Source organism: Chromobacterium sp. (assembly GCF_041912965.1).
Classification (GTDB): Bacteria; Pseudomonadota; Gammaproteobacteria; order Burkholderiales; family Chromobacteriaceae; genus Chromobacterium; species Chromobacterium aquaticum.
The window spans coordinates 24391-80270 of the sequence record NZ_JAYSGF010000009.1; the positions used below are offsets into that span (position 1 = coordinate 24391).

Genomic DNA, 55880 nt, shown 5'->3' on the forward strand with positions numbered 1-55880 from the left:
ACTCGCTGTATGGCGGCAACGGCAACGACCTGCTGGAAGGCGGGGCGGGCGACGACGGGCTGTATGGCGAAGAAGGCAACGATACCCTGCGGGGTGGCGCAGGCAAGGACACGCTGTACGGCGGCAATGGCGCGGATCTGCTGGAAGGCGGTGACGGCGACGACGTGATCTACGGCGGTAGCGATGGCGGTAACTGGCGCGTTGAGGGTGATACCTTGCGTGGTGGCGCCGGCAACGACCAGCTGTTTGCCGGATGGAGAGGGTACGACAACGTGTTCGAAGGCGGCAGCGGCAACGACACGCTGACCGGCAGCTATGCGCGTGACACCTATCTGTTCAATCTGGGCGATGGTCAGGATGTCATCATCGACAAGGCGGATGCGGATATTGCGCGTGAGGAGTACCGCGATGAACTGCGCTTTGGCGCCGACATCAAGGAAAGCGATATCCAGGTGCTGCGCAGCGGCAACGACATGGTGTTCCGCCACGTCAATGGCCAGGACAGCGTGACGGTGAAGGACTGGTTCGCCGATCGAGTGTATTGGATCGAGCAGATCACCTTCGCTAGCGGCGTGAAGTGGACGGCGGATCAGTTGATGCAGCAGGGCGTGCCTTTGGTGGGTTCCGAACTGGGCGACACGCTGCGCGGCGGCAACGTCAATGACTGGATCCAGGGCAACGGCGGCAACGACTCGCTGTATGGCGGCAACGGCAACGACCTGCTGGAAGGCGGGGCGGGCGACGATGGGCTGTACGGAGAAGCGGGCAACGACACTTTGCGCGGTGGTCTCGGCAATGACGTGCTCGATGGTGGCGTCGGTGACGACACCTATCTGTTCGAGCGCGGCGATGGCCAGGACGGCATTACCGACGCTGGCGGCCAGGATGTGTTGAAGTTCGGCCAAGGCGTCAATGCCGACCAACTGTGGTTCAAGCGCCAGGGCGCCAGCCTGGAGGTCAGCGTGATCGGCACTGAGGACAAGGTGTCGATTAACAACTGGTTCGGCAATGCGGCGAACCAGATCGAGACCCTCCAGTCCGGCGACGGCAAGGCGCTGGCGGCTAGCCAGGTGCAGGCGTTGGTCAACGCAATGGCGGCGTTCAATCCGCCGACAGCGGGCCAGATCAACCTGCCGGACAACTACCAGGCGGCTTTGCAGCCAGTGTTGGCGTCCAGTTGGAAGTAAATCGCTGAGTTGAGCGCAGTAGACGGCCGGCCCCTGGGGGCCGGCTTTTTTCATGTCCTCAGAATGGGCAGGGGAGTGAAGCGGCCACCCAGCGCATTGTGGGCGTCCTTGCCCCACCAGCTCTGAATGGCGGTGGCGTAGACCTGGCGGAAGTCTATCGCGTAGGGCAGGTTGCCGTCGCTGACGCCGGCCAGTTGCGGACTCTGTCCGTACAGGCCGCCACGCACGCGCCCGCCGCTGGCGAAATGGACGTTGGCGGTGCCGTGGTCGGTGCCGCGGTTGCCGTTCTCGCGCGGGCGGCGGCCGAACTCGGCGTAGCTGAGCACCAGGGTGTCGTCCCAGCGTCCCTGTTGCTGCAATTGCGTGCGCAATAAGGCGATGCCATCGGCCAGCTCGGCAAGCAGACGCGCCTGGGTGGGCGGCTGGTTGCCGTGGGTGTCGAAGCCGGTCAGGGTGATGCGGGCCACGGCGATGGACACCCCGCGCGACAGGGTGTCGGCCAGGGTGGACACCGCTTGGGCGAAGGCGCCGGCCGGCCGGGGCGCCGCCATCGGCGAATCCGCCGCGGCTATCGGCTTGGCCGGCTGGCCCAGCTCGGCGGCGGCCTGACGGATATCGCCCTCCACCTTGAGAATGTGGCCCAGCGCGCCGCCAGTGCCGGCGTGCCCCTGATCCGCCGCCAGCTTGGCCTGGCGCGCGAAGTCCTGCGGGCTGGTCAGCACCACTGCGCGCGCGCCGCCGTCCAGCGGCCCCAGCACCTGGCTGGACAGCACCACGCCGTCGGCGGCGAAGTCGTGAGGCGTCGGCTGCTCACGGAACAGCCGGGTCAGCCAGCCCTCGCTCAGGTATTGCTGGCTACTGGATGCGGTTTCCCAGATTTCGATGGAACGGAAATGGGATAGATTGGGGTCGGGATAGCCGACGCCCTGCAGCACCGCCAGTTCCTGTTGCTGCCACAGCGGACGCAGGCTAGTCATGGCCGGGTGCAAGCCCACTTGCTCGCTCAGCGGGATCACCTGTTCGCGGGGAATGGCGATGCCGGGGCGCAGCCGGTAATAATCGGCGCTGGCGTAGGGTACCACGGTGTTGAGGCCGTCGTTGCCGCCCTTGAGCTCGATCAGCACCAGCAGGCGGCGGTAGCCGGCGGGCGCCAGCGCCCAGCTCAGATTGGGCAGTACCGAGACCATCAGGCCGCCGGCCATGGCTTTGAGGAATTGGCGTCGTTGGAACATGGCGGGAGCTCTCAATGGACTTGGTAAACCGGGTCCAGCAGCAGCGGAGCGATCGCTTGCGCGCCGCTGAGCGACTCGGGCAAAGGGTTGGCCGGCGGCAGCGCCAGCAGCAGCTTGGCGGAGTCCTGGGCGCTGCGCACCTGGTAGATGGCGCTCCATTCGTCCGGCTGCAGCTTGAGCGAGCGCAGGCCGGCGGCCACCAGCCGGTTGATGCGCGCCTCGCGGCCCTTCATTTCATCCATGCCGCCGTCCGGCAAGGCAAAAGCGTTGCGCGCCGGCGCGGCGTCGTGGGCGATGCGGTCAAGGAACTGCTTGCGGCTCAGCAAGGTGGCGCTATTGATCCAGGCCTCGCCGCCGGGCCAGCCCTTGACGTTGGGCGGCGCGAACACATCCTGGCCCAGTTGGCGGTTGAGGCCGGCCAGCGCGCGCCAGTCCTGCGGGCTGAGGTCGAAGGTGACCAGGGTGCCTATGGTCAGCTCCAGCGGCGATTTCACCAATTGGCCCTGGCTGCTCCAGAACTGCGGGCTCAGCAGCAAGGCGCGCAGCAAGGGCTTGATCTCGTAGCGGCTGTTGCGGAAGTTCCTGGCCAGCCGCTTGACGGCGGCCGGGTCGGGCTTGGGCGAGACAAAGGCCTTCCACAGCTTGGCGGTGATGAACTCGGCGGTGGCCGGTTGCTGCAGCAGCAGATCGAGCACGGCGTCGCCGTCGAAGTTGCCGCGCTGGCCGAAGATCAGCTTGTCGCCGTCGTCGTGCAGCTTGGGGCGATTGACGAAATGGTCGTCGCGGTCCAGGCCCCAGCCGGTAAAGGCGCGCGCGGCTTCGCGGATGTCCTGCTCGCTGTAATGGCCTTCGCCCAGAGTGAACAGCTCCATCACCTCGCGCGCGAAGTTCTCATTGGGCTGGCCCTTGCGGTTATTGGCGGTGTCCAGGTAACGCATCATCGCCGGGTCGCGGGCGACGGCGTGCAGCATTTCGCCGAAATTGCCCAGCGCATAGCGGCGCAGCAACAGGTTCTGCTGATACATCATTTGCGGCGAGCGCACCTTGTCCAGCGCGGACACGAAATGGTTGTGCCAGAACAAGGTCATTTTTTCGCTGAGCGGAGATGGGGTGTAGCGCATTTCGTTCAACCACCAGCCGCGTAGCTCCACCGCGTGTTCGGCGCGCAGTTTCTGCAACGCTTTCTTCTCGTCCTCGCTGAGATTGGCTTGGCCGGGGCGCTCGAAAGGCTCACCGGCCCAGCTTGGCGGCGGCGTGGCGGCGACGGCGCGGCTGCCCGCCAACAAGCGGTCCACCGCCGCCTCGCGGTCCAGCGGCGCGTAGACGGCGATCTGCGCCGGGTTGGCGCCGAAGCCGGTGCGGGACAGCAAGTGGCGCGCGCCGGCTTCGCCAATGCCGGCCTGGGCCAGCGCAGGCAGGATCAGCGCCGCCAACAGCCATCCGGCGGCCATGGCGCGGCGGCCGGCTTTGTGTGCTGCGCCGAAGTCTGCGGCGGTGCGTCGCCGCCGGTCCATCGTCAACATGAATTTCACGCCTGTTCTCCCCGCCGCGGTCAAGTATTGGCGAAAATGATGACTTCAGCTTAGAACGCGCATGTCATCGGCGTGTTAAGGCGCGGAGCCACTCTGTTAAGGATTGTTGGCTGTCAGCGGGCGGCCGCTGCGGTATACTGGCGCGCTGTCACCAGGGGTGCCCGCGGCGCGGGCTGAGAAAATACCCTGCAACCTGATCTGGGTCATGCCAGCGGAGGGAGCGTGATGCGCGGGTCTGGGTCCGCATTCCGCTTGCTCCGTCCTATCGTGTACGGAGATGTCCATGAAGCGCTTTTCCTCTTTGATAGCCGTCGCGCTGGCGGCATCCAGCCTGGCCGCGTCGGCGGCCGAGCTGCGCGTGCTGTCGCACAGTTCTTTCACCGTGTCCAAGCCCTTGCTGGCCGAGTTCGAGAAGCAGAACGGCGCCAAGGTGTCCATCATCAAGGCCGGCGATGCCGGCGAGATGTTGAACAAGCTGATTCTGACCAAGGCCAATCCCATCGCCGACGTGGTGTTCGGCATCGACAACAGCCTGATCGGCAAGGCGCAGCAGGCTGGCGTGTTGGCGCCGGTGCCGGCGGCGCTGGCCCAGGGCGGCAAGGCCGCCTTGCCCGGCGCGGTGAGCATAGACTACGGCTATGTCACCCTCAATTACGACAAGGCCTGGTTCGCCCAGCGCCAGCTGGCGTTGCCCAAGACGCTGGAGGATTTGACCAAGCCGGCCTACAAGAACCTGCTGGTGGTGCAGAATCCGGCCACGTCCAGCCCTGGTCTAGCCTTCCTGCTGTCCACCATCACCGCGATGGGCGAGGACAAGGCCTTCGCCTTCTGGGGCCGCTTGCGCGATAACGGGCTCAAGGTCAGCAAGGGCTGGAGCGAGTCCTATTACACCGACTTTTCCAAAAACGGCGGCAGTCGGCCGCTGGTGGTCAGCTATGCCACCAGCCCGGCCGCCGAAGTGTTCTACAGCAAGCAAAAGTTGAACGACGCGCCCACCGGCAATCTGCCGCTGAAGGGCGGGGTGTTCCGCCAGGTGGAGGGCGCGGCCCTGGTCAAGGGCGGCAAGGAAGCGGCGTTGGGCGAGAAGTTCATCGCCTTCCTGCGCTCCGAGGCGGTGCAGAAGGATGTGACCACCACCATGTGGATGTATCCGGTGATGGACAAGGTCAGTTTGGACCCGGTCTACCGTTTCGCGGAGCAGCCTGCCGCGCACGATACGCCGGACAGCAAGGTGATTGCCGAACGTTCGCGCCAGTGGGTGGCGCGCTGGACCCGAGTTGTGTTGAAAGGCGCTTGATGATTGCCGATATTGAATCGCCGCGCTTGCTGCTGCGGCACCTGGATCCGCGCGTACTGCGTTATTGCCTGGCCGGTGATCTGACGGCGGCGGCCGAGTTGTTGGGCACGCCGCCGGCGGCGGCATGGTTGGACGAACAAGCGCTGATGGCGCTGCGGCTGGACGATATCACCCAGGACCCGGCGTATGCGCCTTGGTCGGTGCGGGCCTTGTTGCGACGCGAGGACAGGGTGATGGTGGGGCATGCCAATTTCCACTCGCTGCCCGGTCATCCCTATCTGGGCGCTTATGGCGATGTCGAGCTCGGTTATACGATTTACCCGGACTTCCGGCGTCAGGGCTATGCGCGCGAGGCGGTGCTGGCGCTGGGCGGCTGGGCGGCGCAAGCCGGCGCGACGCGATTGGTGCTGTCGATCGCGCCGGACAATCTGCCGTCGCAGGCGCTGGCGGCTGGCCTGGGCTTCGCCAAGGTGGGGCAGAGCGCGGACGAGGAGGGGGTCGAGGACATCCTGAGCGCCTGCTGGCCATTGAAGGACGCGCGGTCTTGATCTTGAGTCGTCGGAGCCGCCTGCTGCTGGCGGCGCCCCCCTTGCTATTCTTGCTTTTGCTCTCACTGGCGCCGCTGGCGCGCTTGTTGCAGGAGGGCGGCCAGTGGTCACCAGGGCTGCTGCTGGACCCGTATTTGCAATGGCGGATGCTTTGGTCGATCTTGCAGGGCGCCGCCACCTGCCTGCTGGCGCTGTTGTTCGGCGTGCCGGCCGCCTGGGCGCTGGCGCGCTTTCACTTCATCGGGCGCAGCCTGGCGCTGCGCCTGCTGATGCTGCCCTTCGTGATGCCCACCCTGGTCGCCGGCGTCGGCGTGCTGGCGCTGTTCGGTCCGCAGGGCCTGAGCGGACTGAATCTGCAGGACACACCGTGGTTGTTGTTGTACGGCAATCTGTTCTTCAACCTGCCGCTGGTGGTGCGCGCGGCGGTGGACGGTTTCTCCCAGGTGCCGGCCAGCCGGCTGGCGGCGGCGCGCAGCCTGGGCGCCAGCCGCTGGCGCGCGTTCTGGCGCGTGGAGTGGCCGGCGGCGCTGCCCTGGCTGTTGCCCAATTTATGTCTGATTTTCCTGTATTGCTTCTCCGGCTTTGGCCTGGCCCTGTTGTTGGGCGGCCAGCGCTATGCCACGGTGGAAGTCGAGATTTATACGCTGGTGGCGTATGAACTGAACCTGGCGGACGCCGGCGCGCTGGCCTTGCTCAGCCTGCTGGTGGCCGGCGGCATCGCCGCCGTCTACGCCTGGCTGGAGGCGCGTCTGGGCGTGCCGGCGCGCAGCGAGCCGCTGCCGCCGGCGCCGGCACGGGCTTGGAGCGAGCGCGCCTGGGTGGCGGCGGCGCTGGCCATCCTGCTGCTTTTTGCCGGCCTGCCGCTGCTGGCGGTATTGTGGAAGGCGCTGTCCGCGCTGGATGGCCTGGCCGATCTATGGGATGAGGAACTGCGGCTGGCCTTGTTCAACTCGGCGCGCTTCACTGCGCTGACCGTGTTGCTGTCCGGCGTGCTGGGCCTGTGCCACGCGCTGGCCGCCGGGCGTTGGCTATGGCTGCGGGCAATGGCCTTTCTGCCCTTCGTGGTGTCGCCGGTATGCGTGGCTTTCGGCCTGTTGCTGCTGTATCCGCAATGGAGCGGGCAATTGCTGATCTTGCTGGCCGCCTATGTGCTGCTGGCCTATCCCTTTGTCGCCAAGGCGGCCGGAACCGCGCTGGATGCGATGCCGGCGCAGCTGGCGCAGGCGGCGCGTTCGCTGGGCGCCAGCCCCTGGCGCGCGTTCAGGCGAGTGATCTGGCCCTTGTTGCAACCCGCGTTGCGGCGTGGCCTGGCTTTCGCCGCCGCCACCGCGGTGGGCGAGTTCGCGGTGACGCTGTTCTTGTCGCGGCCGGAATGGCTGACGCTGACCACCTTGATTTACCAGAAGCTGGGACGGCCGGGTCAGGCCAATGCCGACGCGGCGATGCTGCTGTCCGGCCTGTTGATGCTGCTGGCGACACTGGCCTTCATCGTGATCGAAAGCGGAGCGAAGCGGCCGGAAGAGTTGGCGAAAGGAGACGAGCGTGCTTGAGCTCAGACAGATAGACAAGCGTTTCGGCGCGCGGGTGGCGGCGGATCAGCTGTCTTTGGAAGTGGCCGCCGGCGAGACGCTGGCCTTGCTGGGGCCGTCCGGCTGCGGCAAGAGCACCCTGCTCAAAATCATCGCCGGCCTGTTGCCGCTGGATGGCGGCAGCGTCCGCTTCGACGGCGAGGATATTACCGGCCAGCCGCCGGAGCGGCGCGGCTTTGCGCTGATGTTTCAGGATTTCGCGTTGTTTCCGCATTTGGATGTGCTGAACAATGTGATGTTCGGCCTGATCGAGCGTGGCGCGCCGCGGCGGACGGCGGCGGATGCCGCCACGGCCATGCTGGAGCGCCTGGGTCTGACCGGCTATCAGCGCCGCAAGGTATGGACGCTGTCCGGCGGCGAGCAGCAGCGGGTGGCCTTGGCGCGCGCCTTGGTCACCCAACCGCGGCTGCTGCTGCTGGACGAACCGTTTTCCAGCCTGGACGCGCATTTGCGTGCTCAGTTGCGGCAAGAATTCGCGCAATTGCTGGCTGATTCCGGCATGCCCGCCATCTTGGTCACCCATGACCGGGACGAGGCGTTCGCGATGGCGCAGCGGGTAGCGGTGCTGCGCCAGGGGCGGGTGGAGCAATGCGCGCCGCCGGCGCAGCTGCTGGCGCGGCCGGCCAGCGCCTGGCTGGCGCGCTTCATTGGCTACCAGAACGTGCTGGAGCGCGCGGTGGTGCCGGGCCACGCGCTGCTGCTGGGCCCGGAACAAGCGCCGGCGCGGATAGAGGCGCTGACGCAGTTGGCCGATGGCGTTGAATTGCGGGCGCGGGCCCAGGCCGGCGTGTTCAGCCTGGTGTTGTCCGCGCGCGAGGCGGCGGCGCTGGGCGCGGAGCTGCGCGTCGGCGGCCGTTTCGGCCTGGGCGTGGACGCCGCGGCGCTGATTCCCCTGCCGGCGGAGTCTAGCGCAGGCTCTTGATGCGCTGCTCCAGTTCGTCGAATTCCGGGCGCTCCGTCGAGTACAGCACTTTGCGGCCGAATTCGATGGCGCTGGGCGGCGGATAGCCCTGCATGCCGGCCAGGAGCACGGTCTTGATGCATTGCAGTTCCTTGCTGTCCTCATCCAGTTTCTGCTCCAGCAGGGCGCCCAGCGGCGATACCATGCCGTAGGACAGCAAGATGCCGAGGAAGGTGCCAACCAGGGCCGAGCCTATCATGCCGCCCAGCACCGCCGGCGGCGCGCCGACCGAAGCCATGGTGTTGACCACACCCAGCACCGCCGCGACGATGCCGAAGGCCGGCAGCGCATCGCCCAGGCGCTGGATGGCGGCGATGGGCGCCATGCCCTCCTGATGATGAGTGTCCAGTTCCACATCCATCAGGTTCTCGATTTCAAAGGCGTTCAGATTGCCGCTGACCATGATGCGCAGGTAATCGCGGATGAAGGCCAGGGCGTGGTGGTCATCGGCGATGGCCGGATACTTGCTGAAGATAGGGCTTTGCTGCGGCGTGTCGACATCGGCCTCCAGCGCCATCATGCCCTCCTTGCGCGCCTTGACCTGCAGTTCGTACAGCAAGCTGAGCAAATCCAGCGCGCGCGCCTTGCTGTGGCGCGAGCCCTTGAACGCAGCGGGCAGCGCGCGCGCCACCGCTTTCAAGGTCTTGGTCTGGTTGGCGACGATGAAGGCCCCGAGCGCGCCGCCCAGAATGGCCATCATCTCGGTGGGCATCGCGGAGAGAATGGCGCCGATGGCGCCGCCGTGAATCATAAAAGCGCCGAAGATCATGCCGATCACCACGACATAGCCAATGATTACATTCATAAGGGTTCCTAAGTGCCTATTCAAAGTCTCGCGAGCAAGAGCGAGACAAGGCGAAAACAGCTGAAGAAGCGGCATGTACAAGTGGTACATGGACATTCTGAATGCCGGTACTCTCCGTGCCACATCTCAACGAAGCGCAGCAGACCTTGAGTAGCCTCTAAAGCAGGGTCAGGCCGGTCTTGAAAGACCGTATGCGTTGGCCCGAGCGTGCGACACTGCGGGCCGTGATGCGGTATGACGGCGTTCAGGCGCGAGGGGGCCGGTGTGGAGGACGGTATGCGATCTTGGGCGGTTGCGACGGGCTAAAGGCCGGCCAGCCGGACCGAGCCGCCGCGCAGGGCAGCGCGGCGGCGCGGCTGGGCAGCGGCTGGCATTCGACGCAGCCATATGATTCACCCGCGCAATGGGTGTGGCCGGAGTGCGCCGCCAGCGCGGGTGCTTGGCTGAAGGCGTAGACGGCGGGCGCGCGGCGCGGCGCGCCGTCTATATAGGCCGAGGCTGCGCCCAGCGGCAGAGCCTGCCAGATCAGTAGCAGCAGCAAGGCCAGACAGGCGCTGGGGCTGAATGTCGAATATCGCAACTGGACGTTTCCCATGGGTCGCAGCGCAATCTAAAGCAGGATAAGTGGCCTGGCAAGCCTTGCGTGACCGCTACAGCTGATGTTTTTGGATTTTATGTTAATTATATGGCATCAATCATGCATTTTATGTAATTGGAACTCTTTATTGGGTTAAAAGCTCTATCCGCGGTGCCGGCGGCTAGATTGGCTTGCGCCGGACATGGTCTTGATGAGGTCAATGTAAATGAGCAGTAGAAGACAAGTTTTGGTTTGGACTGGGATTTTGCCGCTACTGGCGCCTTTGGCTGTCGGCGCCTTGAGCACCGGCTGCGCCAGCGCTGGCGCGGTGGTGAAGAAATATCGGATCGATGCCAGCCTGCGTTCGGAGAGCCAGGATTCCCGAGTGCGCAATCTGGTGCTTCACTATACGGCGCTGCCGACTGGCGCATCGTTGGAACAGCTGACCAATGGCGAGCATGGCGCCAGTGCGCACTACTTGGTGCCGGATGGCGGATTGCTGGAGGCTGGCACGGTGTACCAGCTGGTGCCGGAGGAGCGGCGCGCCTGGCATGCCGGACGCAGCTATTGGCAAGGCGACCGGTTGATCAACTCCAGCTCCATCGGCATCGAGATTGTGAATCAGGGTTATCCATCGCCGGAGCAAGATGATCTCCCCCTGATGCAGCGGCGCTGGTTCGACTTCGAGCCCGCGCAGATCGCCGTGGTGGCGCAACTGGCGGCGGACATCATCGCGCGGCATCAGATTCTGCCGCACAAGGTGGTGGGCCATTCCGACGTGTCGCCGGGCCGCAAGGTGGATCCAGGGCCGTTGTTCCCATGGGAGCGCTTGTATCGCGAGCATCACATCGGCGCATGGCCGGAGCGCGAGGCGGTTGAGTACTACCGGCGTCTGGCACCCTATTGCGGCGACGTGCGCGATTTGCAAAAGCGTTTGCTGGACTATGGTTATGAGGCGCCGCAAACCGGGGTGCTGGATAAAGAAAGCCAGGATGTGGTGGCGGCCTTCCAGATGCATTTCCGGCCTGCGCGCTATGACGGCGTGCCGGATGCGGAAACCTCGGCAATCCTGGACGCCTTGCTGGAGAAGTACTTCAAGCGGTCGCGGCCGGGGCGGGCACGTGAACAGCAGCCGGCCGCGGCGCCGAGGAAAGACAACGGCAAGGGCAGTGACAGCTGGCCGTTGACGCCCTAAAAACCTGTTCAAAGTCTGCCGCGCGCCGTGAGACGCGATATGGCGAGTAAGTCTGGTCGCTTTGCCTCGCGCTTGCTCGCAAGGCTTTGGACTGAGCCAAGCCGGTGTTCGAATCACGGGCTTTCGGCCGGGCCGCCTGAAACCGCGGCGGCTATCTCTACTACAGACCCGCCATGTCTCGGGCGGGCTGGCATTTACAGCGAGGCCGCGGGCAGCCGTTGACTGAGCGCTCGGTTTGCCTTCCTCCTCTTCCTCGCTTTCCCTGTGCTTTAGTTTTGTTTGTGCCATAACAAAATCAGGCCTGTCCTTGATCCCGTGTTGAGAGTTGGAAGCTGATTTCCCCATATTATCAATTATCTATTCTAAAACTTGCTCTTATTAATAAGCATTTGTTACTTCTGAATCCAATTAATTTGTAATAAAAACTATCAAATAGTGCTTCCAATTTAAATGCTGCATGTACTAGAATGCAATTAAGGCAGTTGATGTTACTAAACAAGCCTTAATTTACTGGTAATTTGTTTAAAATAGTGAGATTGGAAAGGAAGGTCGAACATGAAACGTCTGCACGCACTTGGACTGGCTGCCTTGGTTTCGGCTTTTTCTTCCGCTGCATTCGCCCAAGGCGGCGAGGTGTACTTCTACGGTGCCATCGTTGAAGGTGGCTGCAGCGCTCAAACCCACGAACTGGCCAGAGCCGACACGGCCCGAGCCAAGCCGGCGCTTGAACTCAAGGAATGCGCCAGCCCAGCCAAGCTGACGCTGGATAGCGAAGCCGGCGCGCAGCAAGCCCAGATCGCCAGCTTGAACGTGCGCAAAGGCGAGAACCAGTTCAGCAGCCGCGAGTTGTTGCGCGGCGCCACAGCCCACGCGGGCGCGGTCAAGTTGCTGGTCAACTACTTCTGATCATAGCCGCGCCGGTATCGGTGCTGAGCTAGCTCAAACAATATCCGGAAACCCATATGGCATTGTCCATGTGGGTTTTTTCCATTCAAAGTGTTGTTTTCTTGCAAATATCGCTTAAACCTTAACAACTCCCTGAAGTAAAACAATTATTCATTATTGATTTATCAAGTTGTTTAAAGTCCATGTGTATCTTTTTGTACATATTTGTAAGTAAAAATTTAATATGAAACAAAAAAATCTACGCAATGTGGCGGCTTGATACTATGCGTCCGTGTTCCAGTTCTGCGCGTCAGCACTGGCGGATAGCCCGCTGCGCGGCATGCGAAGCTGCTATGCGGTTTTGAGAATGATTACCTTTGTTTGGAGTCTATAAAAGTCATGAAAAAGTTTGTTTTTGCCGGTTCCCTGATGGCTGTTGCTGCTTCCTCTATTTTCGCTGCCGCTGGCACTCTCGACGTTAACGGCGAAATCGTAACTTCCGCTTGCGGTCTGGATCCGCAAAGCTCCAAGCTGGTGGTTGACCTGGGCAAAGTGCCGGTGCACGTGTTCAAGAAAGTGGGCGACCGTTCCGCTCCGCAAAACTTTGAAATGAAGCTGACCGATTGCGAACTGGGCACCCTGAAGACCGTTGCCGTCCGCTTCGCTGGCGCCTCCGCTGGCAACAAAGAACTGATGGCCACCACCGGCACCGCCAAGGGCGTGGGCGTGCGTCTGCAGAACTCCACCGGCGCGCTGCTGAAACTGGGCGAGTACGGCAGCCCGATCAACCTGGTTGACGGCACCAACACCCTGCGTTTCACCGCCGCTTACGAAGCTGACGGCTCCGCTGCCGGCGACGCTACCGTTAGCGCGGGTACTGCGAATGGTCATGCCGAATTCGACCTGCAATACAAGTAAGCCGCAGGCGTTCCATTACGGAGCATCGCTATGTTCCGGTCTTTGTTTCCTTGTGCCCTGACGGTCTGAATCCATAAGTGATTCCCGGCCTGGTTTGTCCGCTGTCAGCAATGAGTAGTCTGCAAACCAGGGCATGAGGCTGATACCTCGTATCTCCAATGGCGGTCATTTCTCTGCATGGGCGAAAGCGCGTGTGGCGCAGGACCTTTGCCATCGCGGCGTGCGCGCCGTTTCCGAGCTTCATCTTTTTCTTAAGATCCAAGGGATAACTGGCAGGCATGAACAAGCTTCGCACTCACATCGTGGCAGTCGCACTGGCGTTGACGCCTTGCTTCGCGTATGCGGTGGAGTTCAACGACGCCTTCTTGCAGCTGGAGCCCAATAGCAGCGTCAATCTCGAGCAGTTCGAGAAAGCCGGTTACATCGTTCCCGGCCGCTACATCGTCGATATCTACCTGAATCAGCGTTTTCTGCAGCAGCTTGAGCTCAATTTCCGGGCGGAAGGCCAGGAAGGGGATGTGCGCCCCTGTCTGCCGCCGGAACTGATCCGATTGCTGGGCCTGCGTCCGGGCATTGTCTGGCCGCAAGAGGCCGAGTGCGTGGACTTGCCGGCGATCAGCGCGGCCAAGGTGCGTTATTCCAAGAGCAGCGGTCGCCTGGATATATCGGTTCCGCAGGCGGAACTGGCCTACCGCGACGACGATTACGCGCCGCCTGAGACCTGGAGCGACGGCGTGCCGGCGGCCATGCTCGATTACCGCCTGTTCTACCAGCGCACCGATAACGGTCTGGGCACGAGCAGCAGCAAGGTCACCAGCTACGGCGTGGCCGGCGCGAATGCCGGCCCGTGGCGCCTGCGTTCCAACTACCAGTTCGACAATAGTATTTCCAATGGCAGCAAGCTGAAGTGGAACTACACCCAGGTGTACCGCGATCTGCGCAGCCTGCAGGCGCGGCTCGCCTTTGGCGAAGTCTTCAAGACTTCGGATATTTTCGACGCCTTCTCCATGCGCGGCGTCACGCTGTCCAGCGATGAGCGGATGATTCCGCAGAGCCTGCGCGGCTATGCGCCGCAGGTCAACGGCGTGGCCAAGACCAATGCCAAGGTGACCATCCGCAACCAGGGCCGCGTGTTGTACACCACCAATGTGCCGCCGGGGCCGTTCGTGATCCGCGATCTGAACAGCACCACCCAGGGTCAGTTGGAAGTGACGGTGGAGGAGGCCGACGGCAGCAAGCAGGTGTTCTCGGTCAACACCACGTCGGTGCCCTTCCTGACCCGCAAGGGCATGTTGCGTTACAAGGCGGGCCTGGGGCAGGCGGATCAGAGTCGTAGTTCGGCCAAGCCCAATATCGGCACCGGCGAAATCTCCTACGGCTTGACCGACACCTTGTCGGTGTACAGCGGTTTCATCGCTTCGGCGGATTACCGCTCGCTGGCTTTCGGTTTCGCCAAGGATGTCGGCAGCTGGGGCGCGTTGTCGGCGGACGTGACTCAGGCCAATGCGCATCTGCGCAACGGGCAAGATACCTCCGGGCGCTCTTACCGCTTCAACTACGCGAAAAAACTGGAACGCCTGGACGCGGACGTGCGCTTGTTCGGCTATCGCTTTTCCGACCGCAACTTCCGCTCGCTCGGCCAATATCTGAACAATCTGGACGGTTTGACCGATTACAACGACAAGCAGCGCGTAGGCCTGACCGCCAGCAAGTCCTTTGGTCGCACCACGCTGTATCTGTCGGCGGAAAAGTCCACTTACTGGAACGCCGCGGCCAGCCAGCGCGTGGATATGTCGCTGAACCGCGACCTGGACATCGGCCCGCTGCGCAATGTCAGCGTCAACCTGTCGCTGCAGTCGGTGCGCGACCAGAGCGGCAATAGCTCGCGGGTGTACCTGAGTCTGAGCATGCCGCTGGAAAACAACCGCCGCATCAATTACGACCTGCAACAGAGCGCCGGCAGCACCAGCCATCGCGTCGGCTTCTCCGACAGCAGCCGGCCCAACCACAATTACAGCATGTCGGTCAGCACCGACAGCCAGACCGGCAAACCGACGCTGGCCGGCGACTATCATTACACCGGCGGCGTGCTGCAGGCGGACGCGTCCGCCAGCAAGCAGCAAGGTGGTTACAGCAGCCTGTCGGCGGGCATGGGCAGCTCGCTGGTATTGCACGCCGGTGGCCTGACCATGGGCAACGCCTCTTCCGGCGAAACCCGCCTGCTGGTGAACGCCGACGGCGTCGCCCAAGTGCCGGTGTACGGCAGCGGCGCGCTGACCGATCGCAATGGCTACACCATGCTCTCCGGCATGGGGCCGTATCTGAGCCAGGATGTGCGCCTGGACGCCGACAATATGCCGGACTCGGTGGAGGCCAGCGCGGTGGTGCGTCGCGTGGTGCTGACCGAGGGCGCGGTGGGCAAGGCCGAGTTCCCGGTCAAGGTTGGCCGCAAGGCGTTGCTGACGGTAAGGCTGCCGGATGGCAAAATGCCGCCTCTTGGCGCGGCGGTGACCGACCTCGCGACCAAGCACGATGTCGGCATGGTGGGTGACAACGGCCTGACCTATGTCACCGGCCTGAGCGCCTCCGCGCAGCTGGAAATCAGCTGGGGGCAGCAAAGCTGCCGCCTGGAAGCGCTGCCGGCCGACTACGACTTGAGCCAGGGCGGACGCGATGCGCTGTGCGCACCGCTGGCGAAATAAACAAGGAATCCAATATGAACACATTGCAACGCGGCCTGGGCCTGCTCGCCGCCCTGGCGCTGCCGCTGGCAGCCCAGGCCAATATCCTGCTGGACCGCACCCGGGTGATCTACCTGGAACAGGACAAGAACGTCAGCATGGTGCTGACCAACAAGAACCCGGACCAGCCCTATCTGGTGCAGTCCTGGCTCAGCGATGGCGCCGGCAAGAAGCTGGGTTCGCCCTTCCTGGTGCTGCCGCCCTTGCAGCGCATCGAAGCGGGCGAGAAGGGCGTGATCCGCTTGAGCCGGATTCCCGACAACAGCCTGCCGGCCGATCGTGAGTCGCTGTTCTATCTGAATGTGCAGGAAATTCCGCCCAAGAGCGACAAGGACAATGTGTTGCAGCTGGCGATCAAGTCGCGGATCAAGGTTTTCTACCGTCCCAAGGCGGCGCAGCTGCCGCGTGGCGACAACCCGGCCAACAAACTGCAACTGAGTCATGCCGACGGCAAGCTGGTGTTCAAGAATCCAAGTCCTTATCACATCACCTTGATCGGCATGAGCTTGCCGGGCGAGAAGACGCCACGAGACCTGGATGGCCTGATGGTGCCGCCGCAAGGCGAGGCCTCGTATGCGCTGAAGTCGCTGCCGGCCAGCCTGAAACTGACCAATATCAATGATTACGGCGCGCAGGACACTTACACCTTCGTCTGCGCGAACCAGGCGTGCAGCTACCGCGAAGACAAGCCGCAGTAAGCACGGGCATTCAGGGGAGAGCCATGTTGAATCGACGATTGCCGCGCCTGGCGCTGATGCTGGCCCTGGCAGCGCTGCCGGCGCTGAGCCATGCGCTGGCTTGCAAGGAGAACGGGCGTGATGGCCAAGTGCTGATCACCGAGGACATCGGTTCCACGGTGGCGGTGCCGGTCACGCTGGGCGAGGGCGAGATCATCTGGCACTCCAGCCAGCGTTCTGTCAGCGTGTCCTGCTATAAGGACCACGACGGACTCCGTAATGCCGAGGATGTGTTTTTCTACCCGAATCCGCGTAATAACAGCGCGCCGCAAGGGGTGAAGTTCGGGGTGATGTACAACGGCCAGGCCTATTTCGATCCCAAGCAGCGAATCGCCACCGGCAAGACGATTCCGGCTTGTCCCAAGAAGGATTATCCGGATATCAAGAACTGCCCGACCACCGATTTCAACCTGGACTTCCAGGTGGTGATCGCCACCAAGCCCAAGTATCCGGGCAGCGGCAATGTCGGCGTGACGCAGTTTGAAGTGATGCAGTTCGACGGGGTCGGCGGCATCAACGATATCAAGGGCAGCAATCTGGTGTACAAGGTCACCGGCCTGGACAAGATCCGCTTCATCCAGTGCGCGGTCAAGGTGGCGCTGAACCCGGCCAGCAATACCCTGGATTTCGGCCGCATCACCAAGACCGACAAGGGCCTCAATCCGGCGGTGCCGCGCAAGGATTTTTCCCTGAGCCTGGAAAAAACCTGTGACGATCCGGTCAAGGTCAACGGCTATTTCCGCGGGGTGAACGGCAAGGTGGACGATTACACCGCGCGCCTGGTCAGGAAGGGCGGGGACAAGGACAGCGGCCTGGGTCTGCAACTGTTCTTCGGCGATGGGCGCAAGCTGCGTTTCGATCAGTCCGAATATCTTGCCGACTTCCGCAAAGGCGACCGGCAGAAGATCGTGCCGATGTACGGCACCATCGTGCCTAGCAATCTGGGGCAGGTGGAAGAAGGGCCGTTCACCGGCAGAGTCAATATTGATCTGGACTACCTCTGAGCGTCAGGCTCGGAGGCCTAGGATGGCAGGAGAGGATAGAGAATGAAACCTTGGGCATATTTGCTGGCGCTGCTGTGCGCGGCGCCGCTGGCGCAGGCTGCCGATGGCATGCTGGATGTGTATGGCGAACTGGTGATGAGCGCCTGCGGACTGGACCCGAACTCCCAAAGGCTGGAAGTGGGGCTGGGTCTGGTGTCCTCGCAGATGTTCAAGCGCATCGGAGATCGCTCGCAGCCGGTGCCGTTCAATATCCGCCTGACCGAGTGCTCGATAGACACGCTGACCACGGTGGCGGTGCGCTTCTCCGGCGCGCCGGACCAGGAAAATCGCGCGCTGATGGCGATCACCGGCAGCGCGGAAGGCGTCGGCATACGGCTGCAGTCGCCCACGGGCAGCGATATTGTGCTGGGCGAATACTCTCCGCTGGTCAATCTGACCAATGGCAGCAACAGCCTGCGTTTCAACGCGATGTATGAATCGACTCGAGGCCCGGCGGTGCAGGGGCAGCCGGGCGGCATTCAGCCGGGTTCGGCCAACGGCCTGGCGCAGTTCGACCTGCGTTATATGTAAGCTGCCAAAGTCATAAACACAGCCCTGTCATCGCTAGACGGCAGGGCTGTTTTGGTTTCGGGCGGAGCTCAGCCGGCCAGCCAACTGCCAGGGTGCGCCTCCAGCCAGGTCTTGATGCTCTTGGCGTCGTTGACGCGGGCGGCGCTGCCGCCGGCGGCCAGCAGCACGATGATCAGCGGCTGCGAGCCCACCGTGGCCTGCAGCACCATGCAGCGGCCGGCCTCCTGGATGTAGCCGGTCTTCTGCAGCGAGATATCCCAATCGCCCTCGCGCACCAGCGCATTGCTGTTCTTGTATTGCAGCACGCGGCGGCTGACCGACTGGATCTGATGTTTCTCGGTGGTGGTGAAGGCGCGGATCAAGGGATAGCCGTGCGCGGCGCGCACCATGCGCGCCAAGTCGGCGGCGGTGGAGGTGTTGCGCATGTCCAGCCCGGTGGCGTCATGGAATATGGTTTCGGTCATGCCCAGGCTGCGCGCCTTGCGGTTCATGCGTTCAACAAAGGTGGCGGTGCCGCCCGGCAACGCGGTGCGGGCCAGCGTGGCTGCGGCGCGGTTTTCCGACGACATCAAGGCCAGCAGCAGCATTTCCTTGCGGCTGAGCGTGGTGCCCACCGCCAGGCGGGAAGAGGTGTTCTTCACCCGGTCGATCTCGGCTTCGGATACCGTCACCTCCTGGTCCAGCGAGGCGCCGGAATCCAATAGCACCATCGCCGTCATCAGCTTGGTGATGGAGGCTATGGGCATGCGTTGATGGATATTCTTCTGATACAGCGGTTCACCGGTAATGCCATTAAGCACCAGCACCGAATGAGAACTCAGTCGCGGCGCGGCCTGGTCGGCCATCTGAGTGGCCACCATCACGCCGGACGGCGAACCTGCCAGCACCGGCATGGCTAAGGCCGCGGATACCAGCAGGCTTGCAATTTTCTTGATCATGCGTCACTCCAGGGAGAGCGGATTTTAACGAAACTTGGACTGAATAAATAAACCTTCGGCATATTAGCGGCAAGGCATGGATTTATATCAGTCTGACTGTATTTTAAACAATGTTTTGACTGTGTATAGCCTGAATCGCGGCTTTTTTATAGGGCACGGTAACGGGGGTGTGAATGGCGGCCGAAGCGCGTAGAATCAGGCCATCTCCTCCGACGTCCCGAGCCATGCCGCGCACCTATCCCAACAGCCCGTTCAAACTGCATCAACCATTCGAACCCGCCGGCGACCAGCCCGGCGCCATCGCCCAACTGCTGGAAGGGCTGGAGGATGGCTTGTCCTATCAGACCCTGCTGGGGGTGACCGGCTCCGGCAAGACTTACACCATGGCCAATGTCATTGCGCAAAGCGGCCGTCCGGCCATCATCATGGCGCATAACAAAACCCTGGCCGCGCAGCTGTATAGCGAAATGCGCGAGTTCTTCCCGGAAAACGCCGTCGAGTATTTCGTTTCTTACTATGATTACTATCAGCCGGAAGCCTATGTGCCCAGCCGCGATCTTTTTATTGAAAAAGACTCCAGCATCAATGAGCACATCGAGCAAATGCGGCTGTCGGCGACAAAATCCATTCTGGAACGACCGGACTGCATCATCGTGGCGACGGTGTCTGCAATTTATGGTATCGGCGATCCTTCCGATTACCATCAGATGATTCTACATTTGAAAGAAGGGGAAACCCTGGCGCAGCGCGACATCATCAGCCGGCTGACCACCATGCAGTACGACCGCAACGATATCGACTTCGGCCGCGGCACTTTCCGCGTGCGCGGCGATGTGATCGACATTTATCCGGCGGAGAGCAGCGATACCGCGCTGCGTGTCAGCATGTTCGACGATGAGGTGGAAACGCTGACGCTGTTCGATCCGTTGACCGGGGTGACCAAGCAGCGGGTGGGGCGCTTCACGGTCTTCCCGTCCAGCCACTATGTGACGCCGCGCGACACCGTGCTGCGCGCCTGCGAGCACATCAAGGAAGAACTGCGCGAGCGCATCGAGCGTTATCAGAAAGACGGCAAGTTGGTGGAGGCGCAGCGCCTGGAGCAGCGCACCCGCTTCGATCTGGAAATGCTGTACGAAATGGGGTTCTGCAAGGGCATCGAAAACTACTCGCGGCACTTCTCCGGCCGCGGGCCGGGCGATCCGCCACCGACGCTGATCGACTACCTGCCCAAGAACGCGTTGATGTTCATCGATGAATCCCACGTCACCGTGCCCCAGGTCGGCGCCATGTACAAGGGCGACGCCGCGCGCAAGGCCAATCTGGTGGAATACGGCTTCCGGCTGCCGTCGGCCGCCGACAACCGGCCGCTGAAATTCCACGAGTTCGAGCTGCTGATGCCGCAGACCGTGTTCGTGTCCGCCACGCCGGCCGCTTACGAGAAGGAACACGCCGGCCAGGTGGTGGAGCAGGTGGTGCGTCCCACCGGCCTGGTGGATCCGGAGATGGAAGTGCGGCCGGTGGCCACCCAGGTGGACGATCTGTTGTCCGAGATCCGCCTGCGCATGGAGCGCGGCGAGCGGGTGCTGGTCACCACGCTGACCAAGCGCATGGCCGAGCAACTGGCGGACTATTACACCGAGCACGGCATCAAGGTGCGCTATCTGCACAGCGATATCGACACCGTGGAACGGGTGGAAATCCTCCGCGATCTGCGCTTGGGCGTGTTCGACGTGCTGATCGGCATCAATCTGCTGCGCGAAGGCCTGGACATTCCCGAAGTCAGCCTGGTGGCCATTCTGGATGCGGACAAGGAAGGCTTCCTGCGCTCGGACCGCTCCTTGATCCAGACCATAGGCCGCGCCGCGCGCAACCTCAACGGCAAGGCCTTGCTCTACGCGGACCGTATCACCGATTCGATGAAGCGGGCGATGGACGAGACCGAACGCCGTCGCGCCAAGCAGATGGCCTTCAACGCCGAACATGGCATCGTGCCCAGGGGCGTGGAGAAGAAGATCAAGGACATCATCGACGGCGTCTACAGCGTGGAAGACGAGCGCAAGAAGCTGGTGGACAACGCGCGCGTGGCGATGATGGACGAAAAGACGCTGGCCAAGGAAATCAAGCGCCTGGAGAAAGAAATGATGGAAGCGGCGCGCAATCTGGAGTTCGAAAAGGCGGCCGGCTTGCGCGATCAGCTCAAGCACTTGAAGGAGCAGGCCTGGGTCAACGATCTGTAAAAACCTGTTTACGATCTGCTGCGCGTCGGCGGAATAGTTAGACAAGGGCGTTAAAAACGCTTTCAGAATGCTCATGTACCACCTGTACATTCCGCTTCTTCAACCGTTTTCGCCTTGTCTCGCCTTAGCTCGCGAGATCGTAAACAGGTTCTAAGCCTGGTGCCGCTGTCGGCGCAACGCCCCGCTCGAGTCCGAGCGGGGCGTTGGCTTTTCAGCGCGCGCGCTCCGCGTGCTGGCGGCGATAGCGCTGCGCCAAGGCGGCGCAGGCCATCAGCTGGATCTGATGAAACAGCATCAGCGGCAGCACGATGGAGCCCAAGGCCGGCGCGGCGAACAAGACCTTGGCCATCGGCACGCCGCTGGCCAGGCTCTTCTTGGAACCGCAAAACACGATGGTGATCTGGTCCGCGCGCGAAAAGCCCAGCTTGCGGCTCAACAGCATGGTGAGCGCCAACAGCAGGCCCAGCAAGACCAGGTTGACCAGCAGCAGCGCGGCCAGCGCTTGCGGCGGCGTCTGTTGCCACAGACCGCTGATCACCGCGGCGCTGAATGCGGTATAGACCACCAGCAGGATGGAGCCTTGATCGACATAGCGCAGCAGGCCCTTGTTGCGGTCCACCCAGCCGCCTATCCAGCGGCGGGCGATCTGGCCGGCGATGAAGGGCAGCAGTAACTGCATCACGATGTCCAGCACCGGCCCCCAACCCTGGCCGGCGCCATGATGCTTGACCACCAACAGGCTGACCAGCAAGGGGGTGATGAAAATGCCCAGGATATTGGACGCGGTGGCGCTGCAAATGGCGGCGGGCACATTGCCCTGCGCCATCGAAGTGAAGGCGATGGACGACTGCACGGTGGACGGCAGCATGCACAAATAGAGGATGCCCAGGTAGAGCTGCGGCGTCAGCAGCGGCTGCAATACCGGCTGTAGCAGCAGGCCGAGCGCGGGGAACAGCAGAAAGGTGCAGCCCAGCACCACCAGATGTAGCCGCCAGTGGCTGGCGCCGGCCACTACCGCCTCGCGCGACAGCTTGGCGCCGTGCAGGAAGAACAGCAGCGCGATCGCCAGATTGGTGATCAGGTTGAAGGCGGCGGCGATGTCGCCGGAGCAGGGCAGCAAGGTGGCCATGGCCACGGTGGCGAGCAGGGCCAGGGTGAAGGCATCGAGAAATCGGGGCATGGGGCGAAACAGGGTGATGATCGAGACCTTGCTATTGAAGCGCAGCATCATTGACAATACAAATGCATTTATCTGATTAATTCATGAGTTATTGATATGAATGTCTCTTTGCGGCAGTTGCGGGTGTTTCAGGCCGTGCTCGAGCATGGTGGCTTCAGTCGCGCCGGCGCGGCACTGGGGCTGACCCAGCCGGCGGTGAGCCGCGCGGTGCGGGAGCTGGAGCAGGCATTGGAATTGCGCTTGTTCGACCGCACCACCCGCGAGGTGGTGGCGACCGCGGCGGGACTGCGGCTGCAAGGCAAGCTGACGCGGGTATTGGATGAACTGGAGGACGCCTTGCAGGCGGCGCGGCTGGAGGGCGCGCAGGCGCACGGCGTGGTGCACGTGGCCAGCAGTCCCACCTTGTCCGCCAGTCTGATGCCTTTGTTGCTTGCGCGCTGCCGTCAACATTACCCGCAACTGCGGTTGGTGCTGCACGATCAGGTGCAGCGCCTGAATATCGAGGCGGTGCAGAATGGGCTGGTGGATTTTGGCCTGGTAGTGGAGCCGGACGCGGCGACGCCGCTGGAAAGCGAACCTTTGCTGGAGGATGATTTCTGGCTGGTGTGTCGCCGCGACCACGCGCTGGCGGGGCAGGCGGCCGCGCATTGGACGCAATTGAGCGGTCAGCCGTTGGTGCTGCTGGATCACAGCTCAGGCAGCCGTCGGCTGATAGACGGTTTGCTGGAACAGCACGGTGTTGATTGCGAGGTGGCGCAGCAGCTGGGGCATTCTCAGTCGGTGTTCCGCATGGTCGCGGCGGGTCAGGGCGTCAGCATCAGCCCGGGTTTGGCGATGCCTTTGCCGGCCGGCAGCGATTTGCGGGTGCTGCCCTTGTTGCCGGCGGCGCGGCGGCGCATCGTGTTGATCAAGCGGCCGCACCGCTCCTTGTCGCCGCTGGCGCAGCGGGTGTGGCGGCTGGCGCTGGAGATGCGGCGGGAACTGGCTCAGGCGGCGCGACCGGACGCTTGGGGCGCTTGATGCGGGGCTGCGGCAGCAACTGCAGGCGCAGGACTGGGCTGGCCAGGCACTGACCGTTGCCCGCGCGGAACAAGGTGCCGGTCGCTCTATCGGCCCATAGTTTTCTGCCGCGCAGGGTGACGCTGGAAACCGAACGCTTGATTAGGCCCATCTCGGTGTGCAGCCAGGCGGAGCGGGCCGGCAAGCGGCGCAGGGCCGGCAGGCTGGCTTCCGTCAGATAGCCGCCATCCGGACTCAATTGATAGGTCTTGTGCATGATGGTTCTCCATGATGCCGACACAGGTGCTGGATATGTGCAATATGGTGAATATATTTACTAATTATAAGTGTTAAATGCCGGGGCCAGGACTGGTCCAAGGGATGGCCGGCGTCGAGGCGCCGGCCGCAGCGGGCAGGCTGGAAAAGCCGGACGCTGCGGGCTATCTAGATATTACGTGTCCAGATTTATCGGGCCTTGTTCATTGCACGCGTTGGTAATGCGCGACCATTCTTTGTGGCGGAAGCGCTTAAGAAACTGTTCAACGCCGGGCGTTTCGTGGAGCGTCACACTGAGAACCCGCCTTCGAAGTGTTCATGGGCTTGTGCATTCCGCTTTCCCGGCCGCAATCCCCTTCCGTGCCGGCTTGTTGGCCCGTGAACAGTTTTAAGGGCCGGTCCGTGGCCAGGAACGCAAAAGGAGGAGCGCTGGCAATGTCGCAAATCTTGGTCATTGACGATGAGGTCGTATCCCGGCAATTCCTGATCGCGGTGCTGCAGCGGCTTGGCCTGGGCAAGGTCTCGGAAGCGGTTGACGGCCTGGACGCGCTGATGCAACTGGATGCCGGCGACCGGGTGTTCGACCTGATTTTCTGCGACCTGGACATGCCGCGCATGGATGGCATCGAGTTTGTGCGCCACCTGGGCGAGCGGCGCTATCGCGGCAAGCTGCTGATCACCAGCGGCTTTGATGGACGGGTGCTGAGCAGCGTGGCGGACCTGGCGCGCTTGTACGCCTTGTGCCTGTGCGGCGTGTTGCCCAAGCCGGTGGATCCGGTGCAATTGCTGGCCTTGCTGGCGGCGCCGGTGGAGCCGGGCGAGGCGATCAGCCTGCCGCTGGAGCGCTTGAGCAGCAAAGAGCTGCAGCAAGGCATCGCGCGTGGCGAGGTGGTACCATTTTTCCAGCCGCAGGTGGAGGTGGCCAGCGGCAAGGTGCTGGGCGTGGAAGTGCTGGCGCGCTGGCAGCATCCGCAATTGGGCTTGCTCAGTCCGCTGCAGTTCATCGAACTGGCGGAGGAGAACGGCCTGATCACGCTGCTGACCAAGCGCCTGCTGGCGGATTCCGCGCAAGCGCTGACACGGCTGGCCACGCGGCAGCGGCTGAATATGTCCATCAATCTGTCGATGCAGTCGCTGAGGGACTCCAGCCTGGTGGCCGCCTTCGTCGCCATCTTGGGCGATGCCGGCCTGGATGTGCCGCGGGTGACCTTCGAGGTGACCGAGGGCGGCGTGATGGCGGACCCGGCGCGGGCGCTGGAGATTTTGACCCGCTTGCGGCTGAAGGGCGCCGGCTTGGCGATAGACGACTTCGGCACCGGTTTCGCCAGCATGGACCGGCTGTCGCGCATCCCGTTCACCGAAATGAAGATAGACAAGAGCTTCGTGATCGACGCCGCGGCCCATGCCACCAAGCGCTCGATCTTCGAGGCCAGCGTCGAGCTTGGTCGCAGACTGGGTTTGAACGTGGTGGCCGAAGGCGTGGCGTCGGAGCAGGAATGGGCATTGTGCAGGACGTTTGGCGTGTTCGCCGCGCAGGGTTCTTTCATTTCCCCGCCCGTCGATGAGGCCTCTTTTAGCGCCTGGCTGGCCGGTTGCGGCGGGCAGATGCCGCTGCCGAGCTGAACATGGCCGGTCGGAATGAGTGCTTGTCGTGATGCATTAAATAAGAAAGCGAGAAAATCATGAATCTGTTCAAGTATCTGCCCTTGTTGCTGGCTCTGGCGGTACCTTCGTTGACAGCTTCCGCCGCCGAGACGCTGACCAAACCCAACGGCAAGGTGGTATTGCTGATCAGCGGCGGCATCAGCCGCAAGAACCAGGGTGACGTTGCCGCCTTCGACATGGCAATGCTGTCCGGTTTGCCGCAGCGCAGCTTCAGCACCCACACGCCCTGGTATCCAGGGTTGACCAAATTCTCGGGGCCGCTGCTGCGCGATGTGCTGGCCGCCGTCGGCGCGCGCGGCAAATTGCTGAAAGCGGTGGCGCTGAATGATTACAAGACCGATATCCCCTTCGAAGATGTCAGCCGCTTTGATGTGATCCTGGCGACGCAGATGAACGACAAAGCGATGCCGGTGCGGGAAAAAGGGCCTTTGTTCATCGTTTATCCTTACGACAGCCGAGAAGAGTTGCGTTCCGAACTGTACTACAACCGCTCGGCCTGGCAGCTCAAATCGCTGCAGGTGCATTGAGCGTATGAACATGCCGCATCGAAACCACCTGACCTGGCGAGGCCTGATCCTGATCGGCGCGACCCTGGCTTGCGTGTTCGCCGGCGTCGTCTACATCCAACTGCGCCAGTCCGAAATGCTCAACACCGCGGTGCGCTATGAGGACGACAACATCGTCTGGGCCTATTTCCAGCTGGAAACCGAGGCGATGCGGCTGCAAACGTCGATAGAGCATGTGCTGAACCATGAGCAGGACCGCACCGAGCTGCAGGAGCGCTACGATATCTTTGTCAGCCGGGTGGGGGTGATAGACCATGGCCTGTACTCCAGCCTGCTGGACGGTACCCAGGAATACTTGCAGGCCCGTCCCAAGCTGGACGCCTTCATTCGCAAGGCCGACGCCTATTTCGGCCGCCAGGGCGGCGCCGGTCTTGATCTCGATGGCTTGCGGCGGCTGGACGCGGAGCTGGAAGTGCTGAGCGGGCCGCTGCGCGATTTGTCGTTGGTGGCGAACCAGCGCGTAGCCGAGCAAGTGGACGCGCGCAATAAAAGCATGCAGCAGCACATCCTGGTCAGTAATTGGTTGATGGTTTTCGAATGGGCGCTGATCCTGGGCTTCGCCGTCATCGTGGTCCGCCAGCTGCGGCAGTTGGAACGCCGCCGCCACGAGTTGGAAGGCCTGACCGACAGCCTGGAGCAGGCGCGAGTGCAGGCCGAGGCCGGCAGCATGGCCAAAAGCATGTTCCTGGCCAATATGAGCCATGAAATCCGCACCCCGCTCAATGGCGTGCTGGGGATGCTGTCCCTGCTGGGAGATTGCTCGCCGACGCCGGTGCAGGCCGATTACATCAAGACCGCGGAGGAGTCCGCCCGGCACCTGATGGCCCTGCTCAACGATGTGTTGGACGCCAGCAAGTTGGAATCAGGCAAGCTGGACCTGGCGCCGACGGTGTGCAATTTGCGGCAGTTACTGCAGCAGTGCGAAAGCCTGATGCGTGGTCAGGCGGTGGCCAAGGGCCTGGCCATGCGCATGGCGCTGGATCTGAACGTGCCGGAATGGGTGTTGTGCGATGCTACCCGGCTACGGCAGATTCTGCTGAACCTGCTCAGCAATGCGATCAAGTTCACCGAAATCGGCGCGGTCACCATACAGGCGGAAGTGGCGGACACCGCGGCGGAAGGTTGCACCACGCTGCGGCTGACGATACGGGATACCGGCATCGGCATGGACGACGCCACGCTGGCGCGGCTGTTCAAACGCTTTTCCCAGGGGGACGGTTCGGCCATGCGTCAGTACGGCGGCAGCGGTCTTGGCCTGGAGATATCCCAGAGCCTGGCGCAATTGATGGGCGGCGGCATCACCGTGCATAGCGCGCTGGGTGCCGGCAGTGTGTTCGTGCTGTCGCTGCCCTTGCAGCCGATGCAGCCGCCGGAGGTCTGCTCCTTGCCGGAGAAGGCCGCCGACGGCGCGTTGATGCGTCCGCTGCGGGTGTTGGTGGTGGATGACAACCCGATCAATCGCAAATACATGCATGCGATGTTGCAAAAGCTGGGGCACCTGGTCACGGTGACCAAGGATGGCGCGGAGGCGTTGGATATCGCCACCCGCCAACCCTTCGAGCTAGTGCTGATGGATTTGCACATGCCTGCGATGGACGGCATCGAGGCGTCCCGGCGCCTGCGCGAACGCGCGATGACGCCGGGCATGAAAATCGTGGCGCTGACCGCGGACGCGTTTCCGGAGACGCGGCAGAGGGTGCTGAACTGCGGGCTGGACGATTTCCTGGCCAAGCCGCTGCATGTCGAGGAGTTCAGCGCGATGCTGGAACGCCAGTTCGGCGGCGCGGTGGCGCCAGCGGCGGAGGGGCGGGCGGCGCAGGCGCCAGCCATGCTGGATGTGCTGATGATAGAAAAAATGGTGGAGATGCTGACGCTGGACAAGTACCGGGAACTGGTGACGCAGTTTTTCGCTGGCAAGGGTGAGCTCATCGATGAAGTGCAATCCGCCGCCCGGGCCGGGCAGCGCGATCAAGTGCGCCGTCGCGCCCATAACCTGAAGGGCGCCGCGCTCACGCTGGGATTCAGCGCGCTGGGCGGAGCCTGCTCCGGTCTGGAGCAACAGGCACTGTCCGCGGATGCGGAGCTGGAGGAGGAGGCGGAGCAGGCCGCGACCTTGTTTAACGCCACACGGCGCGCTTGCGTCGAATCCGGCTACCTGGCGGACCTGGACGCGCCGGCGCTGCGTTCCGATTGAGCGCGGGAACTGTCCTGCCAGGCAGTCCCAGAGCCGGCGGCAGGGCGCCGCGGAAATGATAAGATCGGGCAGGAAGCTGCGCCTTGGCGCCCCCGTCTGAATAATATGAGAGCCTGAATCGCCGATGAATGCGCCGCGTCTATCCATTTTATTTGTCTGCATGGGAAATATTTGCCGCTCGCCCACCGCGGAGGGGGTGATGCGTGCCAAGCTGCGAGCGGCGGGACTGGACGCGCGGATTGAAGTGGAATCCGCGGGCACGCATGGCTATCATGTCGGCGAAGCGCCGGACCGCCGCACTTGCCAGGCCGCGCAGCGACGCGGCTACGACCTGTCCGGCCTGCGCGGCCGGCAGGTGGCGGCGGAGGACTTCGCGCGCTTCGATTGGATTCTGGCTGCGGATCGGCAAAATTTGGCTTTGTTAAACGCCAAATGTCCGCCATCCTATCGCGGCAAGCTGCATTTGCTGCTGGAGCCGCTGCCCGGTGGGCAAGAAGTGCCGGATCCATACTATGGAGGCGCCGACGGCTTCGACCAGGTGCTGGACTTGGTGGAGGCGGCCTGCGATGCTTGGCTGCTCCGCGTCGTCGGCGACGCAGAGCGAGCGGCGCGGTGATTCCGCCGCGAGCAATACGGTTTTACGATAATTTCAACCAGAGCCAAGGACGCATATGGGGCAGTTGACAAGGGGCGCCGCCAACAAGCCGCTGGACGTAGTGCCCAGCCATAGCGCGGACATCATCCTGCCCAAGCAGGCCGGCAAGGTGCCGCTGGCCAGTCAGGCGGTGATCGTCATCGGCTCCTCCACCGGCGGCACCGAAGCGCTGCGCACCTTGCTGACCGCGCTGCCGGCATCCATGCCGCCCATCCTGATCACCCAGCACATGCCGGAAATGTTCACCCATTCCTTCGCCACGCGGCTGAACTCCCTGTGCAAGCTGACGGTGAAAGAGGCGGAAGACAATGAAAGGCTGCAAAACGGCACCGTCTACATCGCTCCTGGACACTCCCATCTGCTGGTCAAGCCAGCGCCCACCATAGGCTATGCGATCGGCCTGCATGCCGGGCCGCCAGTGAACCGGCACCGGCCGTCGGTGGATGTGCTGTTCCGTTCCGCCGCCAATCTGGTGGGCAAGAACTGCATAGGCGTGATCCTGACCGGCATGGGCCGGGATGGCGCCAGCGGCATGCTGGAACTCAAGCAGGCCGGAGCCTGGAATATCGCCCAGGACGAAGCCAGCTGCGTGGTGTTCGGCATGCCCAAGGAGGCGATCGCCATGGGCGGCGCCCATGAGGTGCTGGCGCTGGGCAGCATCGCCACGCGGCTGGCGGTGCTGGCCGCGCAAAGGCAGCAGCAGGCGGAACGACCCAACCCTTGATCGAATAAGAAAACATGAAGTATCTCCCTATCCTGGTGGTGGAAGACGACGCCGATCTGCGCGAAGCCATCGTCGACACCCTGAACCTGGCCGGCTATCCGACGGTGGAAGCCGGAGACGGCGCGGCTGCGTTGACTAAATTGAAGGAAGCGCCTGTCGGCCTGATCGTGTCCGATGCCCAGATGGCGCCGATGGACGGCTACGCGCTATTCGAGGAAGCGAAGAAGCGTTACCCGGGCGTGCCCTTCATCCTGATGACCGCCTACGGCGTGATCGAACGGGCGATCGAACTGCTGCGCGCCGGCGCGGCCCACTATCTGCTCAAGCCCTTCGAGCCCGCCAGCCTGATCGCCGAGGTGGAAAAGCATCTGCTGCGCATGCCCAGCGAGGGCAGCGGCGAAGTGGTGGCGGAATCCGCAGCGATGCGGCAGCTGTTCGCGCTGGCCGGCCGAGTGGCCGGCAGCGACGTCAGCGTGATGATTTCCGGTCCCAGCGGCGTGGGCAAGGAAGTGCTGGCGCGTTACATCCACCGCCATTCCAAGCGCGCCGATGGTTCTTTCGTGGCGGTCAACTGCGCGGCGATTCCGGAAAACCTGCTGGAATCCACGCTGTTCGGCCACGAGCGCGGCGCCTTCACCGGCGCGGCGCAAGCCTTGCCCGGCAAGTTCGAGCAGGCGCAGGGCGGCACCATCCTGCTGGACGAAGTGACCGAGATGCCGCTGTCGCTGCAAGCCAAGTTGCTGCGGGTGCTGCAGGAGCGCGAGGTGGAACGCGTCGGCGGCACCAGGACGCTGAAGCTGGACATCCGCGTGCTGGCCACGTCCAACCGCGATTTGCAGGCGGCGGTGGAGGCCGGCCAGTTCCGCGAGGACCTATATTTCCGTTTGAATGTGTTTCCGCTGCGCATCCCAGCGCTGGCCGAGCGCCGCGATGATATTCTGCCACTGGCACGAATTATGCTTAAAAAGTACGCAGAGGCCGCCGGAAGGGGGAGTCTGGTCCTTTCCGAGGATGCGGAACGTCATTTGACGGCCTATAGTTGGGAGGGTAACATCCGCGAACTGGAGAATGTGGTGCAGCGGGCGGTGATTCTTGCCGCCGGGGCGGAAATTCTTGCCGCCGATCTGCTGTTGGACCACGACTCCGCCGCGAGCCAGGTTACCCGGATAGCGTCTGAAAAAGACAATCCCGTGTCGGATGAAACCGACATGAAAACGTTAGAGAAACGCCATATTCTGGAAACCTTGAGCGCGGTGGGCGGCGTCAAGAAGCTAGCCGCGGAAAAACTGGGCATCAGCGAGCGCACATTGCGCTATAAATTGCAGCGTTACCGTGATGAAGACGCGGCCGATGGATGTCAGGAGGTTCCAGATGGAAATGGCTTGGAGTAACCATGTCAGTGCCAAATATCGATCAACTGTTGGGCGAACTGCGCACCGCCTCGGCCTTGGCCGCGGGCAAGACCGCCAGCCCGGCCCCGGATGCGTCCCAGGTGGACTTCTCCGCTGTGCTGAAGTCCACCTTGGAACAGGTGAATTCGGCGCAGCAGACTTCGCAGGAGATGCAGAAGCAATTTGAATTGGGTGACGAGGGGGTCAATCTGCAGGACGTGATGGTGTCGCTGCAGAAAGCCAGCCTGTCGTTCCAGACCATGGTTCAGGCGCGCAACAAGCTGGTCACCGCCTATCAGGAAATCATGAATACCCAAGTCTAGCGCTGCCGGACCCGACCAGCCGGCGGCGGTGGGCTCGAACCTAAAACCACTGTATGGCTGACCTGGCAGAAGAAAACGCTACGCCCGTTTGGCGAAGCCGCATGAATGAGGCGTCCGATCGCTTCAAGGCGCTTCCCAACAATAAAAAAGTCCTGTTCCTGGCGGCTGTGGCCGCCATATTCGCCGTTGTGGTGGGCGCCGTGGTGCTGAACCGCACGCCCAGCTACAAAATCCTGTTCTCCAATATCTCCGACCGCGACGGCGGCCAGGTGGCCGCGTCGCTGCAGCAGATGAATGTCCCGTACCAGCTGGGCGAGGGCGGCACCATCTCGGTACCCTCGGACAAGGTTTACGACGCACGGCTGAAGCTGGCCGCGCAAGGCCTGCCCAAGGCCGGCGGCGTCGGTTTCGAACTGATGGATAATCAGAAGTTCGGCATCAGCCAGTTTGCCGAGCAGGTCAATTACCAGCGCGCGATCGAGGGCGAGTTGGCGCGCACCATAGAAGCGGTGGGCTCGGTGGAGAGCGCTCGCATCCATATCGCCATTCCCAAGCAGAGCGTGTTCGTGCGCGAGCAGCAGCAGCCCACCGCCTCGGTGATGCTGACCCTGTTTCGCGGTCGCCTGCTGGACGCGGGTCAGGTGGCGGGCATCTTGCATCTGGTCTCCAGCTCGGTGCCGAATTTGCCGGTCAAGAACGTCACCATCGTCGATCAGGATGGCAATCTCTTGTCCAAGCAGGGCGGGCCGGATGAAAACTCCGGTCTGGATCAGCGTCAGCTGGGTTATGTGCGCCAGATCGAGGACAGCTACGTCAAGCGTATCGAAGACATCCTGGAGCCCATCTTCGGCAAGGGCAATTCGCGTGCTCAGGTCACCGCCAGCGTCGATTTCGCCGAGGTGGAGCAGACGTCGGAAACCTTCAAGCCCAACTCCAGCCCCAACCCGTCTTCTACCCGCAGCCAGCAGATCAGCGAAAAGCTGAACAACGGCGCGGCGCTGCCGTCCGGCGTGCCGGGCGCCTTGTCCAACCAGCCGCCGTCGGCCGCATCGGCGCCGATCTCGCTGCCGCCGGGAGCGGCGCCGGGCACTGCCACGCTGTCCGGGCAGAATATGGGCGCCTCGGGCACGTTGCAGCGCGACATCACCACCAATTACGAAGTCGACAAGACCATACAGCACACCAAGATGCCGCAGGGCGGCGTCAAGCGCTTGTCCGCCGCCGTGGTGGTCAATTACCGGCGCATGCCGGACAAGAACGGCGAGATGAAGCCGACGCCGCTGACGGCGCAGGAAGTCCAGCAGATCAATAATCTGGTCAAGGAGGCGATGGGCTTCAACACCCAGCGCGGCGATACCCTGAATGTGGTCAACGCGGCGTTCGCCGACGCCGAGGTGCCGGCCACGCTGCAGGAGAAAGTCACTGACTACGTGACCAGCAACGGTTCCAATCTGATCAAGTACGGCTTGCTGACCATCGCGGTGCTCTACTTGCTGTTCGGCGTGGTGCGCCCCATCATGCGCGACCTGGTCAAGCCGCCGGCGCCGGCCAAGGGCAGCGAGGAAGAAGCCGCGGCGCAGGCCGCCGCGGGCGGCGGTCGCCTGCTCGGCGTGGCCGGCGAAGAGGGCGAGGAGGGCGCGGCCGGTCATGCCGGCGCCGCCGCGGGCGGCGGCGATCCGCGCGAAGCGCAGATGCGGCAATACACCACCAATCTGGAAGCTGTGCGTGAAATGGTGAAATCTGATCCGCGCATGGCCGCTCAGATCATCAAGGAATGGATAAGCGCCGATGAGTGAGAACGGAGTGCGCAAGAGCGCGGTGTTGCTGTTCAGCTTGGGGCAGGCGGAGGCCGTCGAGGTGTTCAAATACCTCGGTCCCAAGGAAGTGCAGAAGATTTCGCTGGCGATGGCGGCGATCAATAATCTGAGCTACGAGCAGATTGACGAAGTGGTCAGCGAATTCAAGGGCGAGTGCGCGGCGCGCGCCAGCATCGGCGCGTCCGACGAATACCTGCGCAATGTGCTGATCGAGGCGTTGGGGCCGGACAAGGCGGCCAACCTGCTGGACAAGATCATGCAGGGCAACGATCACAGCGGTATCGAAAGCCTGAAGTGGATGGACCCGTCCTCCGCCGCCGACCTGATCCGCAACGAGCATCCGCAGATCATCGCCACCATCCTGGTGCATCTGGAGCCGGACCTGTCCAGCTCCATCCTGGCCTATTTCCCCGAGCGGATGCGCAACGAGGTGCTGATCCGCACCGCCACGCTGGAGGGGGTGCAGCCGCAGGCGCTGCGCGAATTGAACGATGTGCTGACCCAGCTCTTGTCCGGCTCCGACCGCATCAAGAAGAGCGCGGCCGGCGGCATTGGCTTGACCGCGGAAATCCTCAACTTCATGGGTTCCAATGTCGAGGCCGCCGCGCTCAATTACATCCGCGAATATGATCCGGAATTGGCGCAGCGGATTCAGGACAAGATGTTCGTGTTCGAGAATATTCTGGAAATCGACGACCGTTCGATTCAGACCATTCTGCGCGAAGTGCAGTCCGATTCGCTGGTCATCGCCCTCAAGGGCACCAGCGCCGAGCTCAAGGACAAGATCTTCCGCAATATGTCGCAGCGCGCGGCGGAAATGCTGCGCGACGACCTGGAGTCCAAGGGGCCGGTCAAGCTGTCCGAGGTGGAGGCCGAGCAGAAGGAAATCCTCAAGGTGGTGCGCAAGCTCGCCGACGATGGCCAGATCGTGCTAGGCAGCAAGGGTGGTGATGAAGGTCTCGTCGAGTAATCCCATCATTCCCGGCGAAGAGCTGGAGGGCTGGAGCAGTTGGAGTCCCAACGCGCTGGACGGCCTGACCCAGAAGCTGACGCCGGTGCAATTGATGGAGCTGGCGCAGCAGCGCCGGCGCCAGCGCGAGCAGGAACAGGGCGAGGCCGTTGTGGCGCCGGAAGCGGTTGCGGCCGAGCCGGAAGCGGCGGCCGAGCCGGAGGCGGAGCTGGAAGCGCGCGCGGTCAGCGGTTATCCCACCGCGGCCGAATTGGAAGCCATTCATCAAGAAGCCTGGCAATCCGGGTATGAGGTCGGTGAGGAAGCCGGTCGCGCCGCGGGATTTGAGGAAGGCTTGGCCGCCGGTCGCGATCAGGGTCTGGCCGAGGTGTGCGCCGAGCAAGAGGCGCGTTTCGCCGCCGCCTGGCAGCCCTTGCAGCAATTGAGCGAGAGCTTGACGCGGCAGATCGACCGTTTCGAGTCCGAACTGTCCCAGGACTGGCTGGCGCTGGCGCTGGAGTTGGCCGAGCAACTAAGCCATGGCCTGGCGCGGCAAAACCCCTTGCTGATCCAGGAGTTGCTGCGCGAGGCGCTGGAAGATCTACCGGCCACGCTGACTCAGGCGCGGCTGCGTCTGAACCCGGCGGACCTGGAGGTGGCGCGAGCCTTCCTGGCTCAGGAAACGCCGGAAACGCAATGGCAGTGGATAGAGGACCCCGAGGTGGAGCGCGGTGGCTGCGTGATCGATACCGCCGCGCTGCGCCTGGATCTGACCATGCGCACTCGTGTCGCGGCGCTGCGCAAGGCCTTGGGCATGGACCATGAGCCAGGATCTGATTGAGCGCCAGCGTGGCTGGCTGCGCGATTGCGCGGACAGCGCGCGCGCCGCCAAGCTGTGGCAGCCTTGCGGCAAGCTGGTGCGCGTCACCGGCATGGTGATGGAGGCGGTGGGGCTCAAACTGCCAGTAGGCAGCGCCTGTCAGGTGGCCTTGGCCGATCAGCGCCTGGTTGAGGCCGAGGTGGTGGGCTTCTCCGGCGACAAAGTGTTCCTGATGCCGTTGAGCAATGTGCATGGCTTGCTGCCGGGCACTCCGGTGATGCCGCTATCGCTGGAGCAGCCGCCGCAGTTCGGCCGCAGCGTGGCCCAGGTCGGCGCATTCGGCGCCAGCGGCCGCCAGGTGCCGGTGGGCCTCAGTCTGTTGGGCCGGGTGCTGGACTCGCTGGGCCGGCCGCTGGACGGCAAGGGCGCCATCCATCCCGATGCCTGGTTTCCCTTGCACAGTCAGCCAATGAACCCGCTGGATCGCTCGCCGGTGCGCGATGTGCTGGATGTCGGCGTGCGCGCGATCAATGGCCTGCTAACGGTGGGGCGCGGGCAGCGCCTGGGCCTGTTCGCCGGCTCCGGCGTCGGCAAGTCGGTGCTGCTGGGCATGATGGCGCGCTTTACCAAGGCCGATGTGGTGGTGGTGGGCTTGATCGGCGAGCGTGGTCGCGAGGTCAAGGACTTCATCGAAAACATTCTCGGCGAAGAGGGCATCGCCCGCTCGGTGGTGGTGGCCGCTCCGGCGGACATGCCGCCGCTGATGCGCTTGCATGGCGCCGCCTATGCCACGGCCTTGGCCGAATATTTCCGTGCCCAGGGCTTGGATGTGCTGCTGCTGATGGACTCGGTGACCCGCTACGCGATGGCGCAGCGCGAGATCGCGCTGGCCATCGGCGAGCCGCCGGTGACCAAGGGCTATCCGCCGTCGGTGTTCGCGCGTCTGCCGCAATTGATCGAACGCGCAGGCAATGCCGCCGAGGGTGGCGGTTCCATCACCGGCTTCTATACGGTGCTGTCGGAGGGTGACGATCAGCAAGATCCCATCGCCGACTCGGCGCGCGCGATTCTGGATGGTCACTTCGTGTTGTCGCGCGAGCTGGCCGAATCCGGCCATTATCCGGCGATAGACATCGAACAATCGATCAGCCGGGTGATGGTGGATGTGGTGCCATCGTCGCAGATGAGCCTGGCCCGGCAATTCAAGCAGCTGTATTCGCGTTATCAGCGCAACCGCGACCTGATCAGCGTCGGCGCCTATGTGCCGGGTTCGGACCCGGTGCTGGACGAGGCGATGCGGCGTCAACTGCCGATGGTCGGCTTCCTGACCCAGCCCATGCACGAGTCGCAGGACTATTCCGCCAGCTGCGAGCAGTTGCAGACCGTGTTGTCCTGAGGCTGAGCCATGGCGGAAAGCAAATACCTATTACTGATTCGCCTGGCCGAGGATCGGCAGAAAGCGGCTGGCGAGCGCATGAGGCTGGCGCAGAGCCGTCTGGCCGACGCCCGCTCGCGTCAGGAGCAGTTGGACGCGTTTCGCGGCGAATACCGGCAGCGGCTGAGCAGCCGCGGCGCGCAGGGCATCGGCGCATTGCAGTACCAGGATTTTCAACGTTTCCTCGCCCGTTTGGACGAGGCCATGGTGCAGCAGCAGGGCGAGGTGGAGCGTTGCACCCAGCGCTTCTTGCTGGAGCGCCAGGCCTGGCAGCAGGAATACAAGAAACTGAAGGCTTATGAAAAGCTGCTGCAGCGCGAGCAGGAGCGCGCCGCCGTGCGCGAGGCGCGGCTGCAGCAGAAAGCCAGCGATGAATTCGCTACCCGGCGTTTTTGGGACAATAATCATGGCGAAGAATAAGGGCGCTTGCTTGGCACGTTAGTTGCTTTAACGTCTGCGTCTTACCTTGTAGAGAGTCGGCCATGACGACACCTGTTAACACTGCGGCGGCCAGCCTGGCCAGCAGCAAAGCCAATATGCCGGGAGGCAATTTGGCCACTGCCGGCGACACCGGCGGCGGTGACCTGTTCGCCAGCCTGCTGGGCGTGCAGATGAGCGCCCTGGGCAGTTCCTTCCTGCCGGGCGCCAAGAGCGATGTCTTGGCGGACGCCGGCGCGGACAAGGACAAGCCGGCCAAGAACGAGGATGGCCAGGACGCGCTGTCCCCGTTGCCGGGCATGCCGCTGATGGCGGCCGCGCAGCCGGTCCAGCAGATGGTCACCCTTCCGCGCAATAACGATGCGCTCAGCGGCGCCAAGCTGGCGGACGTGAAGCCGGACCTCGGCGCGGTGCTGCCCGCCGCGGTCAAGATTCGCGATCTGTCGCTGCCGGGTCAGCAAAATTTGCCGGAAGACGGCAAGGTGGTGCCGCAGTTTTTGCCGCTGCAGCCGCAGGAATCGCTGATGGCCAAGCCAGCGGCGCCGACGCCCACCTTTACCGTGCAACAGCCGATAACCGATCCCAATTGGGCCAAGGCGATGAGCGAGCAGGTGATCAATATGGTCAGCCTCAAGGCCGACAAGGCGCAGATTCAGCTGAATCCGCCGCAGTTGGGGCCGATCGAGGTGACCTTGAAAATGAACGGCAACGACCAGGCCCAGGTGTTGTTCGCCGCGGCGGTGCCGGCCACGCGCGAGGCGCTGGAAAACAATATGCACCGCTTGTCGTCCATGCTGGCGGCGGGGGGCATCCAGCTGACCGACGCGCAGGTGTCCAGCGGTCAGTCCGGTCAGCAGCAGCAGGCGTTCCAGCGCGGGCAATCGCAGCGTCAAGGCGAGAGCGAGGAGCCCGAAGCCATGGATGCATTGAGCAGCATCAAGGCCGCTCGGGGCATCCTCAGCATTTTCGCCTGACCATTTGTGATAATCTCCCCTGTTCAATTGGCGGTTAAAATTAGAAAATATAGTGAAGAAATCGTTTAAGATTTCACTATGAACACCCCAGTGAACAGGGCAGATATATGGCAGAAGATAAAAAAGCGGAAAAAGCAGAGAAAAAAGCAGGGGGCGGCGGCAAATTGATGCTGATCGTCATCGTGTTGCTGGTGCTGGTGTTGGCCGCCGTAGGGGGCTTGGCTGCTTATATGTTCACCAATATGAATAAACCGGCCGCGGCCGGCGAACATGCTGAGCAAACCAAGGAAAAACCCAAGAAGAAAAAAGAAGGTCCGCCGATTTTTGAAAAATTGGATACCTTCGTGGTGAATCTGGCCGGCAATGACGGTTCCTTGCTGCAGGTGGACATGCAGGCGGAACTGGCCGACGAGGAAGCCAAGAAGAAATTCACCGATTACGCGCCCAAGATCCGCAGCGCGCTGATCCTGCTGCTGTCGTCCAAGTCCGCGGTGGAACTGGCCACGCCGGACGGCAAGGTTCGGTTGAAGGCGCAGGTCAAGCAGATCATCAATGAGTCGATGGACGCCGGCGAAGAACAGCCGGTGGAAAGCGTGCTCTTCACTTCCTTCATCATCCAGAAGCAATAAGCGTCATGGGCGACGATATTCTTTCCCAGGAAGAGGTGGACGCCCTATTAAGGGGCGTCTCCGGGGAGGACGAGGATGATGCCGGCGGCGGCGACGCCCAAGGCGTCCGCGGCTATGACATCGGTCGGCAGGAGCGCATCGTGCGCGGCCGGATGCCGACGCTGGAAATCATCAACGAGCGTTTCGCGCGCAATCTGCGCATAGGCTTGTTCAACTTCATCCGCCGCAACGCCGAAATTTCGGTCGGTCCGGTACGGGTGCAAAAGTACAGCGAGTTCATCCGCAACCTGGTGGTGCCGACCAACCTGAATCTGGTGCACGTCAAGCCCTTGCGCGGCACTGGTCTGCTGATCTTCGATCCGGACCTGGTGTTCCTGATCGTCGACAATCTGTTCGGCAGCGACGGGCGTTACCATGTACGGGTGGAAGGTCGTGACTTCACGCCCACCGAGCAGCGCATCATCCGCCGCTTGCTGGACGTGGTGTTCACCGAATGCCAGAAAGCCTGGGAGCCGGTGCATCCGATCGAGTTCGTCTACCTGCGCTCGGAGATGAACACCCAGTTCGCCAATATCGCCACGCCCACCGAAGTGGTGGTGGCGATGACCTTCCACATCGAGCTGGGGGCCGGCGGCGGCGATTTCCACATCTGTTTGCCGTACTCCATGGTGGAACCGATCCGCGACGTGCTGTCCAGCACCATGCAGGCGGACCGCACCGAGGTGGATAACCGCTGGGTCAACCTGATGACGCACCAGGTGCAGGCGGCGGAGGTGGAGCTGGTGGCGACGCTGGCGCAGACCAAGGTGACCTTGGGACAGATTTTGAATTTGAAGAATGGCGACGTGGTGATGCTGGACATTCCCGAACGGGTGGAGGCCGATGTGTCGGGCATCCCGGTGTTCGAGGCCAGTTACGGCACCGTGCAGGGGCGCTATGCGCTGAAGGTGGAGCAGGTGCTGGCCGGCGCGAATGATTTTCACGAGCCTCTGGGGGATAAAGAGCAATGAGCGAAGAAGAATTGCAAGCGGCGCAGATGGAGGCCGAAGCCGCCGCCGCGGCCGCTGCAGCCACCAGCGCGGGAGGTGGCGAGGAAGAAGTGTCCATGGACGACTGGGCGGCGGCGATGGCCGAGCAGGAGGTGGAGGAGTCCGCCCCCGAACCGGTGCCGGCGCAGAATCTGTTCCAGGAACTGGGCGCGAGCACTTCCGGCGCCGGCGTGCCGCAGAATCTGGACATGATTCTGGACATTCCGGTACAGCTGACCGTGGAGCTGGGCCGCACCAAGATCGCCATCCGCAACCTGCTGCAATTGGCGCAGGGTTCGGTGGTGGAACTGGACGGCATGGCCGGCGAGCCGATGGACGTGCTGGTCAACGGCTGTCTGATCGCCCAGGGCGAGGTGGTGGTGGTCAACGACAAGTTCGGTATCCGCCTGACCGATATCATTACCCCAGCCGAACGCATTCGCCGCTTGCAGAAATGACGAGACCAGCCATGTTTGCGATGACGCGCCGTGCAGTGCAGGGCGCTTTTTATTTGGTGTCCGGAGTGGCCGCCGCCGCTACCGCCGCGCCGCCGCCTCCGGTGGCGCCGTCGCCGTTCATGAGCTTGTTGCAGGTCTTGTTCGGTCTGGCGGTGGTGCTGGGCGCCATCGTCGGCCTGGCCTGGCTGTTCAAGCGCGTGTCCGGCGGCATGCTGGGCGCCTCCAGCCGCCTCAGGGTGGTCAGCGGCACCATGGTGGGGCCCAAGGAGCGGGTGGTGATCGTGGAGCTGGAGGGCGAGTGGCTGGTGCTGGGGGTGACGCCGCAGCAAGTCAATCTGCTGAGCAAGCTGCCACGGCCGGAAGGCGCGGAGCAGGAAGCCGCTCCGGCAGCGGAGCCGTTCGCGCGCTGGCTGAAGGCGGCGATGGAAAAAGGCCGCAACGGCAAGGCGGGGCGGCAATGAAGCGTGCAGTGCATTATGGCGGCGTGGTCTTGCTGGCGCTGCCGCTGATCGCGGATGCGGCCGGCGGCCTGCCGATGATGAGCAGCACGCCTGCGGCCGGTGGCGGGCAGAATTACTCGCTCAGTCTGCAGATGCTGCTGTTCATGACCGGGCTGACCTTCATCCCGGCGATGATGCTGATGATGACCGCCTTTACCCGCATCATCATCGTGATGTCGCTGCTGCGTCAAGCGATGGGCACCATGCAGTCCCCGCCCAACCAGGTGATAGTCGGTTTGTCGCTGTTCCTGACCCTGTTCGTGATGGGGCCTACCTTCGATCAGGTGTACACCAAGGCCTGGGTGCCGTTCTCCGACGACAAGATTAGCTTTCAGCAGGCGCTGGATGAGGCCAGCCAGCCGATGAAGGCCTTCATGCTGCGTCAGACTCGGGAGAAGGATCTGGCCTTCTTCATCGAGATTTCCCAGTCGGAAAAGCCGCAGACCAAGGCCGATGTGTCGATGAAGACCCTGGTGCCGGCCTATGTGATCAGCGAACTGAAAACCGCGTTCCAGATCGGCTTCATGGTGTTCATTCCCTTCCTGATCATTGATCTGGTGGTGGCCAGCATCCTGATGGCGATGGGCATGATGATGGTGTCGCCGGTGACGATTTCACTGCCGTTCAAGCTGATGCTGTTCGTGCTGGTGGACGGCTGGACCTTGTTGATGGGGTCGCTGGTGCAGAGCTTCTATACTGGCTGAGGGCGGGTGTATGTTATTGCAGCCATTGCGCGCCGCCGATTTGCCCGACTGCCACGCGGTGTTTCTCGACAGCGTTTGGGCATTGGCCGGCGCCTTGTATAGCGAGCGGCAATGCGAGGCCTGGGCGCCGCGAGGACCATGGACGGCTGAGTTGGCGCAAGGCTGGGAGGCGCGCCTGGCGCGCTCCTGGGGCTGCCGCTGGCTGGCGGACGACGGTCGCTTGGCGGGGTTCGCCTGGCTATGCCATGACGGCGAATTCGACATGCTGTTTGTCGCGCCCTGGGCGCAGCGCCGCGGCGGCGCCAGCCGGATGCTGGCGGAACTGGAGGCTCAGGCGGCCGCGGCCGGGGTGGTCGCGCTGCATGCGTGGGCCAGCGCGGCGTCCCGCCCGGTGTTCGAGCGGGCCGGCTATCGGGTGTTGCGGCCCAATCGCGTGCTCTGCCAAGGGGTGACGCTGGATAATGACTTGTTGAGCAAAGGCGGTTGGCAAGAGCCGGCGGCTGTGGGCGATCGGGAGGGGAAATGAGTCCGGAGCTGATCATCAATATCGTGCAGAACGCACTGTACATCCTGATCATCGTCGCGGCGCCGGTGCTGCTGGTGTCGCTGCTGGTGGGCCTGTTGGTCAGCGTGCTGCAGGCGGCGACGCAGATCAACGAAATGACGCTGACCTTCATTCCCAAGTTGCTGGCGATGTTCCTGGTGCTGGTGCTGGCCGGGCCGTGGATGCTGAACACGCTGATCGAGTACACCACGCGGCTGTTCCAGAGCATTCCGCACGTGATCGGCTGATGCTGAGCATTTCCGATGCGCAGATCAACGCGCTGGTGGCCATGTTCGTCTGGCCGTTCGCGCGCATCATCGGCCTGCTGCTGGCGGAGCCGGTGTTTGCCTATCGCGGCGTGCCGCGCCGTTTCAAGGCTGGTTTCGCGTTGATTCTCACCGTGATGCTGGCGCCCTTGCTGCCGCCCTTGCCAGCGGTGCCGCTGGTGTCGGCCGAGGGCATCGCCATCTTGCTGCAGCAGTTGTTGATCGGCTTGGCGATGGGCTTTGTCATGCGCATTGTGATTTCCTCGGTGGAGGTGGCGGGCTTCATCATGGGCTCGCAAACCGGTCTGGGTTTCGCGATGTTCTTCGATCCGATGCACTCGGCCCAGGTGCCGGTGGTGTCGCAGCTGCTGACCCTGTTCACCTTTCTGCTGTTCCTGTCCTTCGACGGTCACCAAGTGGTGCTGTCCACGCTGGTGGAAAGCTATCGGGTGTTGCCGATAGGCATGAACATGCCGGCCCAGGGCATCAAGGCGCTGGTGCTGTGGGGCAGTCATCTGATCGAGTGGGGCATCTGGTTGTCGCTGCCGGTGATCGCGGCGCTGCTGATCACCAACCTGGCCATCGGGGTGATGACGCGCGCCGCGCCGCAGTTCAACATCTTTACTTTCGGCTTTCCGCTGACGCTGATGATAGGCTTCATCAGCATCTATCTGACCTTGCCGATGATGGTGCCGGTGCTGGAGCAGATGTACCGCGCCGGCTTCGAGATGATGCTGGCGATGCTCAAGGCCAAGTGAGCGGCCGCCCCTCCTGTCCAGATTCAAGTTCTGCTAAAATAAGCGCCAATTTTGACTGAAAGGTCCGTCGTGGACCGGACAACAGACAGAGGCAACTATGGCAGGTCACAGTAAATGGGCTAACATCCAGCACCGCAAGGGTCGTCAGGATGCCAAACGTGGCAAGATCTTCACCCGCTTGATCAAGGAAATCACCGTTGCGGCCAAGATGGGCGGCGGCGATCCGAATATGAACCCGCGCCTGCGCCTGGCGGTGGACAAGGCCAAGGCCGAGTCCATGCCCAAGGACAATATCGAGAACGCGATCAAGCGCGGCACCGGCCAGCTCGACGGCGTCGATTACGTGGAGTGCCGCTACGAAGGCTATGGCATCGGCGGCGCGGCGGTGATGGTGGACTGTCTGACCGACAACAAGACCCGCACCGTGGCCGATGTGCGTCACGCCTTCTCCAAGTATGGCGGCAATATGGGCACCGACGGCTGCGTGGCCTTCCAGTTCAGCCATTGCGGCTACCTGGTGTTCGCGCCGGGCGTGGATGAGGAGGCCTTGATGGAGGCCGCGCTGGAAAGCGGCGCCGAGGACGTGGTCGTCAACGACGATGGCTCGATGGAAGTGATCACCGGCCCCTACGAATTCACCGACGTCAAGGAGGCGCTGGAAGCCAAGGGCTTCAAGGCCGAGATGGGCGAGGTGACGATGAAGCCGCAGAATGAAACCGAACTGGCCGGCGACGACGCCGCGCGCATGCAGAAGCTGCTGGACGCGCTGGAAGACCTGGACGATGTGCAGGATGTGTACACCTCGGCGGTGCTGGAAGATTGATTTAAATCCGCCGTGATGCCCCGACCGCCATCATTGGCCGGGTTCGAAAAAGCTCCCCTAGGGGAGCTTTTTTTACGTCTGGAGTTTGGTGTGTAGTGACGGCGCTACATTGAAGCCGGCGCGGCGTCAAGCGGCGATTGTCCGGCTGGAGGCAACTGTTGCATTTGTCGGACAGCCGCGGCTTGGCGCTTCCGGCCTGCTCGTCGCTCTGTTATAAAGCGTGGGCTGATTACGTTTTAGCAACTGGCGTCGGCGCATTCGCATGCCGACGCCGCTGAATGACGACGAGGAAACTATGACCCGGGTCCTGGTGGTGGGCAGTATCAATATGGATCTGGTGGTGGAAGCGGAGCGCTATCCACGGCTGGGTGAAACCTTGTTTGGCGAGCGCTTTGCGTCCTATCCGGGCGGCAAGGGCGCCAACCAGGCGGTGGCCGCCGCGCGCCTGGGCGCGCAGGTGAGTTTGTTGGGCTGCGTGGGCCGCGATATGTTCGGCTCCCAGCTCAAGGACGCGTTGCGGGCCGAGGGCGTGGACATCAGCCGCTTGCGCGAGGCGGATGTGGCCACCGGTTTGGCGACGATTACCCTGGCCGAGGGCGACAACGCCATCGTGGTGGTGCCCGGCGCCAACCATCAGTTGCTGCCGCAGCACCTGGACCAGGATGAACAGGCTTTCCGCGACGCCGACGTGGTGCTGGCGCAAATGGAAGTGCCGCTGGCCACGGTGGAGCGCGCGGCCGAGCTGGCCGAGCGCCACGGCAAGCCTTTCCTGCTCAACCCGGCGCCGGCCCGCAGCCTGCCGCCGGAATTGCTGGCGCGGACGGCCTTGCTGACGCCGAACGAACATGAGTTGGCCTTGGCGCTGGATGCCGATGGCGGCGATTGGCAGGCGCTGCTGCGTCGGCTGCCGGGGCGGGTGGCGATGACGCGCGGCAAGGACGGCGCCTATTTCTGCCGCGCCGACGGCGGCCTGCACCACCAGCCCGGCTTCACGGTGTCCGTGGTGGACAGCACCGGCGCCGGCGACACGTTCAATGGCGCGTTGGCGGCGTTCTGGCTGCAAGGCATCGAGGAGGCGATGGCGCTGGCCTGCGCCGCCGCGGCGCTGTCGGTGACGCGTTCCGGCGCGCAGAGTGGCATGCCGACGCTGGCGGCCTTGCAAGACATGATGAAGGAGCAGGCATGAAACGGCTGGGGCATTTGAACCGCGATATCGCGCGGGTATTGGCCGGCATGGGGCATACCGACAGCCTGGTGATCGCCGATTGCGGCTTGCCGATCCCGCCCGGCGTCGAGTGCATAGACTTGAGCCTGCGCCTGGGCGTGCCGGAATTTCCCGCGGTGCTGGACTCCATCCTGGCGGACTTCAAGGCCGAGCGCGCGCTGTTCGCCGTCGAGTGCCAGCAGCACAGTCCGGCGGTGGAAGTGCTGGCCAATGATATGGCGGCGCACGGCGTGGTGGTGGAATACGCGCCGCACGAGGAATTCAAGCGGCGTTGCCGCGAGGCCAAGGCGGTGATCCGTACCGGCGAATGCACGCCGTACGCCAATGTGATTCTGTACTCCGGCGTGATCTTCTGAAGGGGCGGGCGATGAAGGTAAGCATGCGTGGCATCTGCAAGGCCTTTGGCCCGGTCAAGGTGTTGGAGGCGGTGGATTTCTCGGTGCGGGGCGGCGAAGTGCACGCGCTGATGGGCGAGAACGGCGCCGGCAAATCCACTTTGATGAAAATTCTGTCCGGCGTCTACCAGGCCGATGCCGGCGAGATCCGCATCAACGACCAGGTGGTGACGATACGCTCCACCCGCGACGCCGAGGCCCATGGCATCGCCATCATCCACCAGGAACTGAACCTGATTCCGCAGTTGTCGGTGATGGAGAACCTGTTTCTTGGCCGCGAGCGCGAACACAGCCGCTGCGGCGTGATCAATCGCGCCAGCATGCGGCGCGAAGCCAGCCAGATCCTGCAGCAGCTGGGCGCTGGCCAGATCGATCCCGAGCAGGAGGCCGGTCAGCTGTCCATAGGCCGGCAGCAGATGGTGGAGATCGCCAAGGCCCTGTCCTTGAACGCCAAGCTGCTGATCATGGACGAGCCGACCGCGGCGCTGACCGAGCGCGAGATCGAAGCCTTGTTCGCCTTCATGGAACAGCTCAAACGGCGTGGGGTGGCGATTGTCTATGTGTCGCACCGGATGGAGGAGATCTTCCGCGTCTGCGACAAGATCAGCATCTTGCGTGACGGCTGCTTTGTCGGCGAGCGCCAGATCGCCGCCACCGATTTCGACGAAGTGGTGCGGTTGATGGTGGGGCGAGAGATCGGCGACCGCTTTCCCAAGCGCGATGTCGCGCCGGGCGCGGTGCGGCTGCAGGTGGAGGCGCTGGCCGACGATGGCCGTATCGAAGGGATCGCGTTCGACGCGCGCGCCGGCGAAGTGCTGGGCGTGGCCGGCTTGATGGGCGCCGGTCGCAGCGAAATCCTCAATGTGTTGTTCGGCGTCAAGCCGCGTCGGCGCGGCAGCGTGAGGCTGGATGGCGTGGAATTGAACATACGTCAGCCCGGCGACGCCATCGCCGCCGGCATCGCCTACGTGACCGAAGACCGCAAGAGCCAGGGCCTGGTGCTGGGCATGTCGCTGCGCGAAAACGCCAGCCTGGTGCATCTGCGCCGCCATGCGCGGCTGGGGGTGATCAACGGCCGCTCCGAGCGCGAAGAAGCCGGGCGGCTGATCGAACAGCTGCGCATCCGCACCCGCGACGCGGAACTGGACGTCAAATCCTTGTCCGGGGGCAATCAGCAAAAGGTGGTGTTCGCCAAATGGCTGGCGGAGCCGCCGAAGGTGCTGTTGCTGGACGAGCCGACGCGCGGTGTCGACGTCGGCGGCAAGGCGGAGATCTACCACATCATCAATCAGCTGGCCGCGGCCGGCGTGGCCATCGTCATGGTGTCGTCCGAGCTGCCGGAAGTGATGGCGATGAGCGACCGCATCCTGGTGATACACGAAGGCCGCCAGGCCGGCTTGTTCGATGCCGGTGCGGTCAGCCAGGAAGACATCATGGCCGCGGCGGCCGGCGCGGCCGCGCATTGAATATTCAACGCCTCTAGGGCGCAAGCAAGGGAAACGGTAAGCAAGATGACCCCGCAACACAAAGCAACGCTGCAAAAACTCGGGCCCTTCATCGCCCTGCTGGCGATTTGCGCCGGCCTGTCGGCGCTGAGCGCCGATTTTCTGACCATGGGCAATCTGCTCAATGTGATGCGCCAGGTGTCGATCAACGCCTTGATCGCCTTCGGCATGACCCTGGTCATCCTGCTGGGCGGCATCGATCTGTCGGTGGGCTCCATCCTGGCGCTGTCGTCGGTGTTGACCGCGATGCTGCTGCAGGCCGGCGTCGATCCGCTGCTGGCCACGCTGCTGGGCATCCTGTCCGGCGCGCTGATGGGCTGCTGCAACGGCCTGGTGATCAGCAAGGGCAAGGTGGCGCCCTTCATCGCCACGCTGGCGTCGATGACCATTCTGCGCGGCTTGTCGCTGGTGGCGTCCAACGGCAGCCCGATCACCGGTTTCGGCAGCGATATGTTCTCCATGCTGGGCGGCGGCTATGTGGCCGGCGTGGTGCCGGTGCCGGTGGTGTGGATGCTGCTGCTGTTCGCCGGTCTCTGGTTCGTGCTGAAGAAAACCATTTTCGGCCGCCATGTCTACGCCACCGGCGGCAACGAGGAGTCCGCGCGTCTGTCCGGCGTCAAGGTGGACCGGGTCAAGATCTGGGTCTACACCCTGTCCGGCGCGCTGTCGGCGATGGCCGGCGTGGTGCTGACCTCGCGCCTGAATTCGGCGCAGCCCACCGCCGGCGCCGGCTACGAGCTGGATGCCATCGCCGCGGTGGTGCTGGGCGGCACCAGCCTGACCGGCGGCCGCGGCTGGATCTTCGGCACCCTGATCGGCGCCTTGCTGATCGGTGTGTTGAACAACGGCCTCAATCTGCTGGGCGTGTCCTCGTTCTACCAGCAGGTGATCAAGGGCGTGGTGATTTTGTTGGCGGTGCTGCTGGACCGCAGCGGCAAGAAGTGAGGGCGGGCCCGCAGCCGGCGGGCTCGCCAAGCGACCATTACACAAGGGGAGTTCCGATATGCAACGCTTAATCAAGCCTTTGGTTTTCAGTGTCATTGCGGCCAGTCTGATCGCCTGCACCAAGCAAGGCCCGGCCGATGCCGCCGCGGGCGCCAGCGCGCCGGCAGCGGCTTCCGGCCAGCCGGTGGTGGGCCTGGCGGTGTCCACGCTGAACAACCCATTCTTCGTGTCGCTGCGCAAGGGCGCCGAGGACGAGGCGGCCAAGGAGGGCGTGCGCCTGATCACCGTGGACGCGCAGGATGATTCCGCCAAGCAGCAGGCCAGCGTGGAGGATCTGATCCAGAAAAAGGTGAGCGTGATCCTGATCAATCCCACCGACTCCTCCGCCGTCGCCAATGTGGTGAAGGAAGCGCTGAGCAAGGGCATCAAGGTGGTATCGCTGGACCGCAGCGTCAACGGCGCCGAGGTCAGCGCCCATATTGCCTCGGATAATGTAGCCGGCGGCAAGATGGCGGCCGAGTTCCTGCTGGCCAAGCTGGGCGGCAAGGGCCGCCTGGTTGAGCTGGAGGGCATTCCCGGTTCTTCCGCCGCCCGCGAGCGCGGCCAGGGCTTCCACGCGGTGACCGACGGCAAGGCCGAGGTCAAGGTGGTGGCCAAGCAGCCGGCCGATTTCGACCGCGCCAAGGGTTTGTCGGTGATGGAGAACATCCTGCAGGGCAATAAGGACGTGCAGGGCGTGTTCGCTCACAACGACGAGATGGCGCTGGGCGCCTTGAAGGCGATCCAGGCCGCCGGCCTGAAGAATGTGGCGGTGGTGGGCTTCGACGCCACCGCCGACGCGGTGGCCTCGGTCAAGGCCGGAGGCCTGGCCGCCACCGTGCAGCAGCAGCCGGAGCTGATTGGCCAATACGGTGTGCAGACCGCCAAGAAGCTGATCGATGGCCAGCAAGTGGAGAAGTTCATTCCGGTGCCGCTGAACCTGGTCAAGCAGTAAGCCCGAGCGGCCGCCATCGCGCTGGCGACGGCGGCCCGCTTGAGGTAAGGTGGCCAGCAATCGGCGGCCCCGTCCCGCGCTTGCGCAGGCCGGGGCTGTTTTGCAATCGAGTTTCGAGCGGCCGGCATCGCGCCGCCGCATGAGGAATAGGCTGTCGATGAGCGGCTACAAGCGTTTGACCATAGACGACATCGCGGAACTGGCCGGCGTGTCGCGCACCACCGCCAGCATGGTGCTCAACGGCCATGCCGAGCGCTACCGCATCTCCCAGGCCACGGTGGAGCGGGTGGAGAAGGTAGCGCGCGAGCAGCATTTCAATCCGTCGCAGTCGGCGCGCTCGTTGCGCTCGCGGCGCAGCAACTCGGTGGGGCTGGTGATTCCGGACCTGACCAACTCCGCGCATGCGGCGCTGGCCCAGGCGATGGAAGAATTGTGCCGCCAGCGAGATTACCAGATGCTGCTGGTGACCAGCGACGAAGATCCGCGGCGCGAGGCCGAGGTGATGGCCCACCTGGTGGCGCGGCAGGTGGACGCGATGATCGTGGTGCCGTGCTCGCACGAGGCCAAGTCCTACCAGAAATGGGTGCGGCGGCTGCCGCTGGTGTTCGTCGACCGTCGCGTGGACGGCAGCGGCATTCCTTCGGTGGTCACCGACGGCTGCGCCAGCGTGGAGCGGCTGGTGGGCGACGCGCTGGAGCAGGGGGTGTCCGAAGTGGTGTTCTTCGGCGGTCAGCCGGAGCTGTCGCCCAGCCGCGACCGCCTGCTGGGCTATCGTCGCGCGCTGGCGAGCCGCGGCGTGGCCGAGGGGAGCGACTGGGTTTGCCACCGCGACTACCTGCGCCGCTCCGGCTTCGAACTGATGCAGCAATGGCAGCAGCAGCGCCAGCGGCTGCCGCAGGCCTTGTTCACCGCCTCGGTGTCGCTGTTGGAGGGCGCGCTGGCCTTCATCAACCAGCACTGCGGGCTGGGCAATGCGCCGCTGCGGCTGCTGACTTTCGACGATCATTCCCTGCTGGACTGCCTGCCGGTGCGCGTCGACGCCATCGTGCAGGACAGCCGCGAGATGGCGGCGCGCAGCCTGGAGCTGGCCTTGGGTCTGCTGGAGGGGCGGCGGCCGGACGAGAGCGACGCCTTGGTGGCGGCCAGCCTGCACCGGCGCTGGCCGGCTTAGGGTTTGCTGCCGCTTCGCCAGCCGGCGTACAATAGCCGTTTTACGTTTTCGAGCCAGAGTCACCATGATCCGTACCCGTTTCGCTCCCAGTCCCACCGGTTATCTGCATATCGGCGGCGTGCGCACCGCGCTGTTTTCCTGGGCCTATGCCCGCAAGAACAACGGCGTGTTCGTGCTCCGCATCGAGGACACCGACCTGGAGCGTTCGACGCCGGAATCGGTGAAAGCGATTCTGGACGGCATGCACTGGGTGGGCCTGGACTATGACGAAGGTCCGTTCTATCAAACCCACCGCTTCGACCGTTACAAGGACGTGATCCAGCAACTGCTGGATTCCCGCCATGCCTATCTGTGCTATTGCAGCAAGGACGAGCTGGAAACGATGCGCGCGGAGCAGGAAGCGCGCGGCGAGAAGCCGCGCTACGATCGCCGCTGGCGCCCGGAAGCCGGCAAGACCCTGCCGGCTATCCCCGCGGATGTGACCCCGGTGGTGCGCTTCAAGACCCCGCTGGACGGCGTGGTGGCCTGGGACGACGCGGTCAAGGGCCGCATCGAGATCGCCAACCAGGAACTGGACGACCTGATCATCGCCCGCCCGGACGGCAGCCCGACCTATAACTTCTGCGTGGTGGTGGACGACTGGGACATGCAGATCACCCATGTGATCCGCGGTGACGACCACGTCAACAACACCCCGCGCCAGATCAATATCCTGAAGGCGCTGAACGCGCCGCTGCCGGTGTACGGCCATCTGCCGATGATCCTCAACGAGGACGGCCAGAAGATGTCCAAGCGCCGCGACGCGGTCAGCGTGGTGGACTATGCCGACAAGGGCATCCTGCCGGAGGCGCTGCTCAACTACCTGGCGCGTCTGGGCTGGGGCCACGGTGACGATGAATTCTTCAGCATGGAGCAGTTCGTCGAGTGGTTCAGCCTGGAAGCGGTGAGCGCGTCCGCCAGCCGTTTCAACCATGAAAAATTCATGTGGTTGAACGCCCAGCACATCAAGAGCGCCGACAACGGCCGCCTGGCCGGACTGATCGCGCCGCGCCTGGCCGCCGCCGGCGTGGAGCTGGCCGGCGGGCCCGCCATCGAAGACGTGATCGCCCTGGTCAAGGAAAGGGTGCAGGACCTGAACGCGCTGGCGCTGGAAGTGGACTACTTCTACCGCAAGCGGGAGCCGCTCGCCGCCGATGTGGACAAGCATTTGTCCGGCGACGCCGTCGCGCGCATGGGCCGTTTCGCCGACAAATTGGCGGCGCTTGAGACGTGGTCGGCGGAAACCATCCACGAACTGTTCAAGCCCTTCTGCGCGGAAGAGGGCATCAAGATGGGACAGTTGGGCATGCCGCTGCGCGTGTTGGTGTGCGGCACCACCCAGACGCCGTCGGTGGACGCGGTGCTGGCCGTGATCGGCAAGGATGAGGTGTTGCGCCGCCTGCGCGGCTAAGCGCTGCCTCGACCCGCATCGTTTGATGAACAAACCGCCCCGCGGCTAAGGCCGCGGGGCGGTTTGCGTTGGCGGCGTGTTCAGGCGAGCAGCATGCCTGCGGCGTGCTCATTATTGCTGTCGGGCACGTACTGCGTCATATAGTGGTCCAGTAGCAGGCGCATATAGCGATGGCTCTGGCAGATGGCGTGGCGCAACTCGGCCACCTGATGCGCGGTGGGGTCCACGCCCACCAAGGTAACGATGATGTCCAGCGCCTCCCATGGATGCTCGTCGTCGTAATGGGCGTGCAGCGCCAGCCACTTCATCGCCTTGGCGCGCTTCTCCTTGGGGAATTGCCGCGCGTAATCCTCCTTGGCGCAGACGGCGGAGCACCATTCGCCGGTGGCGCCCTCAATCGCGTAATTGGTGGCCGCCATCGCCACCTCCAGCGATTCGCGGTCGCAGACCTGATGGCACCAATGGCTGAGCGTCAGCGTTTCCAGCGCCTGGCCGTCGTGCAGCAGGCTATGGCTGTCCACGCCGCAGGCGGCGGCCCAGTGCACCCAGTGGTCGGCGTGGTTCTGCTCTACCCGGATATTGCGGATCAGATAGCGCCGCGCCATATCGTGGCCGCGGTGCTTGCCGTAGCGCACCTTCAGCAAATTCCTGGCCATGTATTGCGGGAACTGTTCTATCACCGGCCAGCCGCCGCGCAGAAAGGCCTGGTGGATGGAGGTGGGCAGCATGCCGTCGCGCATTTTCAGGAATAGTTCATGCTCCACCACGCGGCGCTTGTGCTCGTCGCAATGAGCGACCAGCTCCCGTGTCCATTCCGGATAGCTGCGGATGTCCATCAGCGGGCCGTTCCTGGTAAAACCGGTTTCTTTGTTCATTATTTCCCCTTTCCTTGAAGCAGTGGCCGGACTCGCCCGGTCAGACGCCGCGGCCAGGCCGGCCGCCGTGATCCGGCCCTTGCCCTGGCCGGTAAGCTATTGCTGCCGCACGCGGCCGGGGCTGGCGGCGTGGCGGAAGCCGAATGGTTCCGGTTGGCTCAGGTGGAAGCCCTGGGCGTAGTCGACGCCCAGCTTGCGCAGCTCGACCACGATGTCGGGCTTGTCGACGAATTCGGCGATGGTGCGCTTGCCGGTCACATGGCCGATGTGATTGATCATTTCCACCATGGCGTGGTCTATCGGGTCGGAAGCCATTTCGCGAACGAAGCTGCCGTCTATCTTCAGAAAATCCACCGGCAGGTGCTTCAGGTAGGCGAAGGAGGACATGCCGGTGCCGAAATCGTCCAGCGAGAACAGGCAGCCGATCTGGCGCAGCTCGTGGATCAGCCGCTGGGCAGCCTCCAGATTGGCGATGGCATTGGTCTCGGTGATTTCGAAGCAAATGATTTCCGGCGGCACGCCGCTGCGGAGGAATTGCTGCTGCACGAAGGCAAGGAAGCCGTCGTCGCACAAGGTTGAGCCGGACAGATTGATCGCGCAGTGCTGGATGTCCAGATTGCCGGCGCGGCGCAGTTGCGCCAGTTCCTGGAACACTTTTTCCACCACGACGCGGTCGATCTCTGTCATCAGGCCATAGCGTTCCGCGATGGGCACGAACAGCCCAGGTGGTATCTGGCTGCCATCGTCGCCGTTCAGCCGCAGCAGCACTTCGATATAGCGGCCGTTGTCCGCGGTGGCGGACAAGGGGATGATGTCCTGCGCGTAGAGGGTGAAGCGGTTGTCGCGCAGCGCCTGGCGCAGCCGCTGCACCCAGTCCAGTTCGTGGAAGCGCGCCGAGACCTCGGAATTGTGCGGGATGTGCAGCTGGATGCGGTTGCGCCCCTTTTCCTTGGCCATATAGCAGGCGATGTCGGCGGAGCGCATCACCTCGGCCAGCGAGGTGTCGGCGTCGGACACGCAAACCAGGCCGATGCTGGCGCTGATCGAGAAATGGTTGCCTTCCCACTGGAAGCGGCACTCGACGATGGCCTGGCGCAGGCTGTTGGCCTTGGCGATGGCGGCCTCCACCGAGCTATTGCCGAGCAGCACGCCGAATTCGTCGCCGCCCAGCCGCGCCAGGGTGTCCGAGGCGCGCAGCCGGCGCGACACCGCGCGGCTGATCTGGCACAGCAGCTCGTCGCCGGCGGCGTGGCCATAGGTGTCGTTGATCAGCTTGAATTGGTCCAGATCGATGAACATCAGCGCCAGCGAGGCCTCGGCCTGGTCCAACTGTTTGATCGCCTTGTTGGCGCGGGCTTCGAATTCGCGGCGGTTGACCAGGCCGGTCAATGCGTCGTGGCTGGCCTGCCAAGACAGCTCGTTGATGTATTGCTGTTCCGAGGTGTTGTCGTGCAGCACCAGCGCGATGCCGTATTGCTCGCCCTGGCTGTCGCGTATCGGCGCCGCCACCAGGCTGAGCAGCAGCGGGATCGCGTTGTGGCGCAGCATGTGCAGCTTGGGGTAAGTGCGGCTGGGCTCGCTCAGGCCGCTGAGTTCGGCGAAACTTAGCAGGCTTTCCGGTTCCGGACCCTGCGTGACCAGATTGAACACTTCATCGAAGTGCCGGCCCAGGCCTTCCACCTCCAAATGGCCCAGCATGTGCTTGGCGCTGTGGTTCAGATAGACCACCACGCCGCGCATATTCAGGGTGATCACCGCGTCGCCTATCGATTGCAGCGTGATTTCGGCGCGTTGCTGCTCGGCCTGCAGCGCGGCCTTGTAATTGTCCGAGGCCTGGATCAGCCGTCGGATCTGGCGGATGGTCAGCAGCACCAGCAACAGGCCCACCAGCAGATTGACGCTCCACACCGCCTGGCTCACTTCGCGCGAGGCGTCGCCCAGCACCCGGGAGAAGGCCTGGGCCGGCGCCTTGACCGCCTCGTTGATCTGAGCGATCTGCAAGGTGAGGGCGCTCTTGTCCGCCGCGCTCAGCGAACCATCGGCATGACCCTGGCGCAGTTGCTCGCCCAGGGTCTGGATCTCCTGCAGATAGTAGTCGCCTATTCGCCAATAGTGGATGGCCTCCGCCAGATAGCTGACATGGCGGAACCACAGATAGGCGCGGATGATGTTTTCAATGTCGTCGGGATGGTTGCCGCCGTTGAGGAAGCCTTGGCGCGCGGCGTCGAGATTGGGGGGCGAGCGGTCCAGCGCCAGCCGTGCCTGATGATCGCCCAACTGGATGGCGATCGCCTGCTGGTAGCGTTGGAAGTCATGGTCGGCGCCGGTCTGGGCGTAGCGGGTCAGATAGTAGATCGAATCCTTCTGCGCTTTCGACCACAAGCCTTCACCCGCCACATAGGCGCGGGCGGTGGAAACCACATACAGGCTGAACGCGCTCAGCGCCACCTGCATGATGACAATCAGCAGGAAAGGCAGTACGACAAAGAGCAGCTGTCGATTAGCGGTATTCGGCCTCATGGCGGTTCCGGCTGGTGAATAGAGTAAGACGCGGCTACAAGCCCAAGCGGGGTGTTGGCAGTTCCTCCGCTGCGGCCGGCGCGCGAATCCTGGGATGGACCCGCGCCGGCGGCCGATGGGCGCTGCCGGCAGGCGCTCAGCTGTATGGCGTTTTTATCATCCCATTGGAAATTGTTCAATGTTTTTGATAACTATATCGATTGTTTATTGGAGATGGCTTGGCTTGATAATAGATGAATAGCCTAATTTTCATGGACTTGCCGTTGGCGTGAGCGTTCGCCGCCGCGGCGGGCCTCGCGTTTTTCCCGCCGCTTTGGCGTTTGCCTTGGACATGGTGGATAAGCGAAAATAATCCCATTGTTTTAGCGCCGGAAAGGCAATGCCAATGCCGAATGATTTGGCAATGCGTTACTACCTGCTGGGCGAACGCGCCGCGGTGCTGGAAAGCCCGCCGCCGGCGAGCCTGGATTGCCAACGCCGCATCTGGTGGCTGGCGCAGACGCTGGCGGAAGAGGCCGGCCTGATCGAGGTGGTGCCGGGCATGAATAATCTGACCGTGGTTTTCGATCCCGATGCTGGCGCCGACGTCGGCGCTGGTTGGCTTGAGCGGCTGCGCCGCGAATGGGCGCGCGCGCGGCGGGCGACGCCGCAGCCGCGCCAGGTGACGGTGCCGGTGCACTACGGCGGCCGGCATGGGCCGGATCTCGCGGCGGTGGCCGCGCATACCGGCTTGAGCGAGCGGGAAGTCGTCGCCGCTCATGCGGGGGCCGAATACCAGGTGTATTTCCTGGGCTTCCAGCCCGGTTTCGCCTATATGGGCGGCTTGCCGGCATGCCTGGCCACGCCGCGGCGCGCCGAGCCGCGCTTGGCGGTGCCGGCCGGCTCGGTGGGCATAGGCGGCACCCAGACCGGCATTTATCCGGCGGCGAGCCCCGGAGGCTGGCAGATCATAGGCCGCACCGCGCTCAAGCTGTTCGATCCTGGCCGCGATCCGCCATCGTTGCTGCTGCCCGGCGACAGTGTGAGCTTCGCGGCGCAGGAGGGCGAGGATGATTGAAGTCATTCAGGCCGGCGTTCAAAGCACGGTGCAGGACCTGGGGCGCCGCGGTCTGCGCCATCTGGGCGTGGCTCAGTGCGGCGCGCTGGACGCGCCGGCGCTAATCATGGCCAACCGCCTGCTGGACAATGCGGCGGACGCCGCCGGCATCGAGGTGGTTGCGGGGCCGTTCCGCCTGCGTTTTCTCCGTGATGCCTGGTTCGCGTTGGCCGGCGCGGATTTCGGCGCGGAATTGGATGGCGAGCCGGTGTGGAGCGGCTGGCGTTATCCGGCGCGCGCCGGGCAGCAGCTGACGTTGAGCGGCGGCCGTCACGGCATGCGCGCCTACCTGGCGCTGGCTGGCGGCATCGCCGTCCCGCTGGCGCTGGGCGCGCGCGCCACGGATCTGCAAGCCGGGCTGGGCGGCTGGCAGGGGCGGGCGTTGCGAGGCGGCGACCGCTTGCCCCTGGGGGCGGCCGCGCCGCTGTCCGGTCGGCTGGGCCGTCGTGGCCTGGGCTGGTCGCCGGAGTTGCGCTGCCTGCCGGGCCCGGATTGGCATGCGTTCACTCCGGCGACGCGGCAGGCGTTTTGCCGCCAGCAATGGACGGTGTCGCCGCAAAGCAATCGCATGGGCTACCGCTTGCTGGGAGAGGAGCTGGCGCGCGCCTCCGGCGGCGAGTCCTTGTCGCACGCGG

At 63.5% G+C, this 55880-nt stretch carries 53 protein-coding genes and 1 riboswitch (1 of these 54 running past the window's edge); of the genes, 45 read left to right on the top strand and 8 right to left on the bottom strand.

All coding sequences use genetic code 11. From position 1 onward, the window contains the following. Positions 1–1187 (top strand): calcium-binding protein (locus ACE3QM_RS06630; protein ID WP_374421073.1); only part of this gene is annotated, 1187 nt, incomplete at its 5' end. A gap of 50 nt (positions 1188–1237) precedes the next feature. Here the strand turns inward: ACE3QM_RS06630 and ACE3QM_RS06635 are convergent. After that, the gene (locus ACE3QM_RS06635; RefSeq protein ID WP_048410191.1) at positions 1238–2419 is read right to left on the bottom strand and encodes a DUF1501 domain-containing protein; all 1182 of its coding nucleotides are present in this window, start codon (positions 2417–2419) and stop codon (positions 1238–1240) included. Positions 2420–2430: 11 nt separating this feature from the next. Continuing rightward, positions 2431–3942 carry a DUF1800 family protein gene (locus ACE3QM_RS06640; RefSeq protein ID WP_374421197.1) on the bottom strand — a complete coding sequence of 504 codons (1512 nt, stop codon included), beginning with the start codon at positions 3940–3942 and terminating at the stop codon, positions 2431–2433. A 152-nt stretch (positions 3943–4094) separates the two neighbouring features. Then, positions 4095–4189: riboswitch (TPP riboswitch) on the top strand. 45 nt (positions 4190–4234) lie between these two features. On the opposite strand from ACE3QM_RS06640, the gene ACE3QM_RS06645 reads away from it, so the two are divergent. From ACE3QM_RS06645 to ACE3QM_RS06660, 4 genes are read left to right on the top strand one after another with little or no spacing between them, the layout of a single operon-like run. Then, on the top strand, positions 4235–5248 hold the full coding sequence (locus ACE3QM_RS06645) for a thiamine ABC transporter substrate binding subunit (protein WP_374421075.1): 1014 nt from the start codon (positions 4235–4237) through the stop codon (positions 5246–5248). After that, on the top strand, positions 5248–5796 hold the full coding sequence (locus ACE3QM_RS06650) for a GNAT family N-acetyltransferase (protein WP_231461638.1): 549 nt from the start codon (positions 5248–5250) through the stop codon (positions 5794–5796). The genes ACE3QM_RS06645 and ACE3QM_RS06650 overlap by 1 nt, the downstream gene beginning before the upstream one ends. Beyond that, positions 5793–7346: an ABC transporter permease gene (locus tag ACE3QM_RS06655; protein ID WP_374421078.1), complete on the top strand. Its 1554-nt coding sequence runs from the start codon at positions 5793–5795 to the stop codon at positions 7344–7346. The genes ACE3QM_RS06650 and ACE3QM_RS06655 overlap by 4 nt, the downstream gene beginning before the upstream one ends. Then, positions 7339–8307: an ABC transporter ATP-binding protein gene (locus ACE3QM_RS06660; RefSeq protein WP_374421080.1), complete on the top strand. Its 969-nt coding sequence runs from the start codon at positions 7339–7341 to the stop codon at positions 8305–8307. The genes ACE3QM_RS06655 and ACE3QM_RS06660 overlap by 8 nt, the downstream gene beginning before the upstream one ends. Here the strand turns inward: ACE3QM_RS06660 and motA are convergent. Further along, a complete protein-coding gene (motA, locus tag ACE3QM_RS06665; RefSeq protein ID WP_374421082.1) occupies positions 8291–9151 on the bottom strand; it encodes a flagellar motor stator protein MotA in 861 nt (286 codons plus the stop codon). The two genes, ACE3QM_RS06660 and motA, sit on opposite strands and share 17 nt — an antisense overlap. A gap of 244 nt (positions 9152–9395) precedes the next feature. Beyond that, positions 9396–9731, bottom strand: coding sequence for a hypothetical protein (locus ACE3QM_RS06670; RefSeq protein WP_374421084.1), 336 nt, complete (start codon positions 9729–9731; stop codon positions 9396–9398). Positions 9732–9993: 262 nt separating this feature from the next. Between ACE3QM_RS06670 and ACE3QM_RS06675 the strand changes: the two genes are divergently transcribed. The 7 genes from ACE3QM_RS06675 (at position 9994) to ACE3QM_RS06705 (ending at position 17778) form a co-directional block, all read left to right on the top strand. After that, positions 9994–10923 carry an N-acetylmuramoyl-L-alanine amidase gene (locus ACE3QM_RS06675; protein ID WP_374421086.1) on the top strand — a complete coding sequence of 310 codons (930 nt, stop codon included), beginning with the start codon at positions 9994–9996 and terminating at the stop codon, positions 10921–10923. 555 nt (positions 10924–11478) lie between these two features. Further along, positions 11479–11829, top strand: coding sequence for a hypothetical protein (locus ACE3QM_RS06680; RefSeq protein WP_374421088.1), 351 nt, complete (start codon positions 11479–11481; stop codon positions 11827–11829). Positions 11830–12207: 378 nt separating this feature from the next. Beyond that, positions 12208–12726 (top strand): fimbrial protein, encoded by a 519-nt coding sequence (locus ACE3QM_RS06685; RefSeq protein ID WP_048410197.1) that lies wholly within the window; start codon positions 12208–12210, stop codon positions 12724–12726. 278 nt (positions 12727–13004) lie between these two features. Continuing rightward, on the top strand, positions 13005–15428 hold the full coding sequence (locus tag ACE3QM_RS06690) for a fimbria/pilus outer membrane usher protein (protein WP_231462232.1): 2424 nt from the start codon (positions 13005–13007) through the stop codon (positions 15426–15428). 14 nt (positions 15429–15442) lie between these two features. Continuing rightward, positions 15443–16165 carry a molecular chaperone gene (locus ACE3QM_RS06695; RefSeq protein ID WP_374421091.1) on the top strand — a complete coding sequence of 241 codons (723 nt, stop codon included), beginning with the start codon at positions 15443–15445 and terminating at the stop codon, positions 16163–16165. A gap of 23 nt (positions 16166–16188) precedes the next feature. Beyond that, positions 16189–17208: a fimbrial protein gene (locus ACE3QM_RS06700; protein ID WP_156183872.1), complete on the top strand. Its 1020-nt coding sequence runs from the start codon at positions 16189–16191 to the stop codon at positions 17206–17208. Between the two features lie 42 nt (positions 17209–17250). Continuing rightward, on the top strand, positions 17251–17778 hold the full coding sequence (locus ACE3QM_RS06705; RefSeq protein ID WP_374421093.1) for a fimbrial protein: 528 nt from the start codon (positions 17251–17253) through the stop codon (positions 17776–17778). 68 nt (positions 17779–17846) lie between these two features. Here ACE3QM_RS06705 and ACE3QM_RS06710 read toward each other — a convergent pair whose 3' ends face one another. Next, positions 17847–18716 (bottom strand): serine hydrolase, encoded by an 870-nt coding sequence (locus tag ACE3QM_RS06710; protein WP_048410202.1) that lies wholly within the window; start codon positions 18714–18716, stop codon positions 17847–17849. A 224-nt stretch (positions 18717–18940) separates the two neighbouring features. Between ACE3QM_RS06710 and uvrB the strand changes: the two genes are divergently transcribed. Continuing rightward, positions 18941–20953: an excinuclease ABC subunit UvrB gene (gene uvrB, locus ACE3QM_RS06715; protein WP_231462228.1), complete on the top strand. Its 2013-nt coding sequence runs from the start codon at positions 18941–18943 to the stop codon at positions 20951–20953. A gap of 211 nt (positions 20954–21164) precedes the next feature. Here the strand turns inward: uvrB and ACE3QM_RS06720 are convergent, their stop codons facing one another. Next, positions 21165–22133, bottom strand: coding sequence for a bile acid:sodium symporter family protein (locus ACE3QM_RS06720; RefSeq protein WP_048410358.1), 969 nt, complete (start codon positions 22131–22133; stop codon positions 21165–21167). A 96-nt stretch (positions 22134–22229) separates the two neighbouring features. Between ACE3QM_RS06720 and ACE3QM_RS06725 the strand changes: the two genes are divergently transcribed. From ACE3QM_RS06725 to gltX, 30 genes are all read left to right on the top strand, one after another. After that, complete coding sequence (locus ACE3QM_RS06725) at positions 22230–23153, top strand: LysR family transcriptional regulator (RefSeq protein WP_231462227.1); 924 nt, start codon at positions 22230–22232, stop codon at positions 23151–23153. Between the two features lie 690 nt (positions 23154–23843). Beyond that, positions 23844–25031 (top strand): EAL domain-containing protein, encoded by a 1188-nt coding sequence (locus ACE3QM_RS06730; RefSeq protein ID WP_374421095.1) that lies wholly within the window; start codon positions 23844–23846, stop codon positions 25029–25031. A gap of 59 nt (positions 25032–25090) precedes the next feature. After that, complete coding sequence (locus ACE3QM_RS06735; protein WP_231462225.1) at positions 25091–25600, top strand: molybdopterin-dependent oxidoreductase; 510 nt, start codon at positions 25091–25093, stop codon at positions 25598–25600. 10 nt (positions 25601–25610) lie between these two features. Beyond that, positions 25611–27833 (top strand): ATP-binding protein, encoded by a 2223-nt coding sequence (locus tag ACE3QM_RS06740; protein WP_374421097.1) that lies wholly within the window; start codon positions 25611–25613, stop codon positions 27831–27833. A gap of 199 nt (positions 27834–28032) precedes the next feature. Continuing rightward, positions 28033–28449, top strand: coding sequence for a low molecular weight protein-tyrosine-phosphatase (locus tag ACE3QM_RS06745; RefSeq protein ID WP_374421099.1), 417 nt, complete (start codon positions 28033–28035; stop codon positions 28447–28449). A gap of 55 nt (positions 28450–28504) precedes the next feature. Further along, the gene (locus tag ACE3QM_RS06750) at positions 28505–29212 is read left to right on the top strand and encodes a chemotaxis protein CheB (RefSeq protein WP_048410208.1); all 708 of its coding nucleotides are present in this window, start codon (positions 28505–28507) and stop codon (positions 29210–29212) included. A 14-nt stretch (positions 29213–29226) separates the two neighbouring features. Next, positions 29227–30603: a sigma-54 dependent transcriptional regulator gene (locus ACE3QM_RS06755; RefSeq protein ID WP_048410209.1), complete on the top strand. Its 1377-nt coding sequence runs from the start codon at positions 29227–29229 to the stop codon at positions 30601–30603. A 2-nt stretch (positions 30604–30605) separates the two neighbouring features. Next, entirely contained in the window at positions 30606–30926 is a 321-nt protein-coding gene (gene fliE / locus ACE3QM_RS06760) for a flagellar hook-basal body complex protein FliE (protein WP_048410210.1), read from the top strand. Positions 30927–31027: 101 nt separating this feature from the next. Then, positions 31028–32722: a flagellar basal-body MS-ring/collar protein FliF gene (gene fliF, locus ACE3QM_RS06765; protein ID WP_374421102.1), complete on the top strand. Its 1695-nt coding sequence runs from the start codon at positions 31028–31030 to the stop codon at positions 32720–32722. Then, entirely contained in the window at positions 32715–33713 is a 999-nt protein-coding gene (fliG, locus tag ACE3QM_RS06770) for a flagellar motor switch protein FliG (protein ID WP_231465096.1), read from the top strand. Before fliF ends, fliG begins: the two co-directional genes overlap by 8 nt. Then, positions 33694–34533 carry a FliH/SctL family protein gene (locus tag ACE3QM_RS06775; RefSeq protein ID WP_374421104.1) on the top strand — a complete coding sequence of 280 codons (840 nt, stop codon included), beginning with the start codon at positions 33694–33696 and terminating at the stop codon, positions 34531–34533. The genes fliG and ACE3QM_RS06775 overlap by 20 nt, the downstream gene beginning before the upstream one ends. Continuing rightward, complete coding sequence (gene fliI / locus ACE3QM_RS06780; protein WP_374421106.1) at positions 34514–35908, top strand: flagellar protein export ATPase FliI; 1395 nt, start codon at positions 34514–34516, stop codon at positions 35906–35908. The genes ACE3QM_RS06775 and fliI overlap by 20 nt, the downstream gene beginning before the upstream one ends. Positions 35909–35917: 9 nt before the next feature. Continuing rightward, on the top strand, positions 35918–36367 hold the full coding sequence (gene fliJ / locus ACE3QM_RS06785; RefSeq protein WP_374421108.1) for a flagellar export protein FliJ: 450 nt from the start codon (positions 35918–35920) through the stop codon (positions 36365–36367). 62 nt (positions 36368–36429) lie between these two features. Next, the gene (locus tag ACE3QM_RS06790) at positions 36430–37359 is read left to right on the top strand and encodes a flagellar hook-length control protein FliK (RefSeq protein WP_374421110.1); all 930 of its coding nucleotides are present in this window, start codon (positions 36430–36432) and stop codon (positions 37357–37359) included. A 107-nt stretch (positions 37360–37466) separates the two neighbouring features. Next, a complete protein-coding gene (locus ACE3QM_RS06795) occupies positions 37467–37988 on the top strand; it encodes a flagellar basal body-associated FliL family protein (RefSeq protein ID WP_048410216.1) in 522 nt (173 codons plus the stop codon). Between the two features lie 5 nt (positions 37989–37993). Then, positions 37994–38998, top strand: coding sequence for a flagellar motor switch protein FliM (fliM, locus tag ACE3QM_RS06800; RefSeq protein ID WP_048410217.1), 1005 nt, complete (start codon positions 37994–37996; stop codon positions 38996–38998). A gap of 95 nt (positions 38999–39093) precedes the next feature. Further along, complete coding sequence (fliN, locus tag ACE3QM_RS06805) at positions 39094–39474, top strand: flagellar motor switch protein FliN (protein ID WP_197081472.1); 381 nt, start codon at positions 39094–39096, stop codon at positions 39472–39474. An 11-nt stretch (positions 39475–39485) separates the two neighbouring features. After that, complete coding sequence (gene fliO, locus ACE3QM_RS06810; protein WP_374421113.1) at positions 39486–39935, top strand: flagellar biosynthetic protein FliO; 450 nt, start codon at positions 39486–39488, stop codon at positions 39933–39935. Further along, complete coding sequence (gene fliP, locus ACE3QM_RS06815; RefSeq protein WP_048410218.1) at positions 39932–40678, top strand: flagellar type III secretion system pore protein FliP; 747 nt, start codon at positions 39932–39934, stop codon at positions 40676–40678. The genes fliO and fliP overlap by 4 nt, the downstream gene beginning before the upstream one ends. 10 nt (positions 40679–40688) lie before the next feature. After that, entirely contained in the window at positions 40689–41204 is a 516-nt protein-coding gene (locus ACE3QM_RS06820; RefSeq protein WP_374421114.1) for a GNAT family N-acetyltransferase, read from the top strand. Further along, entirely contained in the window at positions 41201–41470 is a 270-nt protein-coding gene (gene fliQ, locus ACE3QM_RS06825; RefSeq protein WP_019099986.1) for a flagellar biosynthesis protein FliQ, read from the top strand. Before ACE3QM_RS06820 ends, fliQ begins: the two co-directional genes overlap by 4 nt. Further along, on the top strand, positions 41470–42246 hold the full coding sequence (gene fliR, locus ACE3QM_RS06830) for a flagellar biosynthetic protein FliR (protein WP_048410220.1): 777 nt from the start codon (positions 41470–41472) through the stop codon (positions 42244–42246). The genes fliQ and fliR overlap by 1 nt, the downstream gene beginning before the upstream one ends. 97 nt (positions 42247–42343) lie before the next feature. Next, the gene (locus tag ACE3QM_RS06835) at positions 42344–43069 is read left to right on the top strand and encodes a YebC/PmpR family DNA-binding transcriptional regulator (protein WP_374421117.1); all 726 of its coding nucleotides are present in this window, start codon (positions 42344–42346) and stop codon (positions 43067–43069) included. A 262-nt stretch (positions 43070–43331) separates the two neighbouring features. Continuing rightward, positions 43332–44255: a ribokinase gene (locus tag ACE3QM_RS06840; protein WP_374421119.1), complete on the top strand. Its 924-nt coding sequence runs from the start codon at positions 43332–43334 to the stop codon at positions 44253–44255. Continuing rightward, positions 44252–44650 (top strand): D-ribose pyranase, encoded by a 399-nt coding sequence (gene rbsD, locus ACE3QM_RS06845; protein ID WP_048410222.1) that lies wholly within the window; start codon positions 44252–44254, stop codon positions 44648–44650. Before ACE3QM_RS06840 ends, rbsD begins: the two co-directional genes overlap by 4 nt. Before the next feature lie 11 nt (positions 44651–44661). Beyond that, positions 44662–46155: a sugar ABC transporter ATP-binding protein gene (locus ACE3QM_RS06850; protein ID WP_048410223.1), complete on the top strand. Its 1494-nt coding sequence runs from the start codon at positions 44662–44664 to the stop codon at positions 46153–46155. Between the two features lie 45 nt (positions 46156–46200). Then, entirely contained in the window at positions 46201–47139 is a 939-nt protein-coding gene (locus ACE3QM_RS06855) for an ABC transporter permease (RefSeq protein WP_048410224.1), read from the top strand. Between the two features lie 58 nt (positions 47140–47197). After that, positions 47198–48133 carry a ribose ABC transporter substrate-binding protein RbsB gene (gene rbsB, locus ACE3QM_RS06860; protein ID WP_048410225.1) on the top strand — a complete coding sequence of 312 codons (936 nt, stop codon included), beginning with the start codon at positions 47198–47200 and terminating at the stop codon, positions 48131–48133. 157 nt (positions 48134–48290) lie between these two features. Then, positions 48291–49304 carry a LacI family DNA-binding transcriptional regulator gene (locus ACE3QM_RS06865; RefSeq protein ID WP_048410226.1) on the top strand — a complete coding sequence of 338 codons (1014 nt, stop codon included), beginning with the start codon at positions 48291–48293 and terminating at the stop codon, positions 49302–49304. 64 nt (positions 49305–49368) lie between these two features. After that, the gene (gene gltX, locus ACE3QM_RS06870) at positions 49369–50754 is read left to right on the top strand and encodes a glutamate--tRNA ligase (RefSeq protein WP_374421123.1); all 1386 of its coding nucleotides are present in this window, start codon (positions 49369–49371) and stop codon (positions 50752–50754) included. Positions 50755–50834: 80 nt separating this feature from the next. Here gltX and ACE3QM_RS06875 read toward each other — a convergent pair whose 3' ends face one another. Both ACE3QM_RS06875 and ACE3QM_RS06880 read right to left on the bottom strand, forming a co-directional pair. Beyond that, the gene (locus ACE3QM_RS06875) at positions 50835–51629 is read right to left on the bottom strand and encodes a TenA family transcriptional regulator (RefSeq protein ID WP_374421125.1); all 795 of its coding nucleotides are present in this window, start codon (positions 51627–51629) and stop codon (positions 50835–50837) included. 96 nt (positions 51630–51725) lie between these two features. Next, positions 51726–54149 (bottom strand): bifunctional diguanylate cyclase/phosphodiesterase, encoded by a 2424-nt coding sequence (locus tag ACE3QM_RS06880; RefSeq protein ID WP_048410229.1) that lies wholly within the window; start codon positions 54147–54149, stop codon positions 51726–51728. Positions 54150–54552: 403 nt separating this feature from the next. Here ACE3QM_RS06880 and pxpB point away from each other — a divergent pair, with 403 nt between their 5' ends. Further along, positions 54553–55206, top strand: a complete 654-nt coding sequence (pxpB, locus tag ACE3QM_RS06885) for a 5-oxoprolinase subunit PxpB (protein WP_374421127.1) — start codon at positions 54553–54555, stop codon at positions 55204–55206. Continuing rightward, a protein-coding gene (locus ACE3QM_RS06890) for a biotin-dependent carboxyltransferase family protein (RefSeq protein ID WP_374421129.1) crosses the window boundary here: on the top strand, positions 55199–55880 show its 5' portion. It continues 251 nt past the right edge of the window; the window shows 682 of its 933 coding nt (coding positions 1–682); it begins with the start codon at positions 55199–55201; the stop codon falls past the right edge of the window. The genes pxpB and ACE3QM_RS06890 overlap by 8 nt, the downstream gene beginning before the upstream one ends.

What these genes read in the sequence shown, in the direction of transcription:
- ACE3QM_RS06635 (WP_048410191.1), bottom strand. Translation starts at nt 2,419, where the DNA reads ATGTTCCAACGACGCCAATTCCTCAAAGCCATGGCCGGCGGCCTGATG.
- ACE3QM_RS06640 (WP_374421197.1), bottom strand. Translation starts at nt 3,942, where the DNA reads ATGTTGACGATGGACCGGCGGCGACGCACCGCCGCAGACTTCGGCGCA.
- ACE3QM_RS06645 (WP_374421075.1), top strand. Translation starts at nt 4,235, where the DNA reads ATGAAGCGCTTTTCCTCTTTGATAGCCGTCGCGCTGGCGGCATCCAGC.
- ACE3QM_RS06650 (WP_231461638.1), top strand. Translation starts at nt 5,248, where the DNA reads ATGATTGCCGATATTGAATCGCCGCGCTTGCTGCTGCGGCACCTGGAT.
- motA (WP_374421082.1), bottom strand. Translation starts at nt 9,151, where the DNA reads ATGAATGTAATCATTGGCTATGTCGTGGTGATCGGCATGATCTTCGGC.
- ACE3QM_RS06680 (WP_374421088.1), top strand. Translation starts at nt 11,479, where the DNA reads ATGAAACGTCTGCACGCACTTGGACTGGCTGCCTTGGTTTCGGCTTTT.
- ACE3QM_RS06685 (WP_048410197.1), top strand. Translation starts at nt 12,208, where the DNA reads ATGAAAAAGTTTGTTTTTGCCGGTTCCCTGATGGCTGTTGCTGCTTCC.
- ACE3QM_RS06690 (WP_231462232.1), top strand. Translation starts at nt 13,005, where the DNA reads ATGAACAAGCTTCGCACTCACATCGTGGCAGTCGCACTGGCGTTGACG.
- ACE3QM_RS06695 (WP_374421091.1), top strand. Translation starts at nt 15,443, where the DNA reads ATGAACACATTGCAACGCGGCCTGGGCCTGCTCGCCGCCCTGGCGCTG.
- ACE3QM_RS06700 (WP_156183872.1), top strand. Translation starts at nt 16,189, where the DNA reads ATGTTGAATCGACGATTGCCGCGCCTGGCGCTGATGCTGGCCCTGGCA.
- ACE3QM_RS06705 (WP_374421093.1), top strand. Translation starts at nt 17,251, where the DNA reads ATGAAACCTTGGGCATATTTGCTGGCGCTGCTGTGCGCGGCGCCGCTG.
- ACE3QM_RS06710 (WP_048410202.1), bottom strand. Translation starts at nt 18,716, where the DNA reads ATGATCAAGAAAATTGCAAGCCTGCTGGTATCCGCGGCCTTAGCCATG.
- uvrB (WP_231462228.1), top strand. Translation starts at nt 18,941, where the DNA reads ATGCCGCGCACCTATCCCAACAGCCCGTTCAAACTGCATCAACCATTC.
- ACE3QM_RS06720 (WP_048410358.1), bottom strand. Translation starts at nt 22,133, where the DNA reads ATGCCCCGATTTCTCGATGCCTTCACCCTGGCCCTGCTCGCCACCGTG.
- ACE3QM_RS06725 (WP_231462227.1), top strand. Translation starts at nt 22,230, where the DNA reads ATGAATGTCTCTTTGCGGCAGTTGCGGGTGTTTCAGGCCGTGCTCGAG.
- ACE3QM_RS06730 (WP_374421095.1), top strand. Translation starts at nt 23,844, where the DNA reads ATGTCGCAAATCTTGGTCATTGACGATGAGGTCGTATCCCGGCAATTC.
- ACE3QM_RS06735 (WP_231462225.1), top strand. Translation starts at nt 25,091, where the DNA reads ATGAATCTGTTCAAGTATCTGCCCTTGTTGCTGGCTCTGGCGGTACCT.
- ACE3QM_RS06740 (WP_374421097.1), top strand. Translation starts at nt 25,611, where the DNA reads ATGCCGCATCGAAACCACCTGACCTGGCGAGGCCTGATCCTGATCGGC.
- ACE3QM_RS06745 (WP_374421099.1), top strand. Translation starts at nt 28,033, where the DNA reads ATGCGTGCCAAGCTGCGAGCGGCGGGACTGGACGCGCGGATTGAAGTG.
- ACE3QM_RS06750 (WP_048410208.1), top strand. Translation starts at nt 28,505, where the DNA reads ATGGGGCAGTTGACAAGGGGCGCCGCCAACAAGCCGCTGGACGTAGTG.
- ACE3QM_RS06755 (WP_048410209.1), top strand. Translation starts at nt 29,227, where the DNA reads ATGAAGTATCTCCCTATCCTGGTGGTGGAAGACGACGCCGATCTGCGC.
- fliE (WP_048410210.1), top strand. Translation starts at nt 30,606, where the DNA reads ATGTCAGTGCCAAATATCGATCAACTGTTGGGCGAACTGCGCACCGCC.
- fliF (WP_374421102.1), top strand. Translation starts at nt 31,028, where the DNA reads ATGAATGAGGCGTCCGATCGCTTCAAGGCGCTTCCCAACAATAAAAAA.
- fliG (WP_231465096.1), top strand. Translation starts at nt 32,715, where the DNA reads ATGAGTGAGAACGGAGTGCGCAAGAGCGCGGTGTTGCTGTTCAGCTTG.
- ACE3QM_RS06775 (WP_374421104.1), top strand. Translation starts at nt 33,694, where the DNA reads ATGAAGGTCTCGTCGAGTAATCCCATCATTCCCGGCGAAGAGCTGGAG.
- fliI (WP_374421106.1), top strand. Translation starts at nt 34,514, where the DNA reads ATGAGCCAGGATCTGATTGAGCGCCAGCGTGGCTGGCTGCGCGATTGC.
- fliJ (WP_374421108.1), top strand. Translation starts at nt 35,918, where the DNA reads ATGGCGGAAAGCAAATACCTATTACTGATTCGCCTGGCCGAGGATCGG.
- ACE3QM_RS06790 (WP_374421110.1), top strand. Translation starts at nt 36,430, where the DNA reads ATGACGACACCTGTTAACACTGCGGCGGCCAGCCTGGCCAGCAGCAAA.
- ACE3QM_RS06795 (WP_048410216.1), top strand. Translation starts at nt 37,467, where the DNA reads ATGGCAGAAGATAAAAAAGCGGAAAAAGCAGAGAAAAAAGCAGGGGGC.
- fliM (WP_048410217.1), top strand. Translation starts at nt 37,994, where the DNA reads ATGGGCGACGATATTCTTTCCCAGGAAGAGGTGGACGCCCTATTAAGG.
- fliN (WP_197081472.1), top strand. Translation starts at nt 39,094, where the DNA reads ATGGACGACTGGGCGGCGGCGATGGCCGAGCAGGAGGTGGAGGAGTCC.
- fliO (WP_374421113.1), top strand. Translation starts at nt 39,486, where the DNA reads ATGTTTGCGATGACGCGCCGTGCAGTGCAGGGCGCTTTTTATTTGGTG.
- fliP (WP_048410218.1), top strand. Translation starts at nt 39,932, where the DNA reads ATGAAGCGTGCAGTGCATTATGGCGGCGTGGTCTTGCTGGCGCTGCCG.
- ACE3QM_RS06820 (WP_374421114.1), top strand. Translation starts at nt 40,689, where the DNA reads ATGTTATTGCAGCCATTGCGCGCCGCCGATTTGCCCGACTGCCACGCG.
- fliQ (WP_019099986.1), top strand. Translation starts at nt 41,201, where the DNA reads ATGAGTCCGGAGCTGATCATCAATATCGTGCAGAACGCACTGTACATC.
- fliR (WP_048410220.1), top strand. Translation starts at nt 41,470, where the DNA reads ATGCTGAGCATTTCCGATGCGCAGATCAACGCGCTGGTGGCCATGTTC.
- ACE3QM_RS06835 (WP_374421117.1), top strand. Translation starts at nt 42,344, where the DNA reads ATGGCAGGTCACAGTAAATGGGCTAACATCCAGCACCGCAAGGGTCGT.
- ACE3QM_RS06840 (WP_374421119.1), top strand. Translation starts at nt 43,332, where the DNA reads ATGCCGACGCCGCTGAATGACGACGAGGAAACTATGACCCGGGTCCTG.
- rbsD (WP_048410222.1), top strand. Translation starts at nt 44,252, where the DNA reads ATGAAACGGCTGGGGCATTTGAACCGCGATATCGCGCGGGTATTGGCC.
- ACE3QM_RS06850 (WP_048410223.1), top strand. Translation starts at nt 44,662, where the DNA reads ATGAAGGTAAGCATGCGTGGCATCTGCAAGGCCTTTGGCCCGGTCAAG.
- ACE3QM_RS06855 (WP_048410224.1), top strand. Translation starts at nt 46,201, where the DNA reads ATGACCCCGCAACACAAAGCAACGCTGCAAAAACTCGGGCCCTTCATC.
- rbsB (WP_048410225.1), top strand. Translation starts at nt 47,198, where the DNA reads ATGCAACGCTTAATCAAGCCTTTGGTTTTCAGTGTCATTGCGGCCAGT.
- ACE3QM_RS06865 (WP_048410226.1), top strand. Translation starts at nt 48,291, where the DNA reads ATGAGCGGCTACAAGCGTTTGACCATAGACGACATCGCGGAACTGGCC.
- gltX (WP_374421123.1), top strand. Translation starts at nt 49,369, where the DNA reads ATGATCCGTACCCGTTTCGCTCCCAGTCCCACCGGTTATCTGCATATC.
- ACE3QM_RS06875 (WP_374421125.1), bottom strand. Translation starts at nt 51,629, where the DNA reads ATGAACAAAGAAACCGGTTTTACCAGGAACGGCCCGCTGATGGACATC.
- ACE3QM_RS06880 (WP_048410229.1), bottom strand. Translation starts at nt 54,149, where the DNA reads ATGAGGCCGAATACCGCTAATCGACAGCTGCTCTTTGTCGTACTGCCT.
- pxpB (WP_374421127.1), top strand. Translation starts at nt 54,553, where the DNA reads ATGCGTTACTACCTGCTGGGCGAACGCGCCGCGGTGCTGGAAAGCCCG.